The 57,671-nt window shown below is 39.1% G+C and carries 63 protein-coding genes and 2 pseudogenes (1 of these 65 cut by a window edge); 55 read left to right on the forward strand and 10 right to left on the reverse strand.

Annotated features, from left to right (window positions below; translation table 11 throughout):
- The 8 genes from B1R93_RS17255 to mnmH all read left to right on the forward strand — a co-directional run.
- A protein-coding gene (locus B1R93_RS17255; RefSeq protein ID WP_425348972.1) for a YneB family resolvase-like protein crosses the window boundary here: on the forward strand, window positions 1-172 show its final stretch. It extends 488 nt beyond the left edge of the window; 172 of the gene's 660 nt are visible here — the last part of the coding sequence; its start codon lies beyond the left edge, outside the window; its stop codon occupies window positions 170-172.
- A 65-nt stretch (window positions 173-237) separates the two neighbouring features.
- On the forward strand, window positions 238-477 hold the full coding sequence (locus tag B1R93_RS17260; RefSeq protein WP_088105194.1) for a DUF896 domain-containing protein: 240 nt from the start codon (window positions 238-240) through the stop codon (window positions 475-477).
- Between the two features lie 303 nt (window positions 478-780).
- Window positions 781-2,532: an ABC transporter ATP-binding protein gene (locus B1R93_RS17265; RefSeq protein ID WP_088105195.1), complete on the forward strand. Its 1,752-nt coding sequence runs from the start codon at window positions 781-783 to the stop codon at window positions 2,530-2,532.
- Window positions 2,533-2,542: 10 nt separating this feature from the next.
- Window positions 2,543-4,348, forward strand: a complete 1,806-nt coding sequence (locus B1R93_RS17270; protein WP_088105196.1) for an ABC transporter ATP-binding protein — start codon at window positions 2,543-2,545, stop codon at window positions 4,346-4,348.
- A 230-nt stretch (window positions 4,349-4,578) separates the two neighbouring features.
- Window positions 4,579-6,573: a transketolase gene (gene tkt / locus B1R93_RS17275; RefSeq protein WP_088105197.1), complete on the forward strand. Its 1,995-nt coding sequence runs from the start codon at window positions 4,579-4,581 to the stop codon at window positions 6,571-6,573.
- A gap of 154 nt (window positions 6,574-6,727) precedes the next feature.
- Entirely contained in the window at window positions 6,728-7,168 is a 441-nt protein-coding gene (gene sirA, locus B1R93_RS17280; protein ID WP_088105198.1) for a sporulation inhibitor of replication protein SirA, read from the forward strand.
- A 140-nt stretch (window positions 7,169-7,308) separates the two neighbouring features.
- Window positions 7,309-7,524: a YneF family protein gene (locus B1R93_RS17285; protein WP_088105199.1), complete on the forward strand. Its 216-nt coding sequence runs from the start codon at window positions 7,309-7,311 to the stop codon at window positions 7,522-7,524.
- Window positions 7,525-7,603: 79 nt separating this feature from the next.
- On the forward strand, window positions 7,604-8,665 hold the full coding sequence (gene mnmH, locus B1R93_RS17290; protein ID WP_165763859.1) for a tRNA 2-selenouridine(34) synthase MnmH: 1,062 nt from the start codon (window positions 7,604-7,606) through the stop codon (window positions 8,663-8,665).
- Between the two features lie 30 nt (window positions 8,666-8,695).
- Here mnmH and B1R93_RS17295 read toward each other — a convergent pair whose 3' ends face one another.
- Window positions 8,696-8,866, reverse strand: coding sequence for an aspartyl-phosphate phosphatase Spo0E family protein (locus tag B1R93_RS17295; RefSeq protein ID WP_088105201.1), 171 nt, complete (start codon window positions 8,864-8,866; stop codon window positions 8,696-8,698).
- Between the two features lie 190 nt (window positions 8,867-9,056).
- On the opposite strand from B1R93_RS17295, the gene B1R93_RS17300 reads away from it, so the two are divergent.
- A complete protein-coding gene (locus tag B1R93_RS17300; RefSeq protein ID WP_088105202.1) occupies window positions 9,057-9,560 on the forward strand; it encodes a CcdC family protein in 504 nt (167 codons plus the stop codon).
- 34 nt (window positions 9,561-9,594) lie between these two features.
- On the opposite strand, the gene B1R93_RS17305 is transcribed toward B1R93_RS17300, so the two are convergent.
- The gene (locus tag B1R93_RS17305) at window positions 9,595-10,023 is read right to left on the reverse strand and encodes a DUF2621 domain-containing protein (protein ID WP_088105203.1); all 429 of its coding nucleotides are present in this window, start codon (window positions 10,021-10,023) and stop codon (window positions 9,595-9,597) included.
- Window positions 10,024-10,139: 116 nt separating this feature from the next.
- Between B1R93_RS17305 and B1R93_RS17310 the strand changes: the two genes are divergently transcribed.
- Window positions 10,140-10,565, forward strand: a complete 426-nt coding sequence (locus tag B1R93_RS17310) for a hypothetical protein (protein WP_245308315.1) — start codon at window positions 10,140-10,142, stop codon at window positions 10,563-10,565.
- A 75-nt stretch (window positions 10,566-10,640) separates the two neighbouring features.
- Window positions 10,641-11,756 (forward strand): alanine dehydrogenase, encoded by a 1,116-nt coding sequence (ald, locus tag B1R93_RS17315; RefSeq protein ID WP_088105204.1) that lies wholly within the window; start codon window positions 10,641-10,643, stop codon window positions 11,754-11,756.
- Window positions 11,757-11,987: 231 nt separating this feature from the next.
- On the opposite strand, the pseudogene B1R93_RS17320 reads toward ald, so the two are convergent.
- Window positions 11,988-13,161 (reverse strand): annotated as a pseudogene (locus B1R93_RS17320) (IS4 family transposase).
- Between the two features lie 250 nt (window positions 13,162-13,411).
- Here B1R93_RS17320 and B1R93_RS17325 point away from each other — a divergent pair.
- The gene (locus B1R93_RS17325) at window positions 13,412-13,561 is read left to right on the forward strand and encodes a ComEA family DNA-binding protein (RefSeq protein WP_088105676.1); all 150 of its coding nucleotides are present in this window, start codon (window positions 13,412-13,414) and stop codon (window positions 13,559-13,561) included.
- Window positions 13,562-13,752: 191 nt separating this feature from the next.
- On the opposite strand, the gene B1R93_RS17330 is transcribed toward B1R93_RS17325, so the two are convergent.
- Window positions 13,753-14,181, reverse strand: a complete 429-nt coding sequence (locus tag B1R93_RS17330; protein WP_133058674.1) for a hypothetical protein — start codon at window positions 14,179-14,181, stop codon at window positions 13,753-13,755.
- 62 nt (window positions 14,182-14,243) lie between these two features.
- Entirely contained in the window at window positions 14,244-15,002 is a 759-nt protein-coding gene (locus B1R93_RS17335) for a hypothetical protein (RefSeq protein ID WP_088105206.1), read from the reverse strand.
- Between the two features lie 417 nt (window positions 15,003-15,419).
- On the opposite strand from B1R93_RS17335, the gene B1R93_RS17340 reads away from it, so the two are divergent.
- The 3 genes from B1R93_RS17340 (at window position 15,420) to B1R93_RS17350 (ending at window position 17,756) form a co-directional block, all read left to right on the forward strand.
- Entirely contained in the window at window positions 15,420-16,265 is an 846-nt protein-coding gene (locus B1R93_RS17340) for a tyrosine-type recombinase/integrase (protein ID WP_165763860.1), read from the forward strand.
- A gap of 103 nt (window positions 16,266-16,368) precedes the next feature.
- Window positions 16,369-16,929, forward strand: coding sequence for a helix-turn-helix domain-containing protein (locus B1R93_RS17345; RefSeq protein WP_088102778.1), 561 nt, complete (start codon window positions 16,369-16,371; stop codon window positions 16,927-16,929).
- Window positions 16,830-17,756 carry an IS3 family transposase gene (locus B1R93_RS17350; protein ID WP_133058600.1) on the forward strand — a complete coding sequence of 309 codons (927 nt, stop codon included), beginning with the start codon at window positions 16,830-16,832 and terminating at the stop codon, window positions 17,754-17,756. The genes B1R93_RS17345 and B1R93_RS17350 overlap by 100 nt, the downstream gene beginning before the upstream one ends.
- A gap of 191 nt (window positions 17,757-17,947) precedes the next feature.
- Here B1R93_RS17350 and B1R93_RS17355 read toward each other — a convergent pair whose 3' ends face one another.
- Both B1R93_RS17355 and B1R93_RS17360 read right to left on the reverse strand, forming a co-directional pair.
- Window positions 17,948-18,346 (reverse strand): GNAT family N-acetyltransferase, encoded by a 399-nt coding sequence (locus B1R93_RS17355; protein ID WP_088105208.1) that lies wholly within the window; start codon window positions 18,344-18,346, stop codon window positions 17,948-17,950.
- A complete protein-coding gene (locus tag B1R93_RS17360) occupies window positions 18,343-18,861 on the reverse strand; it encodes an NUDIX hydrolase (protein WP_088105209.1) in 519 nt (172 codons plus the stop codon). The genes B1R93_RS17355 and B1R93_RS17360 overlap by 4 nt, the downstream gene beginning before the upstream one ends.
- Window positions 18,862-18,953: 92 nt before the next feature.
- On the opposite strand from B1R93_RS17360, the gene B1R93_RS17365 reads away from it, so the two are divergent.
- From B1R93_RS17365 to B1R93_RS17455, 19 genes and pseudogenes are all read left to right on the forward strand, one after another.
- Window positions 18,954-19,148, forward strand: a complete 195-nt coding sequence (locus B1R93_RS17365; RefSeq protein ID WP_088105210.1) for a hypothetical protein — start codon at window positions 18,954-18,956, stop codon at window positions 19,146-19,148.
- A gap of 47 nt (window positions 19,149-19,195) precedes the next feature.
- The gene (locus tag B1R93_RS17370; protein WP_088105211.1) at window positions 19,196-19,399 is read left to right on the forward strand and encodes a hypothetical protein; all 204 of its coding nucleotides are present in this window, start codon (window positions 19,196-19,198) and stop codon (window positions 19,397-19,399) included.
- A gap of 112 nt (window positions 19,400-19,511) precedes the next feature.
- Window positions 19,512-20,708 carry an oligogalacturonate lyase family protein gene (locus tag B1R93_RS17375; RefSeq protein ID WP_088105212.1) on the forward strand — a complete coding sequence of 399 codons (1,197 nt, stop codon included), beginning with the start codon at window positions 19,512-19,514 and terminating at the stop codon, window positions 20,706-20,708.
- Window positions 20,709-20,725: 17 nt separating this feature from the next.
- Entirely contained in the window at window positions 20,726-23,314 is a 2,589-nt protein-coding gene (locus B1R93_RS17380) for an exo-rhamnogalacturonan lyase family protein (RefSeq protein ID WP_088105213.1), read from the forward strand.
- A 366-nt stretch (window positions 23,315-23,680) separates the two neighbouring features.
- Window positions 23,681-25,216, forward strand: a complete 1,536-nt coding sequence (locus tag B1R93_RS17385; protein WP_088105214.1) for an extracellular solute-binding protein — start codon at window positions 23,681-23,683, stop codon at window positions 25,214-25,216.
- Between the two features lie 99 nt (window positions 25,217-25,315).
- Window positions 25,316-26,242 (forward strand): ABC transporter permease, encoded by a 927-nt coding sequence (locus B1R93_RS17390; RefSeq protein WP_245308365.1) that lies wholly within the window; start codon window positions 25,316-25,318, stop codon window positions 26,240-26,242.
- A gap of 21 nt (window positions 26,243-26,263) precedes the next feature.
- Window positions 26,264-27,148: a carbohydrate ABC transporter permease gene (locus B1R93_RS17395; RefSeq protein WP_088105216.1), complete on the forward strand. Its 885-nt coding sequence runs from the start codon at window positions 26,264-26,266 to the stop codon at window positions 27,146-27,148.
- Window positions 27,149-27,552: 404 nt separating this feature from the next.
- A complete protein-coding gene (locus tag B1R93_RS17400; RefSeq protein ID WP_245308316.1) occupies window positions 27,553-29,913 on the forward strand; it encodes an AraC family transcriptional regulator in 2,361 nt (786 codons plus the stop codon).
- Between the two features lie 186 nt (window positions 29,914-30,099).
- Entirely contained in the window at window positions 30,100-32,559 is a 2,460-nt protein-coding gene (locus B1R93_RS17405) for a glycosylhydrolase-like jelly roll fold domain-containing protein (protein ID WP_088105218.1), read from the forward strand.
- Window positions 32,559-33,248 (forward strand): DUF1961 family protein, encoded by a 690-nt coding sequence (locus B1R93_RS17410; RefSeq protein ID WP_088105219.1) that lies wholly within the window; start codon window positions 32,559-32,561, stop codon window positions 33,246-33,248. Before B1R93_RS17405 ends, B1R93_RS17410 begins: the two co-directional genes overlap by 1 nt.
- A gap of 2 nt (window positions 33,249-33,250) precedes the next feature.
- Window positions 33,251-33,883 carry a YesL family protein gene (locus tag B1R93_RS17415; protein ID WP_088105220.1) on the forward strand — a complete coding sequence of 211 codons (633 nt, stop codon included), beginning with the start codon at window positions 33,251-33,253 and terminating at the stop codon, window positions 33,881-33,883.
- A 72-nt stretch (window positions 33,884-33,955) separates the two neighbouring features.
- A complete protein-coding gene (locus B1R93_RS17420) occupies window positions 33,956-34,717 on the forward strand; it encodes a DeoR/GlpR family DNA-binding transcription regulator (protein WP_088105221.1) in 762 nt (253 codons plus the stop codon).
- Window positions 34,718-34,849: 132 nt separating this feature from the next.
- On the forward strand, window positions 34,850-35,767 hold the full coding sequence (locus B1R93_RS17425) for a PhzF family phenazine biosynthesis protein (protein WP_088105222.1): 918 nt from the start codon (window positions 34,850-34,852) through the stop codon (window positions 35,765-35,767).
- Between the two features lie 69 nt (window positions 35,768-35,836).
- A complete protein-coding gene (locus B1R93_RS17430) occupies window positions 35,837-36,412 on the forward strand; it encodes a restriction endonuclease (protein ID WP_088105223.1) in 576 nt (191 codons plus the stop codon).
- 305 nt (window positions 36,413-36,717) lie between these two features.
- On the forward strand, window positions 36,718-37,986 hold the full coding sequence (locus tag B1R93_RS17435) for a chloride channel protein (protein WP_088105677.1): 1,269 nt from the start codon (window positions 36,718-36,720) through the stop codon (window positions 37,984-37,986).
- Between the two features lie 80 nt (window positions 37,987-38,066).
- A complete protein-coding gene (locus B1R93_RS17440) occupies window positions 38,067-38,519 on the forward strand; it encodes a DinB family protein (RefSeq protein ID WP_088105224.1) in 453 nt (150 codons plus the stop codon).
- A gap of 257 nt (window positions 38,520-38,776) precedes the next feature.
- Window positions 38,777-39,259 (forward strand): annotated as a pseudogene (locus tag B1R93_RS17445) (DUF2798 domain-containing protein); the annotation flags it as partial.
- A 1,264-nt stretch (window positions 39,260-40,523) separates the two neighbouring features.
- Complete coding sequence (locus B1R93_RS17450) at window positions 40,524-41,483, forward strand: tyrosine-type recombinase/integrase (RefSeq protein WP_088105225.1); 960 nt, start codon at window positions 40,524-40,526, stop codon at window positions 41,481-41,483.
- A 67-nt stretch (window positions 41,484-41,550) separates the two neighbouring features.
- A complete protein-coding gene (locus B1R93_RS17455; RefSeq protein ID WP_088105226.1) occupies window positions 41,551-42,201 on the forward strand; it encodes a hypothetical protein in 651 nt (216 codons plus the stop codon).
- A gap of 39 nt (window positions 42,202-42,240) precedes the next feature.
- Here B1R93_RS17455 and B1R93_RS17460 read toward each other — a convergent pair whose 3' ends face one another.
- A complete protein-coding gene (locus tag B1R93_RS17460) occupies window positions 42,241-42,639 on the reverse strand; it encodes an endonuclease domain-containing protein (protein WP_088105227.1) in 399 nt (132 codons plus the stop codon).
- A gap of 31 nt (window positions 42,640-42,670) precedes the next feature.
- Window positions 42,671-42,904 (reverse strand): helix-turn-helix domain-containing protein, encoded by a 234-nt coding sequence (locus B1R93_RS17465; RefSeq protein ID WP_088105228.1) that lies wholly within the window; start codon window positions 42,902-42,904, stop codon window positions 42,671-42,673.
- A gap of 334 nt (window positions 42,905-43,238) precedes the next feature.
- On the opposite strand from B1R93_RS17465, the gene B1R93_RS17470 reads away from it, so the two are divergent.
- From B1R93_RS17470 to B1R93_RS17480, 3 genes are read left to right on the forward strand one after another with little or no spacing between them, the layout of a single operon-like run.
- Window positions 43,239-43,568, forward strand: a complete 330-nt coding sequence (locus tag B1R93_RS17470) for a hypothetical protein (protein WP_088105229.1) — start codon at window positions 43,239-43,241, stop codon at window positions 43,566-43,568.
- Between the two features lie 10 nt (window positions 43,569-43,578).
- On the forward strand, window positions 43,579-44,817 hold the full coding sequence (locus B1R93_RS17475; protein WP_088105230.1) for an FtsK/SpoIIIE domain-containing protein: 1,239 nt from the start codon (window positions 43,579-43,581) through the stop codon (window positions 44,815-44,817).
- The gene (locus B1R93_RS17480; protein WP_088105231.1) at window positions 44,810-45,412 is read left to right on the forward strand and encodes a replication-relaxation family protein; all 603 of its coding nucleotides are present in this window, start codon (window positions 44,810-44,812) and stop codon (window positions 45,410-45,412) included. The genes B1R93_RS17475 and B1R93_RS17480 overlap by 8 nt, the downstream gene beginning before the upstream one ends.
- Before the next feature lie 15 nt (window positions 45,413-45,427).
- Here the strand turns inward: B1R93_RS17480 and B1R93_RS17485 are convergent, their stop codons facing one another.
- On the reverse strand, window positions 45,428-45,643 hold the full coding sequence (locus B1R93_RS17485; protein ID WP_088105232.1) for a helix-turn-helix domain-containing protein: 216 nt from the start codon (window positions 45,641-45,643) through the stop codon (window positions 45,428-45,430).
- A 185-nt stretch (window positions 45,644-45,828) separates the two neighbouring features.
- Here B1R93_RS17485 and B1R93_RS23730 point away from each other — a divergent pair, with 185 nt between their 5' ends.
- The 18 genes from B1R93_RS23730 to B1R93_RS17575 all read left to right on the forward strand — a co-directional run bounded on the left by B1R93_RS23730 (window position 45,829) and on the right by B1R93_RS17575 (window position 57,540).
- Complete coding sequence (locus B1R93_RS23730) at window positions 45,829-45,957, forward strand: hypothetical protein (protein WP_280949492.1); 129 nt, start codon at window positions 45,829-45,831, stop codon at window positions 45,955-45,957.
- A gap of 2 nt (window positions 45,958-45,959) precedes the next feature.
- Window positions 45,960-46,214 carry a hypothetical protein gene (locus B1R93_RS17490; RefSeq protein WP_088105233.1) on the forward strand — a complete coding sequence of 85 codons (255 nt, stop codon included), beginning with the start codon at window positions 45,960-45,962 and terminating at the stop codon, window positions 46,212-46,214.
- On the forward strand, window positions 46,202-46,558 hold the full coding sequence (locus B1R93_RS17495; protein ID WP_088105234.1) for a hypothetical protein: 357 nt from the start codon (window positions 46,202-46,204) through the stop codon (window positions 46,556-46,558). Before B1R93_RS17490 ends, B1R93_RS17495 begins: the two co-directional genes overlap by 13 nt.
- 1,093 nt (window positions 46,559-47,651) lie before the next feature.
- Entirely contained in the window at window positions 47,652-48,119 is a 468-nt protein-coding gene (locus B1R93_RS17500; RefSeq protein ID WP_088105235.1) for a hypothetical protein, read from the forward strand.
- A gap of 52 nt (window positions 48,120-48,171) precedes the next feature.
- Entirely contained in the window at window positions 48,172-48,543 is a 372-nt protein-coding gene (locus B1R93_RS17505) for a hypothetical protein (RefSeq protein WP_088105236.1), read from the forward strand.
- A 15-nt stretch (window positions 48,544-48,558) separates the two neighbouring features.
- Window positions 48,559-49,020: a hypothetical protein gene (locus B1R93_RS17510; protein WP_088105237.1), complete on the forward strand. Its 462-nt coding sequence runs from the start codon at window positions 48,559-48,561 to the stop codon at window positions 49,018-49,020.
- An 82-nt stretch (window positions 49,021-49,102) separates the two neighbouring features.
- Window positions 49,103-49,405 (forward strand): hypothetical protein, encoded by a 303-nt coding sequence (locus B1R93_RS17515; RefSeq protein WP_088105238.1) that lies wholly within the window; start codon window positions 49,103-49,105, stop codon window positions 49,403-49,405.
- On the forward strand, window positions 49,402-49,911 hold the full coding sequence (locus B1R93_RS17520; RefSeq protein WP_088105239.1) for a hypothetical protein: 510 nt from the start codon (window positions 49,402-49,404) through the stop codon (window positions 49,909-49,911). Before B1R93_RS17515 ends, B1R93_RS17520 begins: the two co-directional genes overlap by 4 nt.
- 295 nt (window positions 49,912-50,206) lie before the next feature.
- On the forward strand, window positions 50,207-50,998 hold the full coding sequence (locus tag B1R93_RS17525) for a hypothetical protein (protein WP_088105240.1): 792 nt from the start codon (window positions 50,207-50,209) through the stop codon (window positions 50,996-50,998).
- Between the two features lie 62 nt (window positions 50,999-51,060).
- The gene (locus tag B1R93_RS17530) at window positions 51,061-51,279 is read left to right on the forward strand and encodes a helix-turn-helix transcriptional regulator (protein ID WP_088105241.1); all 219 of its coding nucleotides are present in this window, start codon (window positions 51,061-51,063) and stop codon (window positions 51,277-51,279) included.
- 67 nt (window positions 51,280-51,346) lie between these two features.
- Window positions 51,347-51,610 carry a hypothetical protein gene (locus tag B1R93_RS17535; RefSeq protein WP_133058675.1) on the forward strand — a complete coding sequence of 88 codons (264 nt, stop codon included), beginning with the start codon at window positions 51,347-51,349 and terminating at the stop codon, window positions 51,608-51,610.
- 468 nt (window positions 51,611-52,078) lie between these two features.
- On the forward strand, window positions 52,079-52,468 hold the full coding sequence (locus tag B1R93_RS17545; protein WP_088105244.1) for a hypothetical protein: 390 nt from the start codon (window positions 52,079-52,081) through the stop codon (window positions 52,466-52,468).
- Window positions 52,450-52,803 carry a cold shock domain-containing protein gene (locus tag B1R93_RS23510; protein ID WP_088105245.1) on the forward strand — a complete coding sequence of 118 codons (354 nt, stop codon included), beginning with the start codon at window positions 52,450-52,452 and terminating at the stop codon, window positions 52,801-52,803. The genes B1R93_RS17545 and B1R93_RS23510 overlap by 19 nt, the downstream gene beginning before the upstream one ends.
- A 1-nt stretch (window position 52,804) precedes the next feature.
- Window positions 52,805-53,560: a hypothetical protein gene (locus B1R93_RS17555; protein WP_088105246.1), complete on the forward strand. Its 756-nt coding sequence runs from the start codon at window positions 52,805-52,807 to the stop codon at window positions 53,558-53,560.
- A 97-nt stretch (window positions 53,561-53,657) separates the two neighbouring features.
- Window positions 53,658-54,029 (forward strand): hypothetical protein, encoded by a 372-nt coding sequence (locus tag B1R93_RS17560; protein WP_088105247.1) that lies wholly within the window; start codon window positions 53,658-53,660, stop codon window positions 54,027-54,029.
- A 131-nt stretch (window positions 54,030-54,160) separates the two neighbouring features.
- On the forward strand, window positions 54,161-54,553 hold the full coding sequence (locus tag B1R93_RS17565) for a hypothetical protein (protein WP_088105248.1): 393 nt from the start codon (window positions 54,161-54,163) through the stop codon (window positions 54,551-54,553).
- 66 nt (window positions 54,554-54,619) lie between these two features.
- Window positions 54,620-56,842, forward strand: coding sequence for a phage tail tape measure protein (locus tag B1R93_RS17570; protein ID WP_088105249.1), 2,223 nt, complete (start codon window positions 54,620-54,622; stop codon window positions 56,840-56,842).
- Complete coding sequence (locus B1R93_RS17575; protein WP_088105250.1) at window positions 56,839-57,540, forward strand: hypothetical protein; 702 nt, start codon at window positions 56,839-56,841, stop codon at window positions 57,538-57,540. The genes B1R93_RS17570 and B1R93_RS17575 overlap by 4 nt, the downstream gene beginning before the upstream one ends.
- Window positions 57,541-57,671: the final 131 nt, after the last annotated feature.

Here is a 57,671-nt window from a genome sequence, read left to right on the forward strand (position 1 = left end):
AGGACGTGATAAGAAGGAAGTTCCGATCGAAGAAATTTTAAAACTGAGAGATAGAGAACTCACCTTTCATGAAATCGCAGCGACCTTAAGAGGTTTTGGCTATAATGTCTCAAAAGCAACCGTACACCGACGTTATCAAGAACATCAAGCAGGAGTTGAGCGCTCAACTTGATAGCATAATAAAGCACATGATAAACTATATGGACAATTGTAAATGTAGAAAGCAGGTGCTTATTTATGCTGTCGAATGATAAAATCGCACGAATAAATGAACTATCACGTAAGGCGAAACAATCTGGATTGACGAAAGAAGAAGTGCAAGAACAACAACAGCTTCGTCAAAAATACATTCAACAGTTTCGGAAATCTTTTAAAAACCAACTTCATTCAGTAAAAGTTGTGGATGAAAAAGGAAATGATGTAACGCCTGAAAAGTTAAAACAAAGTAAAAATAACAAAAACCGAAATATGCACTGATGGAAAACTTCTACGAGTTAGAAGTTTTTTTACTTTAAAGAGGACAGGAATGTATGCTTATTAAGCAAGCTTTTTTTAAAAAAAAGTGTTTTTTTCTTAATTTTGTGCAAGTAACAGTTAATATTTTCTATGTTTGTTCTTGTTTTTCTTCTTTATAATGAAACAATCCGATAAACAATGGTATTTTATTCGGTAAAAAAATTTAGGTGGTGTGTTCGTTTTCCCTAATTTATACTCGTTTTCATATTTATTTCGTGAGTCTAAATTTTTTATCAAGCTTGAACAACTGAAGGCGGTGATTTGATGGAAACATTTAAACGGTTAGCAGGGTTTTATTCGCCATTCAAATCGTATTTTTTCTGGTCTCTAATTGCATTAATTGGTGTAACGGCAATGACAGTACTTTATCCAATGATATTACAGTACACGATTGACGATGTCGTCCGTGCTGGAAATTATCATTTAATACCTTATGTCGTTCTCGTTCTTATTGTCGTAATGGCCTTTAAAAGCTTTGCTGCATATATTCATCAATATTTAGGGGATTTGTTTGGAATAACAGCGGTACATCGATTACGGAATGCGCTGTATAAGAAATTGCAGTATCTCCCTTTTCGTTACTATGATAACGCAAAAACAGGAGACTTAATGTCTAGATTGACAGCTGATGTAGAAGGGTTTCGCTTCTTTTTATCGTTCGGCTGTGCACAGTTTGTAAACTTTATTATGCTTGTCGGTTTAAGTATGGCCGTGATGTTTTATTACTCGGTACCGCTTACACTTGTAACATTATGTGCATTACCTTTTTTAGCAATTGTCGTATCAAATTTTGATAAGCGTGTACATCCGGGGTTTCGAGGAATTCGGAAATCACTTGCTAGACTTAATACGAAGGTTCAAGAAAATGTAAGTGGCATGCACACAGTAAAGGCCCTTTCTCAGGAAGATCAAGAAGTGACAAGATTTGATGTGAATAATGAGGACTATCGTCAAAAGCATTTAGATATTTCCCGAATTTGGGGCAATTATTTTCCGTTGATGGAGTTTATCGGGAATGTGTCTGCGGTCTTTCTTCTTGCATTTGGTGGGTACTTAACGATCCAAGGTAGCATGCAGCCAGGTGAATTGGTCGCTTTTTTTAGTTTAGTTTGGTTTATTATGGGACCTATTATGCATTTAGGTTTTATCATCAATATGTTCTCACAATCTAAAGCTTCTGGTGAAAGGTTACTAGAAATATTAGATGAAGATGAACGTTTAGATGAGGGAGAAAGCGCTGGTGGTGTTTCTCGCTTAACTGGAGAAGTTCTTTTCCACAATGTTCAATTACGATATGGAAGCAAAGATAATTCTGCCTTAAAGGATATCTCATTTGAGGCAACAAAAGGGAAAACCATTGGCCTCGTTGGTGCGACCGGCTCTGGTAAATCGAGTATTGTTCAATTAATTACTCGTTTTTATGAGAGGACGGGTGGATTAATTTTAATCGATGGAAAGCCAATCGAAGAATACCCGATTGAGGAATTACGTAAGCATGTTGGGGTTGTACTACAGGAAACGTTTTTATTTTCCTCGACAATTCGAGATAACATTGCCTACGGAAGACCTGATGCAACACTGGAGGAAATTCAGATTGCTGCTAAACGTGCAGATGCGCATGAATTTATTTCTGAACTGCCACAAGGGTATGAAACGGTTCTCGGTGAGCGAGGATTAGGTTTATCTGGGGGACAAAAACAACGTATTGCGATTGCGCGAGCCATTTTAATGGATCCGAGCATCTTGATTTTAGATGATGCAACAAGTGCTGTAGACATGAAGACAGAAATGAAAATACAATCAGCCTTCCGTGAAGTAATGAAAGGGCGAACAACGTTTATTATTGCTCATCGTATCTCTTCTGTTAAACAAGCAGATGAAATTCTTGTTCTCGAAGATGGAGAAATCATCGAAAGAGGAACACATGAAGAGCTACTTTCCATTCAGAATGGAAACTACAGACGAATATATGATATCCAAAATCAAGATCAAAAATATGTGTTACAACAGGCTTAGGAGTGACAGTATGGAGCATGCAACAAAAAAAGCGCGTTTTCATTATTCATCAGATCAAGTGATAGAAAAGCCATTTAACTGGACACAAATGTACCGTTTGCTAGGCTACATGAAGCCTTATGCGAAATCACATTTGCCGAAAACCATCGTTATGATGCTTTTAGCAACAGCGGTACGTTTAATTGTTCCTATTTTTATTGGGAAATATGCGATTGATCAGGCAATTGAGACAAAGAATCTATCATTACTCTATTCTTTTGCGGCCATTGTATTAGCGTTATATGTTATCGCTTGGATTTCCAATGTTTTTAGAATCCGTTGGATGAATGAGTTAGGTCAGCACATCATTTATGATATTCGTGCAGCATTATTTAAACATATTCAACGATTATCCCATCGTTTTTTTGACCAGCGTTCCGCAGGGTCCATTTTAGTCCGTGTCATCAATGATGTAAACTCGATGCAGGATTTGTTTACAAACGGTGTTGTTAATCTGATTATGGATATCGTCATGCTTGTTGGGATCGTTATTATATTGTTTACGTTAAGTCCAGAGCTTGCCGTGCTCGTTCTCATTGTTCTTCCTATTATGTTTTTTATTTCAACAAAACTAAGAAGAAGAATTCGCCGTTCCTGGCAAGAGGTTCGACAACGTCAATCAAAGCTAAACTCACATCTAAATGAAAGTATTCAAGGGATCCGCGTAACTCAGTCATACGCACAAGAAAAAGAGAATATGGAGTTTTTCGATGATTTAAATACAGATAACTTTAAAAGCTGGAAAGATGCATCGAAAATGAATGCGTTATTCCGCCCTTTTGTTGAGATGTCAAGTGCGGTTGGAGCCGCTGTATTGATTTGGTACGGAGCAACATTAATCCAATCAGAAACGATTACCATTGGGGTTTTTGTGTCCTTTGCTTTTTACTTAGGAATGTTTTGGGAGCCAATTTCTCGTTTAGGGCAAGTATATAACCAACTTCTTGTTGGTATGGCATCCTCTGAACGAATATTTGAATTTCTTGATGAAAAACCTTCCGTTCCAGAGAAGCCTAAGGCGATTGCCTTAAACGATGTGAAGGGTGAAGTTGTTTTTGAAGATGTGGAGTTTTCATATGACGATAAGCGAAAGGCTCTACATCAAATCAACCTTCGTTTTAATGCAGGGGAGACCATTGCATTAGTTGGGCATACTGGCTCTGGGAAATCAACAGTAGTGAATTTAATCAGTCGTTTTTATGATCCTACTAATGGTCGTGTCCTTCTCGATGGTGTAGATTTACGTGATATTAAATTAGATAATTTAAGAACGAATGTAAGCTATGTGTTACAGGATACTTTTATCTTTGCAGGGACGATTATGGATAATATTCGTTTTGGTCGACCAGATGCAACAGATGAAGAGGTAAAAGCTGCTGCGAAAGCGATTGGTGCTCATTCCTTTATTGAAAAATTAGAAAAAGGATACGAGACGGAAGTGGAGGAAAAAGGGAATGTCCTTTCTGTTGGGGAAAGGCAGTTACTTTCTTTTGCTCGTGCTCTATTAGCTAATCCGAAAATCTTAATCTTAGATGAAGCGACCGCTAGTATTGATACTGAAACAGAATTAAAAATTCAGGAAGGTCTGAAGAAGCTTCTGCATAATCGTACTGCTATTATGATTGCCCATCGACTTTCAACGATTCGTGATTCTGACAATATTATTGTGTTGGATCACGGAAATGTGATGGAACAAGGAACCCATAATGAATTAATGAAAGAACAAGGCATGTACTATCATTTAGTCAAATCTCAATATTCTGCTATGACTAAGTAAAGAATAAGGGCATCTCAAAAGGTGAAAACCTATTGAGATGCCCTTTTTTTGGGGGGGCGTTCATTTAAGAAACGATTATCTTTTATTGTGCTTTTTTGAGTATTTTTACGTATTAACGTAAAAATATTGTTGATTTGTTGAAGAAATATCAATTCGACGCTTGTGAAAAACACAAAATAAGTATATGATTTAAACGAGAAATGTTTTTCAGAAAGGAAGATGAAGAAAAAATGTCAACGCAAGTCGAAAATTTAGCTATTAATACGATTCGTACTTTATCAATCGATAGTATCGAGAAAGCAAATTCTGGACACCCAGGAATGCCGATGGGTGCTGCACCAATGGCATTTAGCTTATGGACAAAGTTCATGAATCACAATCCTTCAAATCCAGATTGGATGAACCGTGACCGTTTCGTTTTATCTGCTGGACATGGTTCAATGCTTTTATACAGCCTTTTACACTTGTCTGGTTATGATTTATCTTTAGAGGACTTACAAAACTTCCGTCAATGGGGGAGTAAGACTCCAGGACATCCTGAGTACGGCCACACACCTGGTGTAGATGCAACGACAGGACCACTTGGACAAGGGGTTGCAATGGCAGTTGGGATGGCAATGGCTGAGCGTCACTTAGCATCTACATATAATAAAGAAGGCTTTAACATTGTGGATCATTACACTTATAGCATTTGTGGTGACGGTGATTTAATGGAAGGTGTGTCTGCTGAGGCTGCGTCATTAGCTGGTCATCTTAAATTAGGTCGTTTAGTTGTTCTTTATGATTCAAATGATATTTCATTAGATGGTGACTTACATTTATCATTCTCGGAAAATGTAGAAGACCGTTTTAAAGCGTATGGTTGGCAAGTAATCCGTGTTGAAGACGGAAATGACGTAACCGAAATTAGTAAGGCGATTGAAGCTGCAAAAGCTGATGAGCGTCCTACTTTAATCGAAGTGAAAACGACGATTGGTTACGGTTCACCGAATAAGAGCGGAAAGTCAGCTTCTCATGGTGCACCACTTGGTTCAGACGAAGTTAAATTAACAAAAGCTAATTATGAGTGGGTTTCTGAAGAAGAATTCCACGTGCCTAGTGAAGTTGCTGAGTTATTTGCAAACGTAAAAGCAGAAGGTGTTAAGAAGGAAGAAGCGTGGAACGAGCTATTTGAAGCTTACAAAAACGAATATCCTGAATTAGCAAAACAATTTGAAATTGCAGTGACAGGCGAGCTTCCAGAAGGATGGGATGCAGATGCACCTGTTTATGAAGTTGGTTCTAGTGAAGCAACGCGTAACTCTTCTGGCGCAGCATTAAATGCATTTGCAAACAATGTTCCACAATTATTTGGTGGTTCTGCTGACCTTGCTGGTTCTAACAAAACAAATCTAAAAGGGCTTGGCGATTTTAGTCGTAACAATTACAGTGGTCGCAACATTTGGTTTGGTGTTCGTGAATTTGCAATGGGCGCTGCTGCAAATGGTATGGCACTACATGGTGGATTAAAAGTATTCAATGCAACATTCTTTGTGTTCTCTGATTACTTACGTCCTGCAATTCGTCTAGCTGCTTTAATGAAATTACCTGTCATTTATGTATTTACTCACGACAGTATTGCTGTTGGTGAGGATGGACCTACTCATGAGCCTGTTGAACAGCTTGCTGCATTACGTGCAATTCCTGGACTTTCTGTCATTCGTCCTGGAGACAGTAATGAAACGGTTGCTGCTTGGAAGTTAGCGCTAGAAAGCAAAGACACGCCAACAGCACTTGTTCTTACTCGTCAAAACCTTAAAACGGTTGAAGGTACAAAAGAAACTGCATATGATGGTGTAAGCAAAGGTGCTTACGTTGTATCTCCAGCAAAAGGTCAGGCAGACGCACTTTTACTAGCAACTGGTTCTGAGGTTCCGCTTGCAGTGGCTGCACAAGAAGTTCTTGAAAGCGAAGGAATTCATGCATCTGTTGTAAGTATGCCGAGTTGGGATCGTTTTGAAGCACAGCCGAAAGCTTATAAAGATGAAGTCATTCCACCAGCTGTCAAAGCTCGTGTTGGACTTGAAATGGGATCATCTCTTGGTTGGGCAAAATATGTAGGTGATCACGGTGATGTATTAGCAATCGATCAGTTTGGTGCATCAGCTCCTGGCGAAAAGATTATGGCTGAATACGGCTTTACAGTAGAAAACGTAGTAGCCAAAGTCAAAGCTTTACTTAAGTAATATCAAAAAAAATCATAGCCTGAATAAGGCTATGATTTTTTTTTTTTGATACTCTATTCGACAAAAGTAGTGTAGGTCTGCTCCAGTTTCAGACAATGATTTTACAAAGTCTCGCTTATAATATGGCTAACACAATTGTGAAAGGGTGTTGGTCATGAGGCATTATGATTTGTATTTATTAGAAGAGGAGATTGCTCGTCACTATTTTGGACAAGAATCAAAGCTTTTCCATTTGTTTTTGGAACGTTCAAAAGCAACGATTGAGCAACGGCTTATTATTGATAAGCAGGTTGCGTATATTTCGAAACCACTCCCAAGCCTTTTACTACAACAAAAGCTTAAACATGCCCTCAAATTTGTTGCAAATTATCAGATGAAAAAACAAACTCACTATGTTGAGTTACATCATCCAGAAAGCTGTGCAGAGTTAATTATTTACGAAAATAAACTATCTTTAACGTCAGAAGGAAGTCTTGAAGCTGAAACATTGTTTTTTGAAGTGTTACGTAAAATTGACCCTTGTTTTTTTGCTGTGAATCTTGAAGGTTATCGTTTTGGGTGGTTAAATCCAATTAAGCAGGTAAAGCTTTTATAGTACGAATCAATGAGGTTTTCAGTATGGAACGGAACATTTTTCAATAGATGCTTTTAAAAGCTGTGTTGTTACGATATAATAAGTAAGGTTGATTCGGAATTCCGAACGGTTGATATAGTTTGAAGGAGGACGTTGGACGTATGTGGATTCATATTATAGGCTATACGGTGGCGGTTCTTGCGGGTCTTGCCATCGGTTTTTTCATTGCGAGAAAAACAATGATGTCATACTTAAAGAAGAACCCGCCAATTAATGAGCAAATGTTACGTGTAATGATGATGCAAATGGGACAAAACCCATCGCAAAAGAAAATTAATCAAATGATGAAAGCGATGCAAAAGCAACAAACAAAATAATGACTTGGACAAGCACCTCAAAAGTGGGGTGTTTTTCTAGTATTGATTAAATAGAGGACAAGGAAATGAGGTGAATGTCTTGTCAACAGTAGATATTGCAACACTCTCACTAGAACAAGTCTCCTATAAAGAGGATTTATTTATTGATGTACGTTCACCTGCTGAATATGAGGAATACTCATTGCCAAATGCAATAAATATGCCGTTGTTTAGTAACGAGGAACGTGCTCGTGTTGGGACGACATATAAACAAAAAAGCCGTCATGAAGCTATGGAAGTTGGACTATCGATTTTCGCACCAAAGTGGCCTGAATTTTATAGGCAAATTTCGAAAATGTATAATCAAAATCCGGGGCGACGTATTGTTGTGTATTGCTGGAGAGGTGGTATGCGAAGTAAAACGATGGCGGCCACTTTAGGGTTAATGAATATTCCTTGTTATCAGCTAGAAGGTGGAATACGAAGCTTTCGTCAATATGTACAGGAAGGGTTAGAACGAGAGTCAAAGAAGGAACGATCCTTTGTCGTCATTGCAGGTCATACAGGGACTCGTAAAACGGAGTTTCTAAAAGCTCTTCAAGATAGAGGATTTCCGGTTCTTGACTTAGAGGAACTAGCTGGACATCGAGGCTCTATATTTGGCCATATTGGAATGAATCCAAATAGTCAGAAGCAATTTGATTATTTACTATTACAGCGATTACAAGAGTTATCAAATGAGAAGACTTTAATTATCGAGGCTGAAAGTAAACGAATCGGTCATATCGTTCTGCCGGAGTTTATTTTAAATGGTAAACAAAAAGGGATAAGAGTTGAGCTAGATTACCCGTTTTGGAAACGAGTTGACTATATTTATCAAACATATCAGCCAGAGAAAAATGCTGAAGCGATTTACGAAGCCATTTTACATCTTCAAAAATGGTTTGATAAAGAGTTATTTAACGAAATTATAGAGTCATGGAAAGGTTGTCATTATAAGCAAGCCTTTTCACTATTGCTAGAGCATTATTATGATCCTAGGTATCGGCATGCCTTTAACCAATATAAGCACCATGCGCATGTCATTACATTTGAAACCTTCACAGAAGGTATGGGCAAATTAATAACTTGTTTAGAATCTCTAAAAAGTAGTAAGTACTAAAAAACGTCTTAGTTGAATACTAAGACGTACCTACGATCTATTTAATGTATGGTCTTTTTCTTTTTCATATTGATTTAACAATCGATCAAGTTCTTGGCTAAGTTCAAGGACTGATTTAGAGCTTAATCCTTTCGATAAACCAATCTTTATTAAATGATCTCGCTTTTGTTCAATGGCTTCTCGCAGTATCATTTCACTCATAGTAGTCCCTTCCCTTAACATCTCTTTATAATAATACAAATTTTTCAAGGGAATTACAACAAGTACATTAAAAAATTAACAAGAGCAAATAGTATTAGATAAGGTTCTCTCATCATTTAACTGAAATTGGTTTGAAAGATTTAAGTTTTTCCTGTATCTTTAAAGAAGTGCAATGAAAGGGGTGAGTAGGTTGAATGACATCTATGTCGTTATGTCATCGATCGGTGCCATATGCATGGGGCTTCTTGCAATGGTTATCCGATTAAAAGCAATAAAGCAACCTGCTTCTGCTAGAAAGATAATCCTTCCACCTTTATTTATGTCAACTGGATTTTTAATGTTTTTATATGAGCCTGCTAGACCTGCGCTGCTGCAAGTTATTGAGGCGTTTACGGTTGGAATGATTTTTTCAATTCTTCTTATTAAAACATCTAAATTTGAAGTTCGAGATAATCAGATTTTTTTAAAACGTTCGAAGGCTTTTGTATTTATATTAGTTGGCTTGTTACTTATTCGAATTCTTTTTAAATTAATCATAGGTGATACGATTCAAGTAGAGGAATTAGCAGGAATGTTTTTCCTTTTAGCGTATGGTATGATTATTCCATGGAGAATTTCCATGTTTCTCTCTTATCGTAAGTTGCAAAAGGAATTAAAAAACGGCAACGAATTTATCGTTCCCGCAAAAACATAAAAAGAAGTCGCTGATTTGCGACTTCTTTTTATGTTTATAATCCTAATAAATCACGATAAGGGGTCATGTCGATTTTCTTTTCTCTTAATTTTTTTATAAGGAATTTATGATCCCTCTTAGGAGTTGCCAGGATATATCCACGAATAATATAGTCTTGAGTGAGTGTTGGCGCCTTTTCTTCTAAAACGAGTTCACCAATTTTTCCAGCAATTTTCCCTTTCGCCACATCCCGAAAAAGTTCTGGAACTGGTTCAACTAAGTCGTTTAATAATTGTTTTTGTTCCTCATCCCATAAATGAATGGTCTTCTCGATATGGTAATCTTGCCAATCTAATATTGATTTTCCATCCTCTTTAGGTAGTCTTTTTAAAAATTTTCTAAACATAAAATAACCACCAATAAACATCACAGTTATAAGAAAAATCGTCCAGAGGACTATAAACCATGAGAACCATGTAGGCATTTTTGTTCACCCTCTTTATTTCTATCAATCCTATCCTATCATAAAATAAATGCGTCCGCTAATCTAGTGAAAAATCTTTCTACATATTTCACTCTTTTGGTATGATAGAAGGTGAGGTGAAAATATTGCTTTATATTATAAGTTATGGATTTCATTTAGTTAGTTCTTTTATCTTTTTTCTGTTGATTCCTTTACCATTTTTAATAAAAGGGACGATGGGAGAATCAGGGCGTTTTATTTTACTTCTACGTGTGTATAAGCGAATGATGTGGCTAGCACATGGGGCGTTAATACTTGCTCTCGTTTCAGGAATACTGATGTTAACGTCATGGTTTTCAATTTGGCTTCTTACTGTTATGGGGATTTGGTTAGCGATTGGAGCCTTACTTGGGTTAACTGCAAAGATGTGCCGATTAACGCTTGAACGAATAGAAATAAAAGAAGGGGCGGAAACGGAAATAACAAAGCTAAGACACTTTAGTTTGTTACTTTCACTAGCAATTATTGTGATGTTTGCCATTAAGTTTCTTCGTTATGTATAGAACAGCACCTATGCTGGGACAATATCCAATTATAACTGTTTTAAAGCCCTAACCACATGTAAGGGGGAATGAAGGATGTTAATTGGAATACCGAAAGAAGTAAAAAATAATGAAAGTCGTGTAGCGATAACGCCATCTGGTGTTTCTGCTCTTGTACAAGGTGGACACAACGTCTTGATTGAGCAAGGTGCAGGCGAGGCTAGTGGATTTCATGATGCTGCCTATGTTCAGGAAGGGGCAAAACTAGCTACTGGTCCAGAAACGGTATGGGGTACAGCTGATATGATCATGAAGGTCAAAGAACCGATTGCTAGTGAATATAAATATTTTCGTAAAGGTCTAATTCTATTTACGTATTTACACTTAGCTGCGGAACCTGACTTAGCAAAAGCTCTCGTGGATCAGGAGGTTACGGCAATTGCTTATGAGACTGTACAAGTAGGGCGAGCACTCCCATTACTAACACCGATGAGTGAAGTAGCGGGGCGGATGGCATCTCAAGTAGGTTCACAATTTCTTGAAAAACCACATGGTGGAAAAGGTATTCTTCTTTCTGGGGTTCCTGGAGTGAAACGTGGCAAGGTGACGATTATTGGCGCAGGTGTTGTTGGCACAAATGCGGCGAAAATGGCAATGGGGCTAGGTGCAGCTGTAACCATCATTGATCTAAATCCTGATAGATTACGCGAGTTAGATGATCTTTATGGCTCCGACATTCAAACGTTAATGTCGAATCCATTAAACATTGCGGATGCAGTGGCTGAATCTGATCTTGTTATTGGTGCGGTATTAATTCCCGGAGCTAAAGCTCCAAAGCTCGTTACAGAAAATATGATTCGAGCAATGAAGGCAGGATCGGTTATTGTAGATGTTGCTGTTGACCAAGGTGGAATTTTTGAAACAGTTGACAGAATAACGACACATGATCATCCAACCTACACTAAACATGATATTGTTCATTACGCAGTCGCAAACATGCCAGGCGCTGTACCTAGAACATCAACGATTGCTCTTACAAACGTAACAATTCCTTACGCCTTACAAATAGCAAATAAAGGTGTGCGAAAAGCAATTCACGAGAACACTGCACTTGAGTTAGGTGTAAATACAGCTTGTGGTAAAATTACGTATGAAGCGGTTGCAAAAGATTTAGGATATACGTATACTCCTGTAAAAGAAGCAATAAGTTAAGTTAGAAGAAACAATTCTACTTTTTGGTAGAATTGTTTTGTTTTCACTTCGCAATTTTGATTAATTTCTGATATAAATAAAATCACTAGTGTTGCATAAATGTTGATTGAATTTTCAATTTTTATATTCATGCTGTTTAGAGCCAAAAAGGTAAATACCCAATTAAAGGTGGCTCCATCCATTTGGAAAATTAATTATAATTAGACAGTTGTGACGACGACAGTTTACTTCTTAAGGAATGGCTTTTCCTTCAATATTTCGAAGCCAAATATATGCTGGCTTCCACAAAGTAGCTCTTAGGTAACGACTAATTTGTAAGGTTTTTCGCTTGCTTTTCGACTCGAGTTGAACGAGGACATGTAGGCAAAAAACGATTAATGCGATAAACACCTGATTGTGGATCGCCCATTCACTTTGACCGTAGAACTTTTTGATACTGAGATGTTGCTTAATCCATTTGAAAACAACTCAATCGCCCAGCGTGATTTATACATCTCTGAAATTTCTTCGGCGCTCAAGTCAAAACGATTCGTGAGTAACTGAAGTTCATTTCCTTTTGAATCAAGCACTCTAAGAAGACGAAAGTAATTCTCAGTACGGTTTTGAGTGGTACCAATCAGAACCATTTGATCGGACAGAACCGTCGTATCCTCGGGTATTTTAAAATCGTAGACTTCTCGTATGACTGCGTTTTTACGTAACCTAGATAGAAAAAAGTAACCATCATCTGTCATACGATCAAAGCGTTCATAGTCTAGATAGCCACGGTCAAACACATACATGTATTCCTTGTCATCTACCATGACTTCTAGTTGACCACGATCATGTTCCTTTGCCGGTGTTAGCACAGCCTTTTCAGGATAGGAATTCCCGTTTTCCATAAATACAAGACGTAAATGAAGTTTTACACCTGCTTTTGTTTTACGGAACTGTGCCCACTTATGATTGGTCAAATTAAGGGGCAATGTGCTCGAATCAATGACCTTTAAAGGCATGATGAGTTTTGTGTAGTGTGTCTTGGCATGAATTTGTGCGACTAAATCAAATAAAAGCCTTTGGAATAAATCTGGATTCATGCCATTTAATCGCCGTGAAAGCTGAGAAATACTGATCGAATCAAGGGTAATCCTTTTTGAAGCTGGTCATCGAAAAGACAATCACTCAGCGCATGTAGACTTTCTACTTCTTCGAGCTGTGCGTAAAGTAATAATTTTAAAAATGATTCCGTCGTAAGTTTCTTCGTATAGAAATCTAATTTCAATGCTTTCACCTGTTCATCAAATAATTGAAGATTTATTGGCGAAAACCATTGTCCAAATAAAGATAATTGAAGATTTCGAGTATTTTTAATATATAAATAACTTAATGCAATGCTAGTGATATTGTTAATGTTTAGTATAGCCATTAGAGTGAAATGCTAACATTTTGCTAACAACGAAAATATTATTGTAGGCTTCTCATTAATTGTCCAAATTTTTGAGAAGCCTTTTTCTTTAATTCTTTTTGTTGTGTCATCTGCAGAATGACTATGCGATCCGCAATTTGTCTCAATCCTACTTTTGATTCTGAAAGTAATATGACGTAATGAGTGAGACTAGCAATATTTAATAATCTAGCATTCTGATTTCGAGCCGGAAGAAGGTAACGCTTATCCAATTAATATTAATACAGCTGATTATGAAACGCTGCAAGTAATTACAGGGGTAGGCGAGGTCATTGCTCAACGGATTATTGATTATCGTGAGACCAATGGAGACTTTACTCGTATTGAGGAAATTAAGCGAGTCAAAGGAATTGGTGAATAAGTTTTTGATTAAACTTTATTTCAAACCAACAATGAGTGCGTGGATTGAAATATAAGACATCGATAAATATTGGTATATTAGCATTTGCAAACGAGTTTTAATCCAACTTTATTATTAAGCCACACCGTGAGCCACTAACTATTAAAAAAAGGAAGCTTAAGATGCACTAAGCTTCCTTTTTGATTTATAAATCAATTTTTTAAGTTCAAAGTGATTTCGTACTCATCTCTTGTGAGATTAGGAGATAGAAAGACAACTTTTAATATAAGCTCATCCTCAACTTTTTCTACTGTATGAAAAGTTTCACGACCAGTTGTTCCCCCTCCTCCAGTAATTGGAGGAAATATGCCCTCTAATGATATTTCCCATCCTTCAATATCAAGCAAATTAGAGGAATATAAAACAGTAGGTCTATCTTTTTGGTTATCTTTAAACCCAATTCCCTCTATAAATAGGTGATGGTCTTTAGTAAAGTTATATTCTTTATTAATGGGAATATATGAAGAACTATTTACAATTTCATCTTTGACTTTATCTTCATTCGTATTACTTGGAATGAAAAAAATAGTCCCAATAACCAGGGCTAAGGCTAAAGAAATACCAAATAGAACTTTCATCAAAAGAGAACCTCCCTCTTTATAAATACTAAATAAGAAGGCTGAACAAGCCTTCTGTATTTATATTAGTTTGGAGATACCAAAGTGTAAACCCAAGCTTTATCAACTTTACTTGAAGTTTCTCCGGAAATACCAAAGCTAATTCCTCCTGGAGGAGCTGAGATACTTGGGTTAACTGTAATTGACTTTTTAGTATAAGTGTGAAGGAATTCGGTTCTTACAGTACCATCCGCTCCATTGTAAGAACCAGTATTGTACCATCCACTATCTGCTGCTATATGCCATACAGATCCCCAAACAGTTGGCCAAAATCCATTATTGTAAGTGTAATCAGGAATATTATAACCAATTGAATTTCCTGTAAATAATTCATCGTGTTTTGAAACACGGCTGTCACTTTTATAAAGTGTTTCATAGTAAGTTTCGCCATCAGCATGAGCGTTATTATATGCAACCTGTAAATAAATTGAAGGATCATCCATAGCAATAGCTCCGCCAACATTCCAAGCAAGTGCAAGGACATCTGAATTATTATCATAGTCTGTTGTATTGACAAATGCAGGGCTAGAGTTTACTGCATTAGGTCTACTATGATATGCAGAGAATGAATGTTTTTTCTCGCTGTTGTTATTTCGATATTCGTCGTAAGCGTAAACACTTGATGTTAAATAAGTATAAGATTCTGATTGAGATGAGCTGATATTAAGTTCTGAAGATGTGACCATGCGGTCTTCCTCTTGCTCAGGGTCTTCTTCGGTAAGGAATACATTGGTATTAATTGAGCGTAGCACATATCGATGTCCCTTTTCTACTGCTTCAAGCATTTTTTCATATTCTCTTTCACTTGGGAACAACTCAAACTCTAATGGCTCATCAATAAAAGTATATGGATTGATTTCTTTAGGGTCTAAAGTTAGTTTACCGCTTTTCTCAAGTGCAATTTCGTTAACTTTTTTCGCTGAACGTTGACTATTCTTTAAAGCATCTGTGTCCTTCTCTGTAAAGAAATTAATTGTATAATTTTCAACGTATTGATCATTTCCTTCTTTTAGAGCGGCTCTAATTTCATCATTGGGATTAAATGACGAATGACTGTCGACAGTATAATACGCAACCGGTTTTTCTACCTTAAAAGTAAATAGCTAAAGGTTATGTAACTACAGAATGAGATAGTTGCGTAGAATTTGACATTTTTTAATTGTTGCATTATACTAAGATTATCCGTAGAGGGGGTAATCAAATTGAATAACAAATGCGCTGGATCCACAGATAGTATTAAAGAAATTCTTGACAATTTCTCTGCTTATCTCTCTAGCAAGGGAAGAGCAGAAAATACGATAAAAACGTATTGCGGTGTGATCCATTCATTTTTGGTTTGGCTTCATGAACGTAATCGCTCATTCATATCGATTACAAACCAGGACATTCAATCTTATTTATCATTTTTAGAGGAAGAAAAACGTAACGCAGCAACGATTAATAAAGTGTATAACTCTATTCATACGTATGCAAAGTCTGTTAATAGACTCGACTTAATGAAAGATGTTGAAAAGACAAAAGTTGAGACACACAAAGGATTACCAGAATGTTTGACAGATAAGGAAATCGAAACGTTACTAACGAACGTAAAGAAAGATAAAAATAAACGAAATATTGCTCTAGTTTATACATTACTGTATACAGGTGTACGTGTTTCAGAGCTTTGCCAATTAAATAAAGGTGACCTTCAGATTAATCAGCGTAGTCAAACGGGGCAATTACTTGTTCGAAATGATAAAGCTGAATACGAACGAACGATTCCTCTTTCGAAAGAATTAGTGCTGCAAATTAAGCAATATTTAGACTCGAGAACAGACGATGAGGAAGCACTGTTTATTTCAAATTACGAAAAGAGAATTGCGGCTCGAACTGTACAACATATGCTTAAAAAGCAGTACAACATCCATCCCCATAAATTACGACATACTTTTTGTTATAATTTAGTGAAAAAGGGAATTGATCTTTCGGTTGTCAGTCAATTAGCTGGGCATTCAGATATTAATATAACAAAGCAATATGAAGAGCTACCAGAAGATATTGTAAGTTAGTTAAAAAAGACGTTCTCATTTTAAAGAGGCCACTGAAAATAGTTGATTTTGAACTGCACCCCAAAAGTTAGAGTTAACAATCTGACTTTGGGGTGTGTTTTTTATGGCTAAATATAGTGACCAATTTAAATTAATGATAGTACATGAGTATCAAAAAGGACATTTATCGTTTGACAGGTTGGCAAAAAAACACGGTATGAATGACAGCACTGCCATAAAAAAATGGGTGAAAGTTTACGATAAATTTGGGACGACAGGTTTGATGAAAAAGAGTAAGAGGGAAACTTTTTCTGTCCAATTCAAACTCGATGTATTAAGCTTTATGAAAAGAACAGGATCTTCAGAGATGGATACCGCTATTTACTTTGGATTGTCCACCCCTTCGATGATAGGTGCATGGAAGAAAGTTTTTTTGGAAGATGGTGCTGAAGCCCTGGATAGAACGAAAGGAAGACTACCCATGTCTGATAAAGCTAAAAATATAAAAAAACAACGTACAGAAAAAGAAATGACGTATGAACAAAAGCTTGAAAGAGAGAACGAGCTCCTACGTTTAGAGGTAGAATACTTAAAAAAGTTGCGAGCTTTTCAGATGGATCCGGAGGGCTATCTCGAAAAGCACAAGCAGCGTTATCATTCGAACTCAAAGAAAAGTTCAAACTAAAAGATGTTCTACAAAGAGTCGGAATTCCTGATTCCTCCTACCATTATCATATAAAAGAGATCAAGAAGGAGAATCCGAATCAGAAACTCGAGGAATGCATCCAATCCAAGTTTGAGGAACATAATGGGAATTATGGGTATCGTCGTATCTGTTTGGAGTTAAAACAAGATGGGCTCAAAGTGAATCACAAGAAGGTTCAACGCATCATGAATAAACTTGGGCTTAAATGCAAGAAATTTAGTAGAAAGTCACGAAAATATAGTTCTTACAAAGGAACAATTGGAACTGTTGCCAAGAACCTTATCAATCGTCGGTTTCACACAAGTGTGTGTCATCAGAAATTAACAACAGATATCACAGAATTCAAGTGCTCAGATGGTGTAAAACTGTACCTAAATCCAATTATGGACTTGTTTAATGGCGAAATTCTTTCTTATGAGATAAATATGCGTCCAACCTTAGAATTGGCTCTTAAACCTCTTGAGGAAGCTTTAGAAATAGTAAAAGATTCAAGGTATAGAACGACTGTTCATTCTGATCAAGGCTGGCATTATCAACATAAAAAATGGGTAAAAACTCTAAAGAAACATAAGGTGTTCCAGAGTATGTCACGAAAAGGAAATTGCTTAGACAATTCACCTATGGAAAGCTTTTTCGGATTATTAAAACAAGAAATGTATTATGGTGAGGCACTCTGCTCATTTGAGAAATTAAAAAAGAGAATTGAAGACTATATCAATTATTATAATAACAAACGCATAAAGCAAAAATTGGCAGGCATGAATCCGGTTCAATACCGTATTCATACCAGCCAATTAGCAGCTTAATATAAAACTCTAACTTTAGGGGGTCACATCATTTTCAGTGGCCTTTTAGCAATGAGCGAATCTATTGCGCTTCAGAGAGTTTTGTGAATGGAGTTTTTACAGTGCGCTCTCGTTTTAGAGGATGTCTTTTTTTAAAATTGAAAAGTTCCTTTCGAAATGATGGATAGATTAAACGCTGAACAATGATAATCCTAGTTCGTTCTCGGTATAAAAAATGCATGAGAGGCTGCGGTAAAACTGATTTTCGGATAATAAGACATTGCATTCGGAGCGGATAAGAGAACTAAATTACAACTAGGGCCTATTTGTTCTCTAGTTAAATCAATTAACTTTTTTCCTACCCCACGCTCTTGATGTGTGGAAATGACAGCAAGGTCGGATAAATAACAGCAATAACTAAAATCTGTCATAGAACGGGCGACACCAATTAATGCTTGTTCATCCCATGCGGAAATAAGTAAAGATGAATTGTTTATCATTTGTTGAAGACGTTTTAAGTCATCATAAGGTCTTTTAATCCCTGATTGTTCAAATACATTTGCTAATTGTTGAGCTGAAATCGGGTGATTTACTTTATATGTAATAGTCATGATTTTTCGTCCCTCATTTCTATTAATGGTAGGTAACCTTTTTGCATTGCTAAAAACATTGCATGACCAATTTCGCTATTCTTCCACTCACCAGTACAAACAGCAGTACAAGCGTCTTCTAGTGAAATAAGGTGAACGTTCTTGATGTCACAATCAACCTTTGTAGCTAAAAAGGTCGTATCAGGAGCGAAATACAGATGACATTCTTCATTAGTCATGTAAGCACACCGGTAAACCATTCCTAATTTATAAAGAGTAGTGGTGGTATAACCTGTTTCTTCTTGGAGCTCTCGAACCGCAGCAAGTCTGATCGATTCGCCTTGCTCGACCCCGCCTCCAGGTAATTCATAGGTGGTGTCCGATACAGGAGTGCGTTCCTGTTCAACGATGAGAATATGACCATGATGAAGAGCTAATACAGCAACTGCTGCTGGTTCTTTTTCTTTAACAAAACATTCAGTGTCATTTAATTGAAAAATAACGCGGTCCTTATTCTCAAAAATCACATTTGCCATGGTTCATCTCCTTTTGTAAAATGTAAACAAGTCCAAAAAATGAAGCTTTTACTAAAAGAGTTTACCATATATTGTGAGGAAGTGGAGAGAAAATGACAAAAGAGGAAGCCTTAAGCATCATAAAACAGTTACGTGAAAAAGAAATCGCATCATACCGGGTAAGTAAAGATGATTTTCTACAATTTAGAGCGGCTCTAACAGAGCAGGAGGATATGAGAAGCTTTCGAGGGAATGCGCAACATGGTGGAGAAGCGATCTATACATATGAGCCGGGCTGGACAAAATAAGAATGAAAAGGTAATCACCAGTAAACCCTATACATGAGGTGATTGATATGACAAAAAATAAAAAAGAAAACAGGGTTTCTCAAACGTATGACACGGGAAAAATTGGACTTCAAAACGAGATACGCTCTAACTTTCCTTTTGATACAACTGACCGTTATGCAGGGGATTCGGTCGATAAACATAAGGAAATGGAAAATGCCAATGAAGACATAGCAAAAGAAGAAATCTCACAAATTAATAACAATTCATAGTTAAGGTCCCGTTAGCTTAGTGCTAACGGGGCTTTTTATAGTGAAGCAAAAAAGTATGATTGCTGGAAAAAGAAAACCCAAGTAAAGTAGTCAGCGGAAGGGAGAGAAGGAAATGAAAAAAGGATATGTTTGGCCAAGTGAAAATGCCCAATTTCGCGATTCCATTAGTGATGTAGTCGTGAGACAATTAACTGATTTTATGGCTCATAGCTTCCATCTTTATTTTACAAACCCTGGATGGTATGACGACGGTAAAAAACTATTACTAGGGTCCGACAGGGGAAACGGTTCCAATTTATATAGTTATCATTTTGATACAGAACAGTTAACACAAATAACCGAATTTACAAGAAAGGATCAGGTTGTGATTCAAGGAACATTTCTCAACCCGATTAAAGCGGAAGCTTATTTGATCGTTAATAAGAATATGATTGCGATTGACTTAACAAATTTTTCAGAAACTAAGTTGTATACGCTTCCAAATGGATTTAAATTCGGAAATGTTAGCTGTTTAGCTGACGGTAAAAAACTAATCTTTAGTTTAACAGAAGATTTATCATCATCGATTAATAGTAATTTAGGTAGTGGCTATGTAGGCTTTGAAGAGACAGAAGCTGCTAGACCGCTTTCACAAATTTGTTTATTAGACTTAGCAACCGGTCTGGTTGAAATCGTACACGAGGAGCAGCGTTGGATCGGCCATGTCAATGCTTCGCCAAGACAAGCCGAGATGATCACATTTTGTCACGAAGGTCCATGGGATAAAGTAGATCATCGTATATGGGGCATGAATCTTAAGACAAAAAAGGTGTGGCCGATTCGAGAGGGTGCAGCTAATGAGTTTGCTGGTCACGAATATTGGCATGCTGATGGGATTCATATTGGTTACCATGGCTTTACTGAGACATTAGATCAAAAAGATGGAAAGTTTTTAGGATTTGTTCAATATGACAACAAGGGGCAGGAAGAATACGATTTTCCATATCAAAATATGCATATTCATTCAAACTCAAAGGAACTGATTATTGGGGATGGGCAACAAGCAAGTGCATATCACGGTGAAACATACAAAGATTGTATATATTTATGGAGAAAGACAGAAGGGGGAATGGAAGGGCCAAGGGTACTTTGTAAGCATCGTGGTAGCTTTCACTCCCAAAAAGTACATGTACATGCTTGCTTTAATCCAGATAGTACAAAGGTGTTATTTACGAGTGATATGTCGGGGTATGCAAATGTATATCTTGTCGATGTTCCGGCTTTTGATACGCTGCCAAAGCTTGAGGAGTTACTAAATAAATCATATTAGAGGAAAGGGAGAATGTCATGTACTTAAAGTGGCTTAATCAGAAACCGAAGCATTCAAGTGGTGTAACATGGGGAGTTCCATGGAAAAAAGGGGAACGAAAAAGAGAGGATACGTTTGTAGTAAAAAATCAAAAGGGAGAATCACTCCATGTTCAAACATGGCCTTTGGCATTTTGGCCTGATGGAAGTGTAAAGTGGTCAGGGCATTCAGCCGTATTTCAAGGGAATACAAGCAACACCTACCAGCTAGAGCTTGGGGAAGCTTTTGAACTAGAGCAGAGACTAACTGTTCAAGAGACAGATGAAGAGGTTATGATTCGAACTGGTAAAGTCGACTATGTCTTAAATAAAAGTGGAGAGCACCTAATTGAAGAAATTTGTATAGAGGAAAAAACGGTCGGATCAAAAGGGAAGTTAATAGCCATTTCGGAAAGAAGAGCAGAAGAAAATGAAGTGACAATTTCAAAAAAGCAGGAACCGTTAGTCAGTGAGATTAAAAAGATTTATGTTGAGCAATCAGGTCCAATAAGAGCAGTTATTAAGGTAGAGGGAGTACTTAAAGGGGGGAACGAAAGAAAATGGTTGCCTTTTTCAGTCCGATTTTATTTTCATGCTGGGCTTGATTCGTTTAAAATCATTCATACATTTTTTTATGATGGGAATCCAGAAGTAGATTTTATTAAAGGGCTCGGAATGGAGTTTACCGTACCGTTAATTGGTGAGCCATGGAACCGCCATATTCGTTTTGCTGGTGACGATGGTGTCTATCGGGAACCAGGTCAGTTATTATTAACGAGAAGGTATCCGGATGGAAATGGACTTTATGAAAAGCAAGTGAATGGAGAGGCTGTTGACATAACAACAGAAGAACAACGTGAATTTATGAGGCATGTTAAAGATAATGCAGCATGGAATGACTTTAAGCTTATACAGGATTCTGCGGATCACTTTAAAATTCAAAAGCGGACAAAAGTGGGGCACGCATGGGTTGACGTGACACATGGATCGAGGTCAAATGGAGTTGTTTTCGCGGGTGGAAAACAGGGAGGCCTTGCAATAGGACTGCGGAATTTTTGGCAAAAGCATCCTACTTCATTAGAGATTTCTTCTTTATTAAAGGAAGAAACAAAAATAAAAGTATGGTTCTGGTCTCCTGATGTAGAAGCAATGGATATGCGACACTACGATAAAGAGACGCATGTACTGAGTGCGTATGAAGGATTTGACGAAATGAGAGCAACACCTGTTGGCATTGCAAATACGAGCGAGCTTTTTATTAACGTTTGTACAAAAACGCCTAATCAGGAATATTTCCAAAAAATCATAGAGGACGGTCAGGAACCACCACTCTTAATCTGTGAACCTGAATATTATTATCAAACAAGAGCAATAGGTTTATGGAGTCTACCTGATCGAAGTAAGCCAGAAAAAGCCTTTTTAGAGACACAATTAGATAAGGCGCTATCCTTTTATCAAGATGAAATTGAACAACGGAAATGGTACGGCTATTGGCATTATGGTGATGTAATGCACACGTATGACAAAACGAGACATCAATGGCGTTATGATTTAGGTGGTTTTGCATGGCAAAACACTGAGCTCGGACCAAATATTTGGCTATGGTTTGCATTCCTCCGTTCGGGTAGACATGATATATTTAGAATGGCAGAGGCAATGACCCGACATACAAGTGAAGTTGATTGCTATCATTTTGGCGAATATGCCGGTTTAGGTTCTAGACATAATGTTATTCATTGGGGCTGTGGCTGTAAAGAAGCAAGGATTAGTATGGCGGGGATACACAAATTTTATTATTTTCTTACAGCTGATGATCGGACGAGAGATATTTTAGAGGAAATGAAGGATGCTGATTTCGCGACAGAGAAGTTAGATCCAATGCGAGAATTCTATCCAAAGGATCAATATCCAACGCATGCTAGAGTTGGACCAGATTGGGCAGCTTTTACTTCCAATTGGTTATCTGAGTGGGAGCGAACAGAAAATACCTTTTACAAGGATAAAATTTTGCAAGGAATCAATGATCTGAAGCAACTTCCTCACCGCCTCCTATCAGGACCTACCTTTGGTTATGATCCAAAAACGGGGAAGCTTTATCATATAGGAGATGGAAATGAAGGGGGTTATCATATGGTGATTGCTTTTGGAGCCCCTCAAGTGTGGATCGAGCTAGCTGATTTGTTAGAGGATGAAGAATGGAAAGATATGCTAGCGGACTTTGGTGAATTTTACATGCTGAGTGATGAAGAAAAGAAAACAAGAAGTGACGGAAAGCTTCATAATCGCATGTATAGCTTGCCAATGCTAGCTGCCGGTATGATTTCATATGCAGCTTGGCATAAGCGCGATGCTGAACTCGCCAAAAAGGCATGGAACACGTTATTAGATGAGTCTATAAGCTTTATGACTTTACCAATTCAAATGGAAAAAGTAAAAAGTTGGCGCACTTTATCTGAAATGCAATCAAATTCCGTCGTATCGACAAATACGATTTCACAGTGGTGTTTAAATACCATTATCGCGTTAGAATTAATAGGCGAACATCTTTCAGAAAATCAAGTGCAAGAATTGATTGATTCAGTAAAATAGTAACAAAAAAAATGACTGTAAAAATTGTGAGCTTTTTGATAAGGGGAGAGGTGTATAATGCCCCTTATCTTCCTTCTTGCGAAATAGTTCTAATGGGCAAAAAAGTGATAGAATCTAAACTGTTTTTTCGAGGGAAAGGTTGATATAACAATGGTTTTGCTACTAAGGCAATGAAATGAAATACGGTACAAAAAATGAATATTGTCGGAAATATGAAAGCGCTTTATATTTTGGTTAGCCCGAATCAATTAATTGTTAAACGGGAATTCGAAGTGGGAATTTTATAGGGGGAGATGCTTCATTTGTTATGTAGTATTGTAAAAAGTAGGAAGCGGACTTAATTAATTTATTTTAGGGGGAATGTTCATGAAACGTTCAAGACTTGTAAAATTTTTAGCACCTACAGTTAGTGCGGTTCTAATGGCAGGGTTAATTGGCTGTAGCAACGAGGCGAGCCAAGAAACAAATGAAAGTAGTAACAATAATGAGGGAACTGAACAACAAGAAGAAAGATTTCCAATTGATATTATGACGATGAATCATCAGCCTGAACCACCAACACCAGAAAGTCCAGTATGGCAGGCGATAGAGGATTATACGAATACAGAAATGAATATACAGTTTGTCCCATCAGCATCTTATGAAGAGCGTTTTAATATTACGCTAGCTTCCGGTAATCTACCTCATATTATGTTGACAGAACAAAAGAGTCCTAGTTTTATTAATGCAGTTAAGGACGGTGCATTCTGGGACTTAACAGATTACCTTGATGAATATGAAAGCTTAAGTCAAATGAATGATATTGTAAAAAATAATATATCAATTGATGGACGTATTTATGGTATTTATCGTTCAAGACCATTAGGAAGAAATGCAACGATTATTCGTCAAGACTGGTTAGATAATCTAGGTATGGATATTCCTGAAACAATTGATGATTTCTATGATGCATTGTATGCGTTTACGTATGATGATCCTGATGGAAATGGACAAGACGACACGTATGGGATGGTTGTGACTGAATATGAAGGACCTTGGGATATTATGCAAACGTGGTTTGGTGTCCCTAACAAATGGGGTGAGGATAGCGACGGTAAGCTTATTCCTCATTTTATGACAGATGAATATCGTGAAGCGTTAACATTCTTTAAGAAGTTATATGATGAAGGGCTCGTTAACGAGGACTTTGCAGTAATGGATCCTGCCCAATGGTCGAATCCAATCGTCAATGGGGAAGCAGGTGTACAAGTAAACGTTGCTGATGAAGCGAATCGTATTCAAAATAAAATTTGGAAAGAAAATCCTGACGCGGATGATGTGATGGAAATTTTCCGTTCTCCTAAAGGACCTAATGGCCATTTTAATCTTCCGACGCAAGGGTATGCAGGTATGTTTGCTATTTCAAAAACGTCTGTTAAAACTGAAGATGACTTAAGAAGAGTGCTTCAATTTTTGGATGACTTAAATAGCGAGGAAGGTCAAATATTGGCTAACAACGGTCTAGAAGGTCAGCACTATAATATTGTTGACGGTGAGCTAGATCAATTCTCATTAGAAGATGATAAGTTAGTAGCAGAGTATCAGGATTTAAACCAACTTCAAATGTTTATTCCAGAAGATAGATTTCTAGTTGGTAATCAAACAAGATTAAATAAAAAGTCTGATGAAATCATCGCTGCAAACGAGGAAATTGTTGTTGGAAATCCAGCTGAACCGTACATTTCAGAAGTGTACGCTCAAAGAGGACAACAGCTTGATAACATCATAAGAGATGCGCGCATTCAATTTATTGTTGGGCAAATAGACGAACAAGGACTTGATGAAGCGGTTGAATTATGGCTGCGTTCTGGTGGCGAAGATTACATCGCAGAAATTAATCAACTTCATGAGCAAGCACAATAATTTCATTTGAGCAGGTGGTAAGCACACCACCTGCTTTCATTTAAAAAAGGAAAGGAGAGAAGCGATATGCCGAGTTTAAAAACAGAACAACGCCTTGATATGCATCCTGTACCTGAAAATAAAATTACAAAATTAGCTCAATTAAAAAGAGATAAATGGCTATATGTTTTGTTAATTCCAGGGATTCTCTATTTTATTATTTTTAAAATTATACCAATGTGGGGGGTATTAATTGCCTTTCAAAATTACTCTCCATTTTTAGGTTTTTGGGAAAGTACATGGGTAGGCTTTTCACATTTTGAGAATTTCTTTACGAATCCCGATTTCTTTAGATTGTTACGAAACACTTTAATTTTAGCACTTTACGATTTGGTTTTCTTTTTTCCAGCACCTATTATTTTGGCACTTTTATTAAATGAGATACGATTGAGTATTTATAAACGAACAATCCAAACCCTCGTTTATGTGCCGCATTTTATGTCGTGGGTTATCATTGCAAGCATCACGTATGTCTTTTTAACGACAAGTGGTGGTGTTGTGAATGAGATTATTGCGAATATTACAGGAGAAAAAGTCTCTTTCCTTTCCCATCCAGATTGGTTTCGTCCAATGATTATCGCACAAATCATTTGGAAAGAAAGCGGTTGGGGAACAGTAATCTTTTTGGCTGCGCTCGCTAGTGTTAGTCAAGAACAATATGAAGCCGCCATTGTGGATGGGGCAGGAAGATTCCGGAGAATGTGGCATGTCACGTTGCCTGCATTACGAAGTACGATCGTGATTTTGTTGATATTACGCCTCGGTAATTTCCTAGACCAAGGGTTCCAACAGATTTATTTAATGACAAACTCTTTAAACAGAAGTGTGGCTGACGTTTTTGATACGTATGTCTATTTTGTCGGGATTACCCAAGGGGCATTTAGTTATAGTACAGCTGTTGGCTTATTTAAAGGAGTTGTCGGTCTAATCTTAATATTTGGTGCCAATTATTTTGCGAAAAGATTGGGACAGAGTAGCTTATTTTAGTCATAGATAGGGGGGATAGTGATGAGTAGTAGTATTCATAAACTTCACAACACACCAGCTGGACGTGTTTTTGATGTATTTAATCATGGTTTATTATTATTAATTGGTCTTGCAGCGTTCATTCCATTTGTGTACGTTATCGCTGGGTCATTTGCAACCGAGGCCGAGCTAGCAAGGAGAACCTTTTTCTTATGGCCAGAAACATTTTCACTTGAAGCATACAAGTATGTTTTTTCAACGGGGACATTTATAAGAAGTATCGGTGTTTCAGTATTTATTACAATTGTTGGGACGATTGTAAGTTTAGCTTTAACGATGACAATGGCGTATCCGCTATCACGAAGCAATCTCCTCGGTAAGAATATGCTCTTAAATATCATTATTTTAACAATGGTATTTAGTCCGGGAATGATTCCACTTTATATTGTTGTTCGTGCTTTAGGCTTATTAGATACGTATTGGGCGTTAATTCTTCCACTTGCGATTAACCCCTTCTACTTAATAATCGTAAAAGCCTTCTTCCAAAACTTACCGAATGAATTAGAGGAAGCGGCAAAAATTGATGGTTGTTCAGAGATAGGGATATTTTGGAAAATAGTATTACCGTTGTCTAAGCCTGTAATCGCCACCTTTACATTATTTTACGCTGTGTTTTATTGGAATGATTTTTTCCAAGCTCTTTTGTATATTAGTGACAGTTCAAAATATCCAGTTCAGTTACTACTTCAGCAAATTGTGATGCTGGCAGATATGCGAATTGGTGAGGTCGATGCACTAGTCGAACCACCAGAGGAAACATTAAAATTGGCAGTAATTGTTGTTGCAACGATTCCGATTCTTGTTTTCTATCCGTTTTTACAAAAACATTTTGCTAAAGGAGTACTATTAGGCTCTGTTAAAGGATAGGAAATCACACTGCACCCAGATCATGTTTGAACTGATCTGGGTTTTCTGCTTTCGCTTAGTAATAAAATCTTATAAAAAGTAATAAAATCGAAGCCGCTGAAAAAGGTAGAAACCAACCTTTTTCAGTGCCTCTTATTAAGTAGCAATGGATTCACTTGTTGCTCACCTGCTATGAGAAACCCACTCGTAGCAGGCTTTTAAAAAGATGGAAACGGCTCCGTACATTGCTTCGAGGGCACTGAAAAAGGGAAAAGCACCCTTTTTCAGTGCCCTCATAAAATCCTTTCTTTCAATATGAGAAAATCTAATCAAGAATGAAATCTTTGTTTATTTATCCTATAATAGTGATAGAAATGGTAAGCGGTTACATAAGATTAGATAAAACAAAGGGTAGGGGGGATATAGTGTTAAAACCTCTCAAATATTTAGAGCTGTTTAGGGGTCTAGGCTGGAAAAGTCAATATTTTCGTAAAAGCTTTATTCTTATTCTATTAATTGCATTCATCCCAGGTTTAATTTCAGGGATTGGGATTTATTGGTTTGGTGTTGGGAAGGTTGAAGAAGAATTAAGAGATTTGCATCAAAGTCAAATTTCACAACGTGCTCAAAACTTGAATGATCAGTTTATGTATTTAGAAAATTCATTATCTCATTGGGCCTTTGAACCGAGGTTTAATGCTTCATTAACAGATTTGAACTTTGTTAAGGAGTTTAAAGAAACACAAGATATTGTGCGAACATTACTCGTGTTACAGGGAAGTCATCCATTAATAAGCAATGTTGAGCTTTTTGTTAATAATCAACAAAATCCAATTATTTTTAAACCCAATTATAATGTGATAAAAAATCCGGAGGAATACCGCTTTTATCAATCTATTTTGGAGAAAGATACACATGTAAGTTGGGAGCATTTATCATTTACACCACAGGGAGTAGAGTATGAGGACCGACGACCGATTCTCCTCACGCATAATATCCCAGGTATAAGCAAAAATCCATTTGGATCGATTATCGTCACAATCGATCGCTATAAACTAGCTCAGCTACTTAAAACATTGACACCGTACAATGAGGGGGCAACCCTTCTTTTAAATGGTGAAGACGTGTTAGTAGCGACAGAAAGCTCCAATAATGCAGAATTTGCTTCTGTTCTAAGAAAACAAGTATTAAAACAAAAAAATTCGAATTCAGAAGGTGCTTTCTCGGTTACATTTAAAGATGAGACTTATTCGGTTTCATATGGTGTCATGGATCGAATTAATTCAAAATGGACGTATGTTTCCGCAGCACCGATGTCGTCAATTACGTCACCGATGCTCTTTATATCAAGGGTCATTCTTTATATAAGTATTACTGGACTCATTATTGCTTTTGTTATGTCGTGGTTTGCTTCGAAGGAAATATATAGTCCAGTTGCCAAACTAGTTCGTTTAATTGATCGTGAAGGAGAGAAGCCTTCAAAAAATAAGGATGAATTTCAAATAATCGAGCAGCAAATTCAAGAGTTGTCAAAAGAGAGTAAGTCATTACAAAATCGATTGTCGACACATATTCCACAATTGAAAGTAAGTTTTTTAAATCAATTAATTGAAGGTTATTTATATCATTACAGTGAAAAAGACTTACGTACTAGAATGATAAACTATGGATGGAGCGTTCAAGATCACGAGTTTCTTGTTGTGGATATTCAAATAATTGGTTTATCACAGTCTAATGTTTCATTAATTAACCAAGATGAAAGTCTAGTTTCCTTCGCCATTACGAATATTGTTGATGAATCAGCACAAGAATGGTTTGAGCAATTTAATAGTATAAACTTTCATGATTTATCAATTGGCGTCTTAATTATCTATGCGCAAGAGGAGGACATTGAAGAGAAAGTACAGCAATTTTCAAAGCAGATTGTTGATGTGTTAAATCGCATTTTAGAAGTACAAGTAACGATAACTATTAGCGAAGTAGCTTCCCAAGTAAAACGTATTCCGCACTTATTTGAAGAAGTAAAACAAGGGAAACGTTATCGTAATTATGAGAATAAAAATCAAATTATTAATCTACAAAAATTAGACGACTCAAGTAATATGAGCCAAATCTTCTACCCGTTCGATATTGAAAAAGAAATTCTTCAAGCGATAAGGATGGGACAGGTTGATGAGGTGGAGAGACTCATTGGAGCGTTTATTGAAGAATTAACGGTTAAAGGGGTTAAAGAAATTAATATCCAGCCTGGAATGATTCAGCTATTTAGTAGCATTCAACATGAAATCCTCCACTCTGGCATACATCCGTATGAACTTTTCGACGGTAAGAACATGTTTGAAGAAGTTGCTCAAATTAGGGAGCCGGAACGGATGATTTCTTGGCTTACAAATGAAGTGATCACTCCGTATGTGCAAATGTTAGAGGGAAGAGTAAATGTTGAATTAAAACAATTAGTTGAACAAGTTTGCGCGCTGATCCAGGAGCAATACATGGAGGATATTTCTTTAGAAAGCTGTGCAGATGTAGTAGGTACAAATCCTTACACGCTTAGCAAGGCCTTTAAAAAAATGATAGGTGTGAACTTTATAGATTACGTCACAACTTTACGCATCGACAAGGCAAAGGAGTTATTGTTAAATACGAATATGAAAATTAATGACATTTCTGAGCAAGTTGGGTATCGACATAGTTATTTTAACAGAATCTTTAAAAAACAAGTTGGCATCCCGCCAAGTCAGTATCGAAAAGTGCATGCTCAAGATCAATCAATCAACCAAGGATGATGGGACAATATTCACCATCATCCTTTTTAAAATATGGATGCGTTCGTAAGTCAGAGCGACAAAAAAGTGCTAATTTGCAAAGAAGTGATCGTTTTTGTTACAGGCTCTTGGCTCTTATCGCAAAAATGTACAATTGTAAGAAAGCGTTAACATACTTACAGTTAAAGAAAAAGGGAGTTGCATACAATGCTTCATTCTTTGCAACGTGAATTTTTGTCGCCAGCAGATGAGTTTTCACCCATTCCGTTTTGGTTTTGGAATGACCGTCTTACGCATCAAGAAATTAAGAGACAAATTCATGATTTTTATGAAAAAGGTGTAATGGGGTTTGTTCTTCATCCAAGGATCGGCATTCCGAAAGACATCGAGTATTTATCTAAGGAGTTTATGGATTATGTGAAAACTGCCGTGAAAGAGGCAGCAAAGCTGAATATGACAGTATATTTGTATGATGAAGCAATGTATCCTTCTGGTTCTGCGAAGGGAAGGGTTGTGAAAAGTAACCCAAAATTAGCAAGTCGCGGATTAAAGATGATCGAGTATCCGTGCGAAGGTACAACAAAGGTAACACTTCATTTAGAAAAAGGTGAACAGCTCTTATCTGTTCAAGTTGTCGAAAAAAGCTCAGAGAATCGCATTTTTTATCGACGTACGAAACGACTTGATGTGACAGAAAACCAAATTCAATATACAGCACCAAGTAACGGAACGTGGTCAATCGTCTGTTTTATCGAAACATTTTCAAATGGTCGTATTCGTGGAATCCATGCTGGGGAAGACGACGGGGAGAAGGAGGCACCAGCTTCTGCTGACTTACTTAATCCAGAGGCTGTACAACGATTTATTGAGTTAACTCATGAGCGCTATTATACATCCCTAGGTCCGTATTTTGGTCAAACGATTAAAGCTTTTTTTACTGATGAACCGGATATACTCGGCCGCGGGGCATCATCAGATTTAAGAGCTTGGACAGAAGGTTTTTTACAAACGTTTGTGAATGAGGGCAATCGTGAATTGGATTTACCTGTACTCTGGTTTGAGGCTGGTCCCGAGACAGCTATGATTCGAAAAAATTATAAAAAAGCAGTAAATAAGCGACTGACTGAATCTTTTTATCTTCCTTTAGCTACATGGTGCCAGAATCATCGAATTTCTTTAACAGGTCATCCAGCTGAAAGTGATGATATTGGCTTATTAGCGCATTTTCAAATACCTGGTCAGGATGTTGTTTGGAGGTGGGTAGCCCCAGAAGAAAATAAAGCGGTTACCGGGCGACATTCGACTGCTGGGAAATGTTCTGCTGATGCTGCTAGGCATCGAGGAAGACGCCGAAATTTAAACGAAGTATTCGGAGTTTGTAGTAGAGGCAGTGACTGGCATTTGCCGCTCGGCGATATGAAATGGTACTTAGACTGGTTATTTGTTCGTGGTGTAAATGTGATCACACCTCACGCTTTTTATTACTCGATCAATGGTCCTATCCGGAGTCATGAACGACCACCTGATGTTGGACCAAACCAAAATTGGTGGCCGTATTATGGAAGGTTCTCAACTTATATCAAACGTTTAAGCTGTCTCATGACAGATAGTGTTAATCAAACCGATATTGCTGTACTGTGTGAAGGAGATTTCCTCCCTTGGAATATAGCTAAACCGTTATATGAAAACCAGCTTGAGTTTAACTATTTGGAGGAGTCCCTTCTTTCAACATGTGAGATTAAAGACGGGATGCTACGAATTCAACACCAATCGTATCGACATGTTCTTATAGAGGATTGCTCAAGGCTTGATCAGCAAACAAAAATGATTCTAGAGGCGTTTATAAAAAACGGTGGTCAAGTATTTATTTTAAATGGAAACTCATACATTAAGGGTGCGCGTTTCATTCTCTCGCCTCAGGTGTTATTGCAGGAGTTAGAGAAGGTCATTCAAAGAAAAGCGATATTGTCACCACCTTGTTCAACAATGCGCATGAGTGTAGTAGAAAAAGCTGGTCAATTATTTTTCCTTTTTGTGAACGAAGGAGAAGAAGAATATAAAGGCGAGGTTTTGCTTAGCCATCTAGGTACAATAGAAAAATGGAATGCTTGGAGCGGAACAATAGAGCAAGCAAATGCAACTATTAGAGAGAATGGCTTAGTCACTTCTATACAGCTTCAGCGTAGAGAAAGCATGATTATATATCTTAACCCGAACGAAACCGAAATAGTTAACGTAGCAAAAGAACGTGATTTCAGTCATCAAGAGTCTATGGAGATAACAGGTGAATGGGAAGTAACCGCCCGAAATCAAGTAATGAAGAAGAAGGTTCTTGATTCATGGACGGAATGGGAGCGAATGGCTAATTTTTCAGGAACAGTCGATTATGAACTTAATTTTGAGTTTACTAAAGAGTCTAAACAGGTTTTTCTTGAGCTAGGTGATGTATTTGAATTGGCACATGTTTGGCTTAATGAACACGATATCGGTGTGAAAATGTGGGCGCCCTATACATTTGATATTACTGAATTCGTAAAGTACGGAAAAAATAAACTTAAAGTATCTGTTACGAATTCGAAAGCCAATGAGATGGATAAAAAGCAGTTTCTTTCGGGATTAATAGGACCCGTTTTAATAACCTACTGTACTAGTAAGGAGGAAAAGTAATGTATACACACTTTGAAGAAACAGATGTTCTTTACGAAAATCCTTTAGCGAAGCAACAAGATCTAGAAGAATGGCGTTTAGAAGGAAAGGCTAAAGTCGATTTTCATACGAATCAACTTCATATTGAAAACGAACTAGACCCAGAGAAATATGGCGATGATGCACATTGGGTACTTTGGTGTCCTGAAGAATTTCCAGGTAATATTAGTATTAAATGGGATTTCCAACCATTACGTGAGCCTGGATTATGTATGATTTTTTTTGCTGCAACTGGTCGAAACGGAGAAGATTTATTTGACCCACAACTACCGATTCGTGATGGGAAATATCCTCAATATCATTCAGGGGCAATTAATGCCTATCATCTCTCCTATTTTAGACATAAATGGCCTGAAGAACGGGCTTTTCGAACATGCAATTTACGTAAAAGTTACGGATTTCACTTAGTAGCACACGGGGCAGACCCATTACCTCCAGTTGAAGACGCGATTGGCCCATATAAAATGAAGCTTATTAAAGCCCAATCGATTGTTCAATTTTCAATTAATGGGCTACCAATATTAGAATGGGAAGACGATGGTCAATCTTTTGGTCCTGTTTTCAAAACAGGTAAAATAGGGTTTAGACAAATGGCACCGATGAAAGCGGCTTATTCGAATTTAACCGTTCATCGTGTAAGGAGGGCCTAAATATGAATCAAGGTGGCTTTATGGGTGGATTTTATCGTTTCGGCGAAGTGTTCTTTCTTATGGCCTATTTAAATGCTCTCTGGGTCGTGTTTACATTACTAGGGTTTGTCATTTTCGGTTGGGCCCCAAGTACGACAGCGATGTTTGCGGTGCTGAGAAAGTGGATGATGGGGGAATCGGATCGTCCTGTATTCTCGTTATTCCGGGAAACATATCGAAAAGAATTTTTTCGAGCGAATGCTATCGGGCTTGTGTTTGCCTTTGTTGGCTATATGCTGTATGTGAATCTTTTATTTTTTCAAGTTGAAAACCAATGGATACACGTAGGTGTTCGTTACATGACAATTGCGATATTAATTATCTGTAGTATTATGCTTACCTATATTTTCCCACTCATGGTTCATTATGAAGCTAGCATCTATCAATATTTAAAAAATTCATTGCTTGTTTCATTTTTTCAACCGTTGCGCACATTTTACACGCTTGCGGCCGCATTAACCGTCTATCATATTTTATTTACTATTCCAGGATTAATTCCATTTTTGGGGATTAGTTTATTAGGATTTGTCATTATGTGGACGACATATCGAACATTTTTGAGAATGGATCATAAACAACAACTTGAGCACGCCTAATGTCGGGGGTATTTATTCATTTCCACTTCGTTTATAATACTAGGAAGGGAATGGGTAGAAAGAGGGGCTAGCATGCTAATTGAAGAACGATATAAAAAAATAGTTGACCTTGTAAACGAACATGGGAGTATGCGAGTGACACAGCTTAGTCAAATCTGTAATGTGACAGAGGAAACGATTCGAAGAGATCTAGCAAAGCTTGAAGCCGAGGAGAAACTTGTGCGGAGTCATGGTGGTGCGGTCTCTATACAGGAGAGGCAAGTTGAAATTCCTTTTGACCGTCGTGAAATCACGAATGTTGAGCAGAAAAAGAAGATTGCTGCTGAAGCAGTTAAATTAATATATCCAAACGAGCGAATTTATTTAGATGCAAGTACGACAGCTTGGTATACAGCTTCTATTATTCCTAATATACCTTTAACAGTTTTGACAAATTCAATAAAAGTTGCCCTTGAACTTAGTGAAAAAGACCGGATTGACGTAATTGTAATTGGTGGTTCACTTAGTCAGAGTACGTTATCGTTTATTGGACCTTTAGCAGAGCGTTCATTAGAAAATTATTTTGTTGATAAAGCAATTATATCCTGTAAAGGTATTGACTTAACAAGAGGGTTAAGTGATTCGAATGAAATGCAAGCACGGTTAAAGCAAAAAGTGATGTCACTTGCAGATAAGATTATTCTTATGGCTGACTACAGTAAATTTGGTGTTAACGCCTTTACGAAGGTTGGAGCCATTACGTCGATTCATTCAATTATTACAGATGAATCGACAGCCGAGGATGTTGTAATTGAATTAAAGGAAAAAGATATTGATGTTATTGTTGCTAATTAATTGATTTAAGAGAAAGCGCACTGCTTAGTGAAGCTTTCTTTTTTTTTGTGGTGACTAACCTAGTTTTATGTTAGTGTACTTAAAAAGAGATTACTATTTAGTAACATTTGGATAAAAAGGAGGAGTTAGTGGATGAGAAATATAAAGGTTTATCATGTCGACGCATTTAGTAAGGAAGCTTTTGGTGGAAATCCAGCAGGGGTCGTACCCGATGCAACGATGCTTACAGAGGGTGAAATGAAACAAATTGCAAGAGAATTAAATCTTTCGGAAACTGCATTTCTGCTTCCAACAAAAAACGATCAGGCAGATTATCGGATCCGTTTTTTTACACCAACGACAGAAATTGATTTCTGTGGACATGCAACATTAGCAACAGCTTGGCTGTTAGCTACGGAAAATCAGCAAAATCAACACTCATCAAATGCAGCTTTGACGTTCGAAACGAATATTGGAAATGTTCCGCTTGAGTTTATAATTGAAAACAATAAACTTCATTCAGTCAAGATGACACAAGTCGAACCAAAGACAAAGTCTGTAGATTTGAGGTTAGAACAAGTAGCTAGTCTTGTCGGCTTAGCTGTAGAGGAGATAAATACGAGTTATCCTGTCCGCATTGCCTATACTGGTAACTGGCATTTAGTTGTACCAGTAAAAACGAGAAAAGCGATTGACAGCGCTATTCCAAATTTGCTTGAACTAGCAAAGCACAATAAAAGAGAAGGAATTGTCACCACGCACCTGTTTACTTTTGATAGTCAAGAGGACGATTGCTTGGTTTACACCCGTGATTTCGCACCAGCTGTTGGTGTAGAAGAAGATCCCGTGACAGGATCTGCAAATGGTGCACTTGCGGGATATTTCATGTTAGAAAATGTTCTTGAAATGGAAAATAGACAATTTAAGATTGCACAAGGACATGCTTGCGGTCGACCAGGATATTGCAATGTGACAATAGAAATCGAAAATGCTCAGCCTGTCATTAAGGTAGGTGGAAGTGCGGTTGTAACAATTTCTGGAACGTTATCATTACGAGCGACAGCTCAGTAATGAGTTCCTCCTTGCAACGTATGCTTTGAAGGATGTTTGTCGAAGCTAAGTGAGGAGGAGGTGCCACATTTGAGAATAGAAACAATGATTCTCCTTGGTTCAGTCATCGTTTTTATTGCATCAATTTGGAACTGGTTTCGATATGATCGAAAACATAAAGAGCTTTCTGGATTATTAATTGAGAATATTGAACAACAGCTAGATGTTAGAAGAACAATAGCGACGGGTTTATATTATCGCTTTAAGAATGGAAAAGATTCCTATACTGACATGACCTTTGAGGAATTTGTTGTTGATCTTTTTGAGAAAACGTATGGTGGTGAACTTTTTTATACTTCAATAGCAGAAGGCTTTGGTGTCGATTTTGAGGATCGGAGAGAGGATGGCCGTTATTTTATCCAACTAAAATGCAGTCAAGAGGACGTTTCCTTTCATGATGTCGCTTTGTTGCATTCAGCCGTAGTGAAATGGGATAGTGCTGGCGGTTATATTGCGACAACTGCAAGCTTTACGAAAGAGGCTGTCGAGTATGGGGAAGGGCTTGGTATAACCTTGATTAATGGTATTGATTTAGCCGATATGTGGCTAAAGGCCTTGCAGGAACAAGAGGAATATATGATAGAAGGTCGTCCAATCCGTACATAAAGCTCCTTAGTGGGGCTTTTTTTAATGGGTAAAATCTTAAAATAAGGAAATGGTAAAAAAGGATAGCGAAGAAGCCACTGAAAAAGGTAAAAGCCAGAGGCAACTGAAAAAATACTTCTTGTAACTCAAAGAAGAAGCAATGGTTCCACACGGTGCGCGCCTTGCTATGAGAAACCGACTCATAGCTGGATTTTAAAAAGATGGCAACGGCTCCGCACATTGTTTCAAGGGCACTGAAAAAGGGTGCTTTTCCCTTTTTCAGTGCCCGCGTAGCGAATCTCTATTCAAAGGAGTGTCTTGATGGAATGACAAAGACCTATGTTAGCTTTTTTTCCATTTTAATAAAATGGCTGTTTTGGGGTAGCCTTGTTGGTGTTTTCGTAGGAACGACAACCTCCTTTCTCCTTCATACAAATGATTTACTTGGTAAAACTCGAGAAGCCAATAGCTGGCTTATATTGCTGCTTCCTCTTGGTGGTGTCGTTATTGGGTATTTGTACCATAATTATGGAAAAAAATCATCGGAGGGAAACAATCTACTCTATGAAGGGGTTCAGGGAAAGGCACAGATGTTATTAAGGACGGGGCCCCTCGTTTATATTGGAACGTTTCTAACTGTTTTACTAGGTGGTTCAACGGGAAGAGAAGGAGCTGCCTTGCAAATGGGGGGGAGTATAGCAGAAGGATTAAACAGGCTTTTTCAAATTAGTAAGATCGACCAGAAAATTGTATTGATGAGTGGGATTAGCGGTGGTTTTGGTGCGGCATTTGGAACGCCGATTACAGGTGCTGTTTTTGGAATGGAGGTTGTGGCATTAGGAAAAATGAAGTATGAAGGAATCGTTCCTTGCTTCACAGCTAGCCTCGTTGGTCATCTTTCAACAAAGATATGGGGAGTCAAGCATGAACATTTTATCATTGAAAAGGTTCCTGAATTAACAGCAGGAACTGCCTTTAAAATTATCGTAGTTGCCATATTATTTGGATTAATAAGTGTTGCCTATTGCCAATTAAGGCATATGATACAAAGGACTTCTACAACCTACATAGGAAACCCAATGGTTATTGGATTTATTGGTGGAATCGCAATAGTGATTCTTACGTTCATAATAGGTTCAAAAGATTACTTAGGGCGTGGAATTGAAACGATTTCAGCATCTTTTACGGGAGATGTTCCTATGTTTGCCTTTTTAGCGAAGCTGATTTTTACGGCCATTACCATGGGAACGGGTTTTGTTGGGGGGGAAGCTATCCCTTTATTCTTTATGGGGGCAACTTTAGGAAATACACTATCTCCAATAATGGATTTACCTATTTCATTTCTAGCTGCCTTAGGTTTGGTCGCTGTCTTTTGTGGTGGAGCAAATACACCGATAGCGAGTATCTTTTTAGGAATAGAAATGTTTGATGGAAAAGGAATGGAATATTTTTTGATGGTTTGTCTTATCAGCTATTTAACATCGGGTCACCACGGACTTTGGCCATCACAACAAATATTTAAGCCGAAGAGTCGACTATTTAGTCTACCAGTTGGGCAAAGTATTTCCACTGTTGAAAAGAATAAGAAAAAGTAACTTGCTTAAAATTTGTAAGTGTTATCGAAGGTTTTGTATAATTTAACCAGAAAGAGAAAATAAATTTGAGGAGGAGAAACATGATTTTTGATCAGTTAGAGTTTGCGCGTGCAAAAGTAATCAAGCTATTAGAAGAAATTGATGAAGAAAAGCTACGAAAAACACCAACTGGTTTTAACAATCATATCCTTTGGAATGCGGGTCATATTTATGCTGTTCAGGAAGGATTAACGTTTGGTGTGACAAAGCAGCAAACGAAGCAATTAGAAGAGCTTAAACTGCTTTTTGGTGGAGGTACGAAGCCTGCTGATTGGACGAAAAGTCCACCTTCGCTAGAAGAATTAGTATCGTTACTTAAGGAACAGCCTGAACGAATTCGACATACATTCACAAATCGTTTGGATGAAAAAATAGAGAAGCCATTATCATTTCCGGGATTAACACTAGCGACCGTCGAGGATCTCCTAAGCTTTTCTTTATTGCATGAAGGGATGCATATTGAAACAATGAAGCTATACAGTAAAATCGTTTAAGTAAAAAAACTTCTCATTCAAGGTTTTCCTTGTATGAGAAGTTTTTTTATGTCTAGGAAATGGCGGGCCTTATATTTCCCTGGCAAGCGCAAAAAAACAGAGGATTCAACAAAAAAAATAATCTAGCGTCACCATTCTATAGTGATGATGTTTAAATAATTTTAGGTAGCATTCTGTTCACAAAATGTTCACTTATGAGGGAATTTTACAGTAGCTATAATACCAAAGTATACAAAAAAAGGAGATGACTAAATTTTCCAACAACGAAGAAGGAAAGTTTGTATTTTGGAATGATGATGTGCTTTGGTATGGTTATTGTTATGGTATTTTATAATCTAGCTATTAACGGATTGATTGGTGTAATGTCATTTCATGACATTCTTATTCAGATTACTATTGGATTTATCGTTTTCATCCTATTAGATATCTTTATTGTGGGTCCAGTTGCGAAAAAAATCACTTTTAGCTTACCTTTTGACAAGTCGAAGAAAGCCTATGTAATTATTTCGATTTCGTTCTTTATGGTCGTAGGAATGGTTCTTCTAATGTCCCTTTATGCCTTAGGAGTTTCTTATGTCATGAACAGCCTTAGTACAGAGTCATTCATGTTAAGCTACTTGTTTACGGTTATTAAAAATTTCGTTTTTGCGTTTCCGGTACAATTGATTATAATAGGACCGTTAGTTCGCTATTTATTTATGAAATTTGTTAAAAAATCAAAAGTTTTAAAAGCCGTATAGATTAAAGTTGGAATAACCTTACATTTTTGATATATGTATTGACGGGTCCTATAAAAGTGTCAGGTTTTCTTTATCAAATCATCAGGAAGGTAGGGAAAACAGTGAAGTATGAACAGTTGGCTAAAGGCATCATCGAGAACGTCGGTGGCAAAGAAAATGTTATCAGTGTAGTACATTGAATAACAAGATTACGTTTCAAGTTGAAAGATGAAAGCAAGGCACAAACAGAAGCAAATCAAAAACATGGAAAGATTAGACTAATTTTTTAGGGTTCTAAGGTTTTAAAAAAAGTTGTTTTTTTGAGAGCACTGAAAAAGTTTACTTTTTTTAGTGCTCTCTCTAAGGGCTTTTTAGAAAAGAACAGTTGTTTTCGGTTTTTTAAAAGGAGAAAATGAAGCACATTGCATCAGAGATGGAACTTTATTAAAGTAAGCTGGTGAAGTATGTAAAGAAAATGCTACTGCGCTAAGCAAGGGGTTACTTTTTCAGATCTCGGAGGTTGTATGAGCATGGAGCAGCCGCTATCGGATGTTAGTGCACGTTAAACTATTTATTATCATTCATCACATCTAAATTTAGTCCCCTCTTGCATCTAAGTCCTACCTATATATTCCATTAAAGAGTCGCCTCGTATGCCCCTAAGTTTCCTAACATGTCAAACATAGAATGTATTTTTTAAAGGTGATCAACGATTCTTTCTTTTTAGCTATAAAAATAACCTTCTACTATTGATGTAGAAGGCTAAAGACGACATTTTTCCGTAACGGTCGCAATCAGTTTGCCGAGCTCGCTCTTAAATCCGACGTTGAAACCGTAGTACTCGTTATATGTAAGAGCATTAGAAAACCTTATTTTGGCGGGACTGTGTAGGAATCGAACCTACCGGAGACGGCACGCGCCTCCCGTGCGGTTTTGAAGTTGAAACGCGCTGGTTGACGGAGTTTAGGTTCCGCTCAATCATGCGTCAAATCAACGAAAATCAATCGTTGCCGCACGAATTTCCGAAAAGTACCGCTGTGGTTTACGGCTTGTCCTACGTAGTGCAATTCCTTTTGCGTAATATTAGATTAGCATATTCGGTAAAGAAAGTCTATCGCGTCACTCTCCGCGAAAACTTGACGTAAATTCGACGGAAATCTAACGCAGAAAACGTATATTAACGAAAGTAGACGTATTAATTGTTCGTTAATTATTCAAATTTATATATTTATTTGTCGTATTCGTTCGTGTTTAATTGAAGTATTGAAGAAAGGAGAAGAATTATATGGCGCGAAGACAAAATAAGTTAACGGAAAATGATTTGAGTGGTATCTCGGGATTTTTAAGTTTTGAGGAGGCGGTTGATCTATTATTACAAAACTGTAAGATAAAGAATTTAAGAGAGCATACGATTAAGTTTTATAAAAATGAATTGAGTCGCTCAAAGAAGTTATTCGATTTGCAGTCTATTAATACAAGAATAGATAAAATAACAGAAAAGAATATTCGAACGAATATAATTGATTACATGAGGTTGATAGAGGGGCGGACAGTAGTTAGTGTTAATTCGCGGTTACGTGCATTGAGAAGGTTGTTTAATTTCTTGCATGAAAACGGATATATCGTAATTAATCCAATGTATTCAATAACTCCATTAAAAACGGATAAGAGGGACCAGCCAAACTTAAACACAGAACAAATTCATGCTTTATTAATGCAACCGGACCAATCTACATTTACTGGATTTAGGGATTTCACGTTAATGTTGCTTTTTCTTGAGACTGGAATAAGAATTAATGAACTAATACATATAAAGGTTAATGATATTTTATGGGAGGAGCATTTATTACGAGTTTCACACGCGAAGAATAGGACTGAGCGCTTTGTTCCTTTCCAAGAAAAAATGAAGAAACGTCTCCTCGATTATATAAAATTACGTGGTGATGTTAAGACAGATGCTCTTTTTGTGACAATTGACGGTAAACCTCTCTCAACGCGTAGAATACAAGAATGGATTTCGGAGTATGCGGATAAAGCCGGAATACATGACGTCAAAGTGTCACCTCACTGTTTTCGTTATACTTTCGTCAAATACGCCGTCAAGGGAGGAGCAAATATCTTCGTCATTCAAGAAATACTTGGCCATAAGACACTTGATATGGTACGTCATTATTACAACGTTTATGGACGCGATAAGATTGACGAACATAAAAAATTCTCAATTGCTGACAGAGTTCTCAAGTAAATTAAATATTGAAACGCGACTAAATAAGTAGTAAATTAGTATTATTACATATTAATGGGGGTTTTGTATGAAATTAGTAGGCTTTAGAAGCAAGAAACCGTGGAAAATGGGCTGTGCGGGTTTTTTCTACGCGTTTGTATTATTAGTTATTGTTATTGCGATTATAGACCCGTCAACGGAAGAGAACGCAGAGCCGGCGTCTGCTGACGTAGAGGCGGAAGAGCCGGAAGAGGTTGAGGAGGAAGTCACAGAGCCGCAAGAAGAAGAACCAACGCCAGAGCCGGAGCCAGTCGAACTTGAAGGCGAAGCGCTACTTGAACAAATCGTTATCGACGAGCTGGGCGAAAAGACTAATAACGACTCACCGACATACGAGTCAATCGCGTTAAATGATTATGCGGAAGACCCGAATAAGAAAGTAATCCTTCTAACGTTAAACGGTAACGACAACTTCACCGCGAATATGATGAAAAAGGGAATGTGGATTGACTCTATCGGACTATTGGAGCAACTGAATGATAATTTCGATATTCAAGAAGTCGCGTTTAGATGGCAATTACCGTTAACTGACGAGTTTGGAAATACAGAGAATGGCGAAGTCTTACGCATTAATTTGTACGGAGACACTATCGACAAGATTAATTTCGACGGCTTCTTGCACGATAATTTACCGTCTGTCGCCGATGAGTATTGGGAGCATCCAGCGTTCAGCAATTAAAGCTAACAACGAAAAGACCGTCTTAATTGGCGGTCTTCTCTACGTCAATTCCTTCTCTATCCTCCGCAATATTCCGTTTATGTCGCGGTGAATACGGCTGCCACTAAACCGCACCACCCGCCATCCATTGCGCCTCAAATACGCATTCTTACGCCTGTCATGCGCTTTTTGTCGCGGACTACTATGATACGCCCTACCGTCGCACTCTATCGCTATCCGCTGCGGAACGAGCGCCAGGTCTATCCGATATTTACCGCATGGCACTTGCGTTCTTGGCACATAGCCTCGGCTCACCAACGCATCATATAAGCGACGCTCTATCGGCGACTCACATTGATGACGCGGTGACCACGTAGACGACGGCTTCGGCTTCCGCTCGTGTAGCACGAATAGGACGAGACATACCGCAATGAGTCCGAAAAAGATAACGTAGTCCATCACATAACATCACCGTTATTAGTATCGCCAATTATAAATCGAAAAAGTCGTCGGTCCTTGCATTGGGGTCTATTTCGCGAATTGCTTTCATTATTTTCTTAATTGTGCGGGCCGTTGGTTCGTGTTCCGAATCGCCAGCAGCTAGACGGCTTACAGTGTTTCGACCAAGACCTGACTTCTTCATTAACCATTCCTGAGACATTCCTCTCTTATCTAACCATTTTCCTAATTTTGAACGTGGTTTACCTCCGAATAATCCAAACATATCTATTACCTCTCTCGTATTTTTACAATCATCTTGGACAAAATAATAATATCTTATACATGTTTGGTGAAAATTTTTACTAAGTTTAGTGAAAGGTAGACAAGCAATCGACATATAACTATTAGTGAAGTAGCAACAGCAGTCGAAATAACGCGTCCGTCTATTAATCAATAGAAGTAGTTACAGAAGTTTAAAGTGCAATATGCGTTATAGCGGTTTTTGTTTGTCCAATAGCAAGTAAGTCGATAATCTGTAAGTCTGTTAATAAAGAAAAGGGGAGGAGGAAGAGAAGAAGGGGAGCGCGAGGGGAAGAAGAGAAGGAGGAACCAACAACATGAAGAGAGCAGAAACTATAAATTTTCAGAATTTTATGGATGGCTCGTACACCAAGAAAAGGAAAGTTACTAACGTGTCCCTATTATCCGCAGTGACTGTATTTAGTCCATCGTCTATCTTTAATCCTCCGCCAGCCATTGAGGCGGCCTATATCGGAATGTTAGCAATTGGTGGCTTACTAGTAGGCGTAGCTGTACTAGAACGCGTTTTAGTCATATTCGGCAAGCAAGACATTGCGAAAGATATATCGGACTTTGTAAAGACGATATTGCCGTGGGCGCTTATCGGCGGTCTGATTCTTTTTGTTATATCAAATCCGTTAATGTAGAGGTGACATCATGAAGTTATTGGCGTTATTAGAGCAGCGGAAAACGGAGAAGTTATTGCGGAAGAAGCTAGTCGAATGTTTTGGCGTAGCGGGGCTTTATTATCTATACGAAAGCGAGAAGTTTAAGCGGAAGATATATCCGAAGATTCATTCGGCGCGAAATTTGGAAGGACGCATCGAGTATGTATTTACGTTATTGAACGGAATGGACCCGAAAGAGACAAAGAAAAAAGAGTACGTCTTTTATCAAATATTCGGACGCACTCTCAAAATAGAAACGGACGGTATTAAGAAATATATTCTCACAATCTACGCGGAATCACTGGCGAAAGAGATTAAGTGGAATTGGGACGTTATTTCTCCCAATTTGAGAGGAACAAAACTCCCGATATATTGCGGCAAGGACGTCAACAACGAACATGTCGCCTATGACATGGTCAAGAATCCGCATTTATTGATTGCGGGCGAAACTGGCTCCGGTAAGTCGACGCAAGTACGGTCGGTGCTTACTACGTTGATAAAACGGACGATGTCGAACGATTTACACCTTTACCTCGCAGACTTGAAACGGTCAGAGTTTCATTTATTCAGACGCGTGGAGCATGTAAAGGCGGTATGTACGAAAGTAAGTGAGTTGAAACGTGTTCTCGCGTATCTAAAGAAGGAGACGGAGCTACGAGGTGATTTGCTCGATAAGTACGAAGTCATGCATGTTGATGATTTACCGGAACATGAGCGCGTCCCTTATATCGTGCTTTGTATTGACGAAGTGGCGCTGTTGAAGGACGAAAAAGACGTCATGGCGGTAGTGGAGGACATTTCCGCGATAGGTCGGGCGCTTGGTATGTTTTTGATTCTTTCAATGCAACGGCCGGACGCGAAAGTATTGGACGGTAAGTTAAAAATCAACCTAACGGTCCGTATGGGCTTTAGATGTGCCGATTTAACTAACAGCCGCATAGTAGGGACGCCAGGAGCCGAAAAGATAGAATCGAGCCAGGGAGGGCGTTTCTTACTCAAATTAGAGCGGCTGACGGAGGTGCAGGCGCCTTATTTGGACGATGTGAACGCGAAGAAGGAATTGGAGCCGTATAAGATTGTGCCAATTTGGCACGAAGTTTCAGTTGACAAGAATTTGACGCCTGAAAAAACGGAAGATGATTCAGTCGAGCAAGACTGCGCACCTGAAAACGAACCGACCGCCCCGCAACTCGGACTATTAGACGAGGAGGAAGATAACCATGCGTAAACGTGACCGCGACATTATCAAAGCCTTAGAGCAATTCCGCTGTCTATCTCGCGACCAAGTAGCCACCCTATATTTCGGCCATACGAAAAATGCGGTCAATAACGCTAATGTCACGCTCAAAAGACTACGCGACCGAGGCTATATTGACGCTAATGTGGAACGCCAGCCCTTCGTCTACTTTCCGAAGCCAGCCACGATAAAGAAGACCGGCAATAAAGTCGACCACTTTTTGAAAATGGCGGACGTGTATACCGAATTGGCGAAGCATGCTAAACCGCGACGCTTTGACATTGAGCCACGTTATGAAGCGGAGATAAGGCCGGACGTGTTTACGATATGGAAAGGGGCGCCGTTCTTTATCGAGGTGCAGAATAGCGTGTATAGCGCAAATGTGATGCGGAAGAAGCTAGACCGTTACCAAGCGTTCTATAATAGTGATGAGTGGCACAATTTCGACTGGCAGCCGCAAGGGAAGGAGCCGATATTTCCGTACGTACTTATCGTGAGTGATACGAAATATAAGGCGGAGGGGACCGACTTTCGCGTGTTCCAGGCACGTAGTGTTGAGGATTTCGTGAAGAGTATCGGAGCATAAAAAAGAGCCTGCCAATTATTCGGCGGGCTTTTCTCGTTTGTATATAAGAAGGTCACCTGGCGTTAGGTCAAGGCCTTCGCAAAGTTTTTCTAATGTTTCGTAATCGATTCGTTTTGACGCATTCGATTGAAAACCTTTTATTGTGTTTCGGCTGACGCCTGTTTTTTCGACGACGTCTTTATTTGATAACCCGCGTTTTTCCATAATTTCGCCAAGTCTACAATAAATCATAAAAAAAACCTCCAAAATTATCATGTCAGAATGTTGACATGTTGATAACGAGCATGTATTATGTAACTAACAGGTCAGGATGTTGACATTTAGACAAGTTAACTTTCATACACACATAAACATTTTAACATTCAGGAGGTTATTAGACTATGAAATTGTCAAAGTTGGATCTGGAATCGCTCGAAATGGATATCGCACACATGCGTCGCCTCGGCTCGGTGGACGAATATGTAGCGTCATCTAATACCGGCTATCACTCGTTATTAATCTCTCGCGTTGAACGCCTATTAATCGAATTAAAAGGAGATGCTTAATCATGAAAAAACATTTAATCGGATTCCGTTATGACGCTTCTATCAACCTATTAGGACTCGGCTCTTATGTTGTTACTCTCGCGGCTACTGGTCAGCAACAAGTTATTCCATACTCGGATTTTCAATCTTTCTTCGTCGAAACTGGCTTCGTTAGCGCGGACTCAGTTTGTGGCGGCGCATATTGCGAAGAGGAAATCCTCGAAGAATTCGACTTCGTCATTTCTGGCGCAAAAGGTGTTGCTCTATGCGCAAGCTAATCGTCGTTCCGGCTCGCTATACGATGTACGAAATGGACGGCCCTGACCAACACGAAATACATAATTTTGACGGCTATCTCGATATTGTTCACGCTCAAATCTTTTACGTACTTGACGGCGTATTACGCATGTCATCATTTGACTACGATACGTCTGACGGCGTTTATGTCGTTAACGGCCATTCGTCGGTTTATCTCATGAACGTATCTGACCCGGACAATTACAATTTTGAACGCTTCCTGACGTTTTATGACCGGCTGCATGAGACGAGCCTATTCCGTTTCTTGTTTGCGTATTACGACCGACGTAATGACGAGAACTTGCGGCTCGAACGTATGATGTAGCGCGTCTGTTATACATTTGGCGGAACTAAGGACCCGGCTAATGATGTGATTCGCCTTAGCTGCGCCAAGTATATAACGTAATCCGGTCGTGCGGTGGGCGGAGGTAACTTTTGGCGGAGTTACTTGCGCCGACAATATGACAGAGACGGTTGTAACGTGGGCGGAGTGAGCGACGAGGGATAATACCACCATTTAATAAGATGATAGTATTTTGTTTGGAGCGCTCGCTGTGCCGACGATATAACCTTGTACCGCGACTAATATCGCGAAGAGTCGGGCGGCAAACCGGCTAGAGTGGAGCGGCCTTTTGGCGGGGCCGTTCTACTTCAAAAAAAAAATTAAAGTAGATTAATTGAATAATTTTTAAAGCTTGCACCAGTCAGGCTTATTCAGTGTGCCTTCTTGTATATTATAATAGAACATGTGTTCTCATAAGTCAACAAAAAATTGAAAAGTTTTCTAATTAATTTTTCTTTCGTGAAAATTCCTCACTTGGCTAATCGAGTCCGTAAGATATTGTGAAGATGAAAATAATTGGCGTAAAAATCCCCAATTAACCATTCGAGTCTGTAAGATATTGTGAAGAAAAAAAATCAACGAAAATGTGCGAAACGGAAAGTTGCTTCGCATAATAGAGTAGGACGAAAAAAAAGTTTTCGTTAGAATTGTCCCAACACACAAGAAGTCAAGCACTATATATAAGTAACAGGCGAAAAGTTTCACGCAGACCATTAATTTCGACGATGCCGGCACGATTAAATAAGTAAGGGAGGAGATAAGGTGACCGAATTATAAAGTAAGAGTAAAAAAGTCTTGCGAAAACTGTCCCAAATTTAGGCGCGTTGTTGGTTAGTTATAGTAAGAGCGAAAAACTTCCGACAAAAACGTAAAATTCACGGACATTGAAACGTTTAAATATGTGTAGGCGATAAAATCTCGTGAACGTTAAATATTCCGAAAAAAAATTCCCCCTATTTTTTGACGATTTCGATTTACGGGGGTATAACTTATGAACACATTCCGATGATGGTCGGGCCCGCCGGAGGTTTGTACGTAACCAAACTATTAAATTACGAAAAAGGAGCGATTTAATATGGAACAATTGGTGATTCAACTTGATGAAGCCGTTAAAAAAGCGGATGAGGTTTTAGCTTACTCGATTAGTAATTGGAGGAAACTGATTACTGAGTACCCAAGCAATGAACGTGTCTTATTCCTCTCGTCGCAATCGGTGGAAATGGCGCATATCTATTCCTATATGACTAGAGCAGTTAGTGGGATTTGTACTTATGTTACGGGAGGGAATCAAGAACTTGCTTCATCCAATCTATATGATATCTTTCAAGAAATTGACAATTCGCACACGGAAACTCCTAACGAAAGGTCAAAAGTTTCTTATGAAGTTATTTTTGGTGCTATGAGCGCAGTTAAGGAAGATAACTTAGAAGATGCGAGAAAGTATTTAGGAACTATGGCACAAATTGCTGATATGACGCGCTTATCAATTCTTGAGCATATGGAAGCACTTGAACAATTGGTTGATGAGTCAGGTCTTCATTAATACTTTCGTAAGTCGTAAGTTAACTATAAAAACGAAAAAGGAGTGATTTAATATGGGATTTGAACCAGTAAATGCAGAAGGTAAATTTGGTGACTACGTTATATCAACTCGGACATCAGAACCGGTTACTCAAGAATCATTAGAAGAAGGGATTTCCGGCATATCAGAAGTTAAGCTTTCCGTAAACGAGGAATTTTTACGCGAGGGTGGTTGGGTTCCGTGCAAGGTTGAAGCTGAATTCGTAGACCGTGAAAAAGTGACTCTTACGGAATTCGATGCGCCATTTCTTAAATCGTTAACACTAACGACAGGTGATGCGCACGAATTAGCTAATGCGTTGGAATATGCAGCGGGAGAACTAAGACGGCAATACAGTGAAAACGCAAAGCTAATCGGACAAGTTTCCAGCAGTGAAATTAATTAAGAGGAGAGATGAAGAATGACTAAAAAATTATACCTATGGGTTTTTACAGGTGATTTATTATCTAAGGGACTCTTAAAAAGTGATGCTCGGATGCTTCAAATTATTATGCCGTGTAATCCGACATCTCCTAAATGTGTTTGGGCTGAAAATGAAGTCGACGCCGAAAATCTTGCTATTAAATGGTGCGAGGAAGAAATAAAGAAAAATAAGAATTGGGGAATATTGAAATCTCCACAAGTACAAGTAGGAGTTGAAGTATTCGGCGAAGCAGTAAACGTAAATTCTATTGGGAAAGTTTTGGAATTAAGCAACTCTACAATAGATTTGCGCAAATTAGTCTTTAGTACAAATCCGATAGATTATTCAATTTCCCGAACGGACGATGTAATCAATCCACAGGATGAATACGGGGTAAAGGAATTAACCGAAGATGAATTGGCGGATATAAGGCGTTCTAGTTTTACGGTTATTCATTAAAAAGGGCAAGCTGCCGGCAGACCTCCGCTGTTTGTCGGCTCCTTATTCGCAATATTCAAAATAAAAATACGGAGGTTTTTATATGTTAAACTACATCAATTTACAAGATACAGCAGTTGAAAATCAATATCGTGGCGCGGGATATGCGTTTTTAGTTGTAGAAAATGGAGTACCTACAAAATTGATCTATGAAAATAGCGAATGTCCTGCGATTGATAAAGAATTAAGCGGAGATGAAATCTTCCAATTATTCGATGAACATTCGATAGATTTTAATAAACTGGAACGTAATAAAGGCAAAATTTTTAGGGGAATGTGTAGTTGTTATCAGTTTGTATTACCGGAAATTTTCATTGATACAACGGAGGAGGAGTGTATTAAGTGACCGAGCCAGTTAAACGTGAATACACGAAATCATATCCGAATGACAAACGCGCTCTACTAGACGGCCACAATTACGAAATGTATAACCTGGACGTTATGCGGAAGGTGTTCCCGCGCATTATAAACGAAGTAGCCGTGATTCAAGGTCGGTCACAACGTAAATATCAGACGAGAGATATTATATCGATATATTTCTTTCTTCTCTCGTATATTGACGGCAATTTTGAACGGAAGGACGGGGAAATAAACGAACGATTCGGGGCGGCATTTCCAAGTTACGAGAAGATAACGGCGGACCTAAACATTGACCATCGGAGAATACGTTTGTTAGTCGATATCCTTGTCATTAACGGTCTTATCTCGGAGACGCGCGACCATTGGGAGGGGACTAGGCGTTCGAAGTGGTACTTTGTCTCATTCTGTCCGCGAATTAGTGACGATGGATACGTCGTTAATGATGACGGAGAGCGAATTGTGCCTGACTATTCGGCGATTGATTGGCGGTAGATACGTCTAACGTATATACGGGTAAGTACGTCTAATGTATCTATGCATTGGTACATCTATCGTATTAGTAAACATACCAAATGAAACATACCAAGAAGAAACATACCAACAAAAGATAGCGAGGGTAAATTCGAAGAAGAACAATGGCGGGAAGAAAACCACTTCCCTTAGACTGCGTTCGTATAACTCACTTGTCTATATACCTTCGCGCCAAGTTCTTTTATATAAAAGATAACGCGATAAAGTGAGAGTAAGAGAATGTGATGCGCCACAATTTGAATCGGAGGGGATAACAATGGCACCGAAATTAAGCAAGCGTTGGTCCACATTCGTCACGCCACAAGAAAGAGACGTACAACGCGCACTTGAAGCGTTTTGGTACGAACATTATACGAAGGAATACGATACCTCGCGCCGGAACGAACTGGTGGAAGAGTTTGCTTTCAAATGGCTCGATAATTCGAAAATAAAAGCGGACAGGCCTTTTATCCGCCATCCGGCCACAAAGAAGCGCCAGTACAACCGAGAGTATACGGTTGGCGAAATATTGGCCGACTTCATAATGCGCGTGGACCAGGTAGAAGAGCGTTCGAAAGAATATCCGATAAGTAATCCGGACCATAAACTAACAGGTGAACGAGATAGGGAGGCGCAAGAGCGTGCGATATTTTTTCAATGGGAAGAGGATGCGCTGGATAAAGAGCGAGGAGAAACGGTGCCGCCATATTCCGTGAAGGAGAGTGATTTCGCGCAAGATTGTTCGATTGAGGACATTTTATTTTCGGAGGAAGTGCCGTGCGTTAAAGCGTTCCGCGGTCGGTTGCGTAAGGTGAAGCGGTTTGCCGAGTTTTATGCGACGAGTTTCGCAGAAGAATACGGATATGATAAGCGAGAAATTTTGCGTAGAATAAGAGTGTTAAATTTAGATAGAGTTAGAGAGTGTCTAGTGTGCGGTGGTGCATTTTATGCGCGAGACATGAGGATGATTTACTGCGATTGCCAACAAGATAAGGGGAGTATTCGCTCGACGTGTCAGAGAATTGCTAATAATAGTGGCTATTTAGTACAGGAAAAGTCCATTATATAATAGGAGCCCTTTTTTAAAAGGGTGATTGTAAAATAATTTATAATATGTAAGGAGGGCTATATATGACGGGCGAAATGGTGGAGGCAATCAGAGCGGTAAAAGGACTTACACAACAACAATTTGCTGATGAAATCGGTTGTAGCTCTGTATTAATCTCTTTAGTGGAAAACGGCAAAAGGAATGTATCAAAAGGATTAAGGTATAAGATTCTTAAATGTTATGAGGTGGATGAGAGTGTTATTACGTTGATTGAAAGAGGGAAAAAACTTACTGCATTTTAATTTTTCAAGTCTGTGACAATAAAAGTGTATATTTACCCAATTTAAATATTATCATTGGAAAACGGAGGTGTCAACAGTTAATACAGAAATGTACGAACATGAAGTATTTTTCACCGAACTATACGATTACGTCGCAGCCAACGTCAATTTTCAAACGTATCACGACATGACGGAGGAGAAGCGCGAGAAACTACGAGTAAGAATGACGATTCTCGCGTGTAAGAAATTCGCACCGAAAAAGAACTACGGCATCCTACGCGAAGAGGTTTACGATTTTGTTAGCGATGTTATCGAGCATGAATATAGGGGGCGGCAGATTGAGTCTGATTAACGACATTCAACGCCTCGCCCGCAATCAATGCGCCACATTTAATGCGGCGACCGATTCCGATTGTTTGCGAGATTGTCAGTGCATCTATTTCCGCGCCGAGGGTGGCCGGTGTTCGTATTTTGAGAATTGCGTCTTGGCCGGAAATGAGGCGTTACATGCTCGCTACTGGAACGCGCTCGGAAATACGGACGTAAGCGCCGATTATTGTGTCAACTGTCGCGAACCGTATGAGCGGAAGTCCAATCAACGTTACTGTACTGATTGTGGTAAGAAAATTGCTCACGAAAAAAAGAAGAAGCGTGACAGAGAATATCGAGCTAGAAAGAGGGCAGAGAATCGACGCTTCGCCCCATAAATCAAGCAATTTAAGCACGATATTAAAGCGATAGAGCAACGTTACTAAGAGCCGAGTATGTTTGGTTGGGTTACGTTTATTTGGCGTTCAAATGCGTCGAGGGAGGCGGTCGAATGTGCGAGCGAATAAAGGTGAACGAAATAACGATTGGAGATATTCGAAACTCAATCGGGCGCACTTATGAAGCGCGGTATTGTCCCGATAAGCAAACCATTCACGAAATCAAAACGGAGGTCGAACCGATGAAAAAGGCGTTAGTACGTTACACGATTGAGCGAACAGAAAGCGGAAGTTATAACGTTATCGCGACGATTTACAACGTGGAAACAGACGTAATTGACGACAAGTGGGTGAAGGCCTATCGCGATTCCTGGTCGCTTGACCGAATCTACGAAGACTGTAGGCGGAAGCTTAACGAGCTTTGCGAACTTTTATGTTATGACGAGGCGGAACACCGTTTCGGCCAAATTAAGGAGGCGGAAGAATGTCAGACGAATCAGTAATCGGACTACCAAGCTTTGACAATAGAAAGCGAGAATATAAGCCGTGGCAAGGCGATAAGGAAATGTTAGAAGCGTTGTCCTATATCAAAGGGACACGGTTCCGATGTCCGCGCAAGCAGACGGGGCCGCAGCGCCAGCCGAATCCGAATCGATTGAAGTGGTTCAATGAGGAGGGCGGTTACGGAGTTACAGTCGGTGACGTTTTCGTTCATATAAGTAACGTTGTCGAAGGAACGCCAGTACAAGGCGCGACTGTGGAATGTGACGTCGTGGAGACAAAGAAGGGCAAGATGGGCTTGAATGTACGAATTAATAACAAAAGAGGAGTTCGATAATATGAATCAAGTAGAAATCTATATAACAGGAAGCAATGACCACGGATTAACGCCAGGCTATATTTACCCGCAAGATGAGCATATTGCTGAATCGCTTGTTAAGAACGGACAAGCGAAAAAGGTCGACTATGCTACGTTAACCGATGTGAGAACGAAAATGGACGCTATTACCGCAGAACATGAAGCGAAAATTGAGGCTGTTAAAGCTGATACCCGTTTCACTGACGAAGGAAAGGCGGAACAAATCGAAGCTTTAGAAGAGCAGTATCACGCGGAAATGACGAAGCAAGCCGAAGAGTACAAGCGGCGCCTCAACGTATTAAAAGAAACGGCGACAGAGAAGGCGCAGCAAAAAGGAGACAGCGGCATTAGTCCTGATGAGGCACGTCAGGAAGCAGGAATCAACCTCGCGAAGATAGACCGCTTGCCATTGTCTACGGTTAATAGTCACACAGATTCACTCGAATTAAGTCCGGTGGTAGCCCGTGAAATGCTAGCGAACTGGATGCAGATTAAGTCGGCAATGACTGATAAATTGAGTGCCGAGCCGTCATTACAGGAAAGACAGTCGCTACAATCAGCGCTTAACGCGATTCATAGCAAGTTAGAAAGTTTGTCGCAGACTGACGGGCAGAGAGAAGCGAGCCACGAATTACGTATGTTGGAGGCGTTAGAGCAACGCGGGACTTATACGCCAGTCCGTTCGGCTGCTAGGTCGTACTATCAACAATTAAAGGCGAAAGGTAGAGTGCGTTAGGCTTTGAAGCTTGACGCTCTTTTTATTTTCCGCGTGATGATGCGTGGGACCTACGCGCGTCGGAATGACTTTATAAAAACGAAAAGGGGAAATGAAAATGAGAATTAAAGTAAAAATAGAAGCGCACTCATTCCTGCATGGTATTGAAGACGAAAAGGAAGCTAACAACAGTGTCAAGGTTAAAATCATTCCGATTGATAATGCGGATCCAAAGATAGTAGCTATTCCGCACTCCTGTGATTCTAAAGAACTTCCATTAGACTCACTTATCTATTCAGCGTTACTTAAAGGGTTATTCTTGTTTAAAACAATGAATCCTAGTATTGAAATTGAAGATATTGAGCTTGATTTCAAAGCTACTCACGCAGATTTTTATAGTGGCAACGAGGCGGAACCGGTCGATAAGAGCCAAAAATATCTGAAAGAACTTAAAATTGCTATTGATGGAATAAGAAAAGTTCAAATTTAAATTAGGAGAGGTGCCCTTATTGGCGCTTCTTTTTATATCTACGTGACGACGCGTGGGACTTCTAGGTGGCGAAATGACTTAGAGCGTCCTTCGGGGCGCTATTTCTATTTTATCGAAGGGTGAGTGATAGTTTGTCGGAACAACACCATAACGAAGTTGGTCGTATAGTCAGTGAGATTCAACCGTTTCTTGCCGGCTATCTCATTAAGCAAGTATCCGCATGTGAAGACGGAGAAATAAGCGCCCAGGAACTTATCAATCAATGTACGTTCATCGAGCGTAAAATTGACGGAGCAGTGTCTGCATTATTTAAAGTGCGGTTTCCTCGCGTCAAACAGCGTCGGAATTTGAGCGTGTTGCGTCAGTCGTTCCTTGAATACAAGAAGGCGGCCGGCGAAGTAAAGACGGCGTTAGAAAAAGGCGAAAACAGAATGACGCAGATTGTAAGAAACCTAGAAAAAGCAAGTAAACTCGCAAATAAATATGCCGAGTTAACGTTTAAGGACCGCATGAAACATGGATAGCGGTTCTTTTTTTTTATTACCAAAGGTCAAAGTTAATCAAAGTCAAACAATGGAAGGGTGAATAAGATGGCAGACATCAGCTTCGAGATATCAGCAGTGGATAAATTTTCGAAAATTTTTGATGACCTTGAGAAAAATGTGTCCGGTGTGGCTGATATTTCGAAAACAGCAGGAACCGCACTAACCGCTATGGGCGTCGCCGGTGCGGCCGGTTTAGCAGCAGTAACAAAAATGGCGGGCGATTATGACGGTCTAATGCGTAATGTTAACACAATGACGCAATTAGGCGAAGAACAATTTAACTCAATGAAGAACGAGGTAATCGACCTCTCGAAACGTGTTCCGGAATCAGCGGGCAAGTTAGCGGAAGGTCTTTATGGCGTTGTATCAGCCGGAGTTCCAGCGGTTGACCAAATATCATTTCTTGAGACAGCCGCCAAAGCCGCCGCCGCCGGTATTTCCGACACAGGGACGGCCGTTAACGCGACAACGGGGCTTATTAAAGCGTACGGACTTGAATTTAGTGCCGCGGAAAGTATCTCCGATAAGCTATTCCAGACCGTCAAACTCGGTCAAACGACATTCGACGAAATGGCGTCAAGTGTTGGAGGGGTGGCTCCAATTGCGGGACAACTCGGCGTAAGCATGGACGAGTTAATGGCCGTTTACGCGACACTTACCGGAGTTACGGGTAATACGAGCGAAGTAACAACGCAATTTAAAGGGGCGCTATCCAATATCTTAAAACCGTCGGCACAGGCTGCGGAATTGGCCGAAGAATTAGGCTTAGAATTCAACGCGGCGGCTATACAGTCGAAAGGATTCGCGGGCTTTTTGGAAGACGTGAAGACGGCAACCGGCGGAAACTCCGAGCAGATGGCGACGCTATTCGGCTCGACCGAAGCGCTAGGTCTTATGATGGCATTAACCGGCGAACAGTCAGCGGACTTTACCGCGAAACTTGAAGAGATGGCCGGCTCGGCGGGGGCAATGACAGACGCCTTCGAGGAGCAAAGCAAGAGTCTAGGCGCGCAATGGCAAGTTATGAAGAATCAGTTGTTTGCCGTCGCTGAAACATTAGGACGACAATTCCTTCCTTATGCGATACAGGCGGTGCAATGGATTTCGAATATTGTCTCGCGTATTACGGAACTTAACCCTAATCTAACGACAATGGCGGCTGCGGTTATGGCTGGCGTTACAGCGTTTGGATTAATCGTGGGGCCGATTCTGTTAGCGATTGGATTCTTGCCGACATTGACTGCGGGAATGACCGCTCTTGCTGGCGTTGTAGGTTTGACAGCGGGTGGACTTATTATCTTGTCCGCGAAGATATTAGCCGTTGTTGCGGTTCTCGCTACGATTGGAGCCGCGCTCGTTTATGCGTATAAACACGTTGATTGGTTTAGAAACGGAATCGATACCGCGTGGGAGCAGATTAAAAACGCATTCGATTCGGCGCTAGTCTTCATTAAGAACGTCGTAAATAACGTTATGACCGCCGTTTCATCATTCATCGGCGCGCAACTAGAAAAGATTACCGCATTTTGGGACGAAAATGGTGCGATGATTGTGCAAGCAACTCAGAACGTATTTAACGTTATTCGGACGGTCATAGAGACGGTGCTAGGGGCGGTATGGGCCGTAATGAAATTCGTTTGGCCGGCAGTCCAGGCACTAGTTGAGATGACTTGGAACGCAATTAAAGGCGTCATTGAGGGCGTAATTAACGTTATTCTTGGTATCGTAAAGTTCTTTGCGGCGCTCTTCACCGGAAACTGGTCGGCAATGTGGGACGCAGTTAAACAAATTGTTAGCGGGGCTTTACAAGCCGTTTGGAACTTTATTCAACTCGGTCTAATAGGACGCGTCATGGGCGTTGTTAAGACATTCTCGACCTTATTTCGCGGTGCCTTCTCTAGCGTATTCTCGACCGTGGCGAATATCGTGAAAGGGTCGATTGCTCGCGTGAAGGGCTTCATATCCGACGGAATTAAGGGCGCGCTGAACATTATTAACGGACTAAAGAATTCGTTCTTTAACGCGGGTAAAGGCTTAATCGACATGATTGTCAAAGGTATTACGAGTTCGATTAGTAAAGTAACGGATGCAATTACTAACGTAACGTCTACGATTCGTAACATGCTGCCGTTTTCACCTGCGAAAGATGGGCCGATGATAGAGGGCGACGAACAAACGAGACAGAACGCAGAAAACGGTGCAATGCTCGTCAAACACTTCTCTAACGCGGATATCAAAATAGACTTAGGTGGTGCTATGGTGATATGACGCTAGTATTAACGGCGGGGCTTGGCTCCGCTTTTTCTATTATGACGTCGGATGAGCGGATTTTATATAGGTTCGGTCGTATATCCATTCCGACGAAACAAGAAGGCGAGAAGGTGTTCAAGATAACGGAGTCTGTTTTGCTCGGATGGGGCGCTGATTTCGACCTAGCGGAACAGATTCGTTTAAAGGTAACAGACCGCGTCAAGCCCGATTCATTCTTAGAGGATTGTAAACAAGCGCTAGAAGACGTGATTGACGAACTCAGACCAAAACGTCATAAGTCGGCTATCTTAATGAGCGGATTTTATAGCAACGGTTCGAGCGGTATGATTCTTTATAATGGCGGTGAAGTGAAGGAGCTAAAACAGGCGCCAAGTGAGTATCGATACGCATTATTACCGCCAACGGCCGATTATACAGCAAAGCAGAACGACTATTTCTACTTGCCGGAGTTTTTTGAACAGGAAGCGTATGACGCGTGTTTTTCCGGATTAGATTACGGCGGATTCTTGCAGACCGCGATTCAACTTATCGTCAATAAACTCGTAATGATTCACGCGACAATATCATATCTGCAGAAACGTGAAGTGTCGCCGACCGGCTACTATTACGTCATTTATAAAGACGCGACGGGGCAATTGCAGACGTTGACTGGCGAATATGATACGGGAACAATTCAGGAGCAATTGACGCAATAATAACGAGGCTGTCCGCTTAGGTGGGCGGCTTCTCTCTTATGTTAAAATGTTTCACACCTTTTATAGTTTATAGAAGTATATTATTGTGAACGCTAGTTTACTATTTAAACAACCTTTGGTATAATATTGCC

Source organism: Halalkalibacter urbisdiaboli (genome assembly GCF_002156385.1).
Lineage (GTDB): Bacteria > Bacillota > Bacilli > Bacillales > Bacillaceae_D > Halalkalibacter_A > Halalkalibacter_A urbisdiaboli.

Excerpts from the sequence above, each read along its gene's own strand:
- B1R93_RS17295 (WP_088105201.1), bottom strand. The coding sequence starts at position 8,866 with ATGAGTGAAATGATACTGCGAGAAGCCATTGAACAAAAGCGAGATCAT.
- B1R93_RS17555 (WP_088105246.1), top strand. The coding sequence starts at position 52,805 with ATGAATCAAGTAGAAATCTATATAACAGGAAGCAATGACCACGGATTA.
- B1R93_RS17525 (WP_088105240.1), top strand. The coding sequence starts at position 50,207 with ATGGCACCGAAATTAAGCAAGCGTTGGTCCACATTCGTCACGCCACAA.
- B1R93_RS17365 (WP_088105210.1), top strand. The coding sequence starts at position 18,954 with ATGACAAAAGAGGAAGCCTTAAGCATCATAAAACAGTTACGTGAAAAA.
- B1R93_RS17265 (WP_088105195.1), top strand. The coding sequence starts at position 781 with ATGGAAACATTTAAACGGTTAGCAGGGTTTTATTCGCCATTCAAATCG.
- B1R93_RS23510 (WP_088105245.1), top strand. The coding sequence starts at position 52,450 with ATGTCAGACGAATCAGTAATCGGACTACCAAGCTTTGACAATAGAAAG.
- B1R93_RS17395 (WP_088105216.1), top strand. The coding sequence starts at position 26,264 with ATGAGTAGTAGTATTCATAAACTTCACAACACACCAGCTGGACGTGTT.
- B1R93_RS17435 (WP_088105677.1), top strand. The coding sequence starts at position 36,718 with ATGACAAAGACCTATGTTAGCTTTTTTTCCATTTTAATAAAATGGCTG.
- B1R93_RS17335 (WP_088105206.1), bottom strand. The coding sequence starts at position 15,002 with ATGCTTGAAGCAGTAGAAAAGGGACATCGATATGTGCTACGCTCAATT.
- B1R93_RS17410 (WP_088105219.1), top strand. The coding sequence starts at position 32,559 with ATGTATACACACTTTGAAGAAACAGATGTTCTTTACGAAAATCCTTTA.
- B1R93_RS17455 (WP_088105226.1), top strand. The coding sequence starts at position 41,551 with ATGAAATTAGTAGGCTTTAGAAGCAAGAAACCGTGGAAAATGGGCTGT.
- B1R93_RS17375 (WP_088105212.1), top strand. The coding sequence starts at position 19,512 with ATGAAAAAAGGATATGTTTGGCCAAGTGAAAATGCCCAATTTCGCGAT.
- B1R93_RS17285 (WP_088105199.1), top strand. The coding sequence starts at position 7,309 with ATGTGGATTCATATTATAGGCTATACGGTGGCGGTTCTTGCGGGTCTT.
- B1R93_RS17465 (WP_088105228.1), bottom strand. The coding sequence starts at position 42,904 with ATGTTTGGATTATTCGGAGGTAAACCACGTTCAAAATTAGGAAAATGG.
- B1R93_RS17270 (WP_088105196.1), top strand. The coding sequence starts at position 2,543 with ATGGAGCATGCAACAAAAAAAGCGCGTTTTCATTATTCATCAGATCAA.
- B1R93_RS17360 (WP_088105209.1), bottom strand. The coding sequence starts at position 18,861 with ATGGCAAATGTGATTTTTGAGAATAAGGACCGCGTTATTTTTCAATTA.
- B1R93_RS17480 (WP_088105231.1), top strand. The coding sequence starts at position 44,810 with ATGCGTAAACGTGACCGCGACATTATCAAAGCCTTAGAGCAATTCCGC.
- B1R93_RS17485 (WP_088105232.1), bottom strand. The coding sequence starts at position 45,643 with ATGATTTATTGTAGACTTGGCGAAATTATGGAAAAACGCGGGTTATCA.
- B1R93_RS17490 (WP_088105233.1), top strand. The coding sequence starts at position 45,960 with ATGAAAAAACATTTAATCGGATTCCGTTATGACGCTTCTATCAACCTA.
- B1R93_RS17420 (WP_088105221.1), top strand. The coding sequence starts at position 33,956 with ATGCTAATTGAAGAACGATATAAAAAAATAGTTGACCTTGTAAACGAA.
- B1R93_RS17415 (WP_088105220.1), top strand. The coding sequence starts at position 33,251 with ATGAATCAAGGTGGCTTTATGGGTGGATTTTATCGTTTCGGCGAAGTG.
- B1R93_RS17355 (WP_088105208.1), bottom strand. The coding sequence starts at position 18,346 with ATGACTATTACATATAAAGTAAATCACCCGATTTCAGCTCAACAATTA.
- B1R93_RS17390 (WP_245308365.1), top strand. The coding sequence starts at position 25,316 with ATGCATCCTGTACCTGAAAATAAAATTACAAAATTAGCTCAATTAAAA.
- B1R93_RS17380 (WP_088105213.1), top strand. The coding sequence starts at position 20,726 with ATGTACTTAAAGTGGCTTAATCAGAAACCGAAGCATTCAAGTGGTGTA.
- B1R93_RS17440 (WP_088105224.1), top strand. The coding sequence starts at position 38,067 with ATGATTTTTGATCAGTTAGAGTTTGCGCGTGCAAAAGTAATCAAGCTA.
- B1R93_RS17530 (WP_088105241.1), top strand. The coding sequence starts at position 51,061 with ATGACGGGCGAAATGGTGGAGGCAATCAGAGCGGTAAAAGGACTTACA.
- B1R93_RS17470 (WP_088105229.1), top strand. The coding sequence starts at position 43,239 with ATGAAGAGAGCAGAAACTATAAATTTTCAGAATTTTATGGATGGCTCG.
- B1R93_RS17505 (WP_088105236.1), top strand. The coding sequence starts at position 48,172 with ATGGGATTTGAACCAGTAAATGCAGAAGGTAAATTTGGTGACTACGTT.
- B1R93_RS17405 (WP_088105218.1), top strand. The coding sequence starts at position 30,100 with ATGCTTCATTCTTTGCAACGTGAATTTTTGTCGCCAGCAGATGAGTTT.
- B1R93_RS17515 (WP_088105238.1), top strand. The coding sequence starts at position 49,103 with ATGTTAAACTACATCAATTTACAAGATACAGCAGTTGAAAATCAATAT.
- B1R93_RS17500 (WP_088105235.1), top strand. The coding sequence starts at position 47,652 with ATGGAACAATTGGTGATTCAACTTGATGAAGCCGTTAAAAAAGCGGAT.
- ald (WP_088105204.1), top strand. The coding sequence starts at position 10,641 with ATGTTAATTGGAATACCGAAAGAAGTAAAAAATAATGAAAGTCGTGTA.
- B1R93_RS17425 (WP_088105222.1), top strand. The coding sequence starts at position 34,850 with ATGAGAAATATAAAGGTTTATCATGTCGACGCATTTAGTAAGGAAGCT.
- B1R93_RS17385 (WP_088105214.1), top strand. The coding sequence starts at position 23,681 with ATGAAACGTTCAAGACTTGTAAAATTTTTAGCACCTACAGTTAGTGCG.
- B1R93_RS17575 (WP_088105250.1), top strand. The coding sequence starts at position 56,839 with ATGACGCTAGTATTAACGGCGGGGCTTGGCTCCGCTTTTTCTATTATG.
- B1R93_RS17260 (WP_088105194.1), top strand. The coding sequence starts at position 238 with ATGCTGTCGAATGATAAAATCGCACGAATAAATGAACTATCACGTAAG.
- B1R93_RS17495 (WP_088105234.1), top strand. The coding sequence starts at position 46,202 with ATGCGCAAGCTAATCGTCGTTCCGGCTCGCTATACGATGTACGAAATG.
- B1R93_RS17370 (WP_088105211.1), top strand. The coding sequence starts at position 19,196 with ATGACAAAAAATAAAAAAGAAAACAGGGTTTCTCAAACGTATGACACG.
- B1R93_RS17475 (WP_088105230.1), top strand. The coding sequence starts at position 43,579 with ATGAAGTTATTGGCGTTATTAGAGCAGCGGAAAACGGAGAAGTTATTG.
- B1R93_RS17305 (WP_088105203.1), bottom strand. The coding sequence starts at position 10,023 with ATGCCTACATGGTTCTCATGGTTTATAGTCCTCTGGACGATTTTTCTT.
- B1R93_RS17570 (WP_088105249.1), top strand. The coding sequence starts at position 54,620 with ATGGCAGACATCAGCTTCGAGATATCAGCAGTGGATAAATTTTCGAAA.
- B1R93_RS23730 (WP_280949492.1), top strand. The coding sequence starts at position 45,829 with ATGGATATCGCACACATGCGTCGCCTCGGCTCGGTGGACGAATATGTA.
- B1R93_RS17345 (WP_088102778.1), top strand. The coding sequence starts at position 16,369 with ATGGCTAAATATAGTGACCAATTTAAATTAATGATAGTACATGAGTAT.
- B1R93_RS17510 (WP_088105237.1), top strand. The coding sequence starts at position 48,559 with ATGACTAAAAAATTATACCTATGGGTTTTTACAGGTGATTTATTATCT.
- tkt (WP_088105197.1), top strand. The coding sequence starts at position 4,579 with ATGTCAACGCAAGTCGAAAATTTAGCTATTAATACGATTCGTACTTTA.
- B1R93_RS17545 (WP_088105244.1), top strand. The coding sequence starts at position 52,079 with ATGTGCGAGCGAATAAAGGTGAACGAAATAACGATTGGAGATATTCGA.
- B1R93_RS17560 (WP_088105247.1), top strand. The coding sequence starts at position 53,658 with ATGAGAATTAAAGTAAAAATAGAAGCGCACTCATTCCTGCATGGTATT.
- B1R93_RS17450 (WP_088105225.1), top strand. The coding sequence starts at position 40,524 with ATGGCGCGAAGACAAAATAAGTTAACGGAAAATGATTTGAGTGGTATC.
- B1R93_RS17460 (WP_088105227.1), bottom strand. The coding sequence starts at position 42,639 with ATGGACTACGTTATCTTTTTCGGACTCATTGCGGTATGTCTCGTCCTA.
- sirA (WP_088105198.1), top strand. The coding sequence starts at position 6,728 with ATGAGGCATTATGATTTGTATTTATTAGAAGAGGAGATTGCTCGTCAC.